Source organism: Acidobacteriota bacterium (genome assembly GCA_040752915.1).
In the GTDB taxonomy this organism is placed as follows: Bacteria; Acidobacteriota; UBA4820; order UBA4820; family DSQY01; genus JBFLVU01.
Map to the genome: position 1 here is coordinate 1 of JBFMHB010000023.1, position 43,219 is coordinate 43,219.

The window sequence follows — 43,219 nt, forward strand, 5'->3', positions numbered from 1 at the left end:
CTTCGATTCGCGCGAAGTATTCGCGGAGATCAACATCAAAACCCGAGCCACCGAGGCGAACGAAGACGTATGGAAGGGAGTGACCGAATCGGAGGAAGTGGCGTGGGAGGTGAAGGAACCCCAAGGGGAGGACCTTCTGGCCATGGAGGCCTTACGGAAGGCCGTTCCAAATGCCCTCCGGGGATTGATTCTTGAGAATTGGGCCGACCAGTTCCTCACCCGCTTCCCCACCTCCACGTATGCGGGGTATGTGCTGGTCAAGCTGGGTGGGGGGATGTCCTTGCAGGAAGCATCAAGGGTGACGCCCGAGGTTCGGGATCAGGTCTGGTACGTTCCGACCGGAGCGAGCAGGGAGAAGCAGGAAGAGCATCGGCGGATGGTTCGGAAGAACTATGAGGAATTTGTTTCGCAAGCGCGAACTTTCCTCGCGGCGCACCCCGATTTTTCGCAGCGCGCGCTGTTAAGAAAGCAGTTGGCCATCCACCTTTTCTACCTGGATCGGGCGCAGGAGGCATGGGTGGAAGTCGAGGCTCTTTCCAAGCTGGATGGTCCCTGGGCAGAAGAAGCAAGGGCGCTCATGGAGTGCAAGGCGGTCTCCCTGAAGAACGCTGGTGCAGGCTAAGGGACCGCCGCCGTCGGTGTGATCTCCGGCTGCGACGCCTCGACGAACCAGATCAATGCGCCGGGCAGCGCCTTCTACGACGCGGACCTGAGGGACGTGGAGGAGCCGTTTCGGAATGCCTACGTGGAGGTAGGAAAAAGGGGTCACATCTTGTTTTCTAGCATAACGGGCGATACGATTGATTGAAAAGGGGCGGAGCAGGAGGCCACAGTGTCGCGTCCGCTGAGGATTGAATTTCCTGGGGCTGTTTATCATGTTTCCTCGCTCGGGAATGCCCGGCAGCAAGTGTTTTATGACGACATAGACCGGGAAGCGTTTCTCGAAGCGGTGGGGACCGGCGTGACCAGGTACGGCTTCGTTGTTCATGCCTATTGTTTGATGGACAACCACTACCACCTGCTGGTCGAGACGCCGAACGCAAATTTGTCTCTTGGGATGCAGCGCATCAACGGAGAGTATACGCAAGGGTTCAACCGTCGACATGGGCGTTGCGGGCACCTTTTCCAGGGGCGCTTCAAGGCTGTATTGGTACAGAAAGAGAGCCATTTGTTAGAAGTGTGCCGGTACGTGGTGCTGAACCCGGTCCGGGCAAAGAGGGTGACGCGGGCGGGAGATTGGAGCTGGAGCAGCTACCGGGCAACGGCCGGAGAGGTGAGGAGTTTTCCGTATCTAAGCACGTCGTGGGTGCTGTCCCAGTTTCACCGGGAGAAAGAGAAAGCGCAAAGGCTTTACAGGCGGTATGTCGAGCAAGGGCGGAGCCAAAAGGAGAACCCGCTTGCGCGAGTGACCGCACAAATGCTGTTGGGCACTACGGAGTTTGTGGATCAATGGCGTGAGATGGTGGAGGCTAAGCGGGAAGTGAAGGAGCACCCGCGTTTTCAGCGTATGGTGGCGAGGCCTCCGATTGAGGAAATTACGGATCGGAAGAAGGTGGGCGGCAGAATTGGGTTGGCTGCGCAGGTGCGCGAGGCACACGTGATTCACGGGTACACGCTTGCGGAGATTGCCAAACACCTTGGCGTCCATTACGCCACCGCCGGCAGGCTTCTCAAACTGGCAGAGCGCGGCGGGAAACAATAATGCTATAGAGCAAGATGTGACCCCAGTATCGCTATAGAGCAAGATGTGACCCCAGTCTCGACCCCCGGTCTCGACCCCATTCTCATTCCGCCAGTCCCTCGATTCCCTCCTTCGCCCCGGAGTCAGATGGACGCCCAAACCAGGGAAGATGGCGGCACTTGCGGATTGGGCCGCCCTTTCATAAGATTAGGGTTTCTTGCGGAGGCGCCTTGATCGTCGTTTTTGAAGCCGACGCCACTTCCGAGGACCTGGGCCGCGCCCGGGACCTTCTCTCCTCGCGCGCCGTGGCATTCCGGCCCCAGAAGACCGGTGATCGGGAGGTATGGGTGGTGGACGGAGAGGTCTCCGCGGAGGTCCGCGACGGCCTGGCGGCCCTGCCGGGCATCCGGCAGGCGGGCCCCCTCCGGGAAGGCTACGTCCTCGCCTCCCGCTCCATCCGCCCCGAAGGCACCGTGGTCGAGGCCGGACCCGCGCGGATCGGCGCCCGCGCCCTGGTCCTCGCGGCGGGCCCGTGCGCCGTGGAGAGCCCGGAGCAGATCTCGGCCTGCGCCGAGGCGGTGAAGGCCGCCGGCGGCGCCCTCCTGCGGGGCGGCTCCTTCAAGCCCCGGACCAGCCCCTACGCCTTCCAGGGCCTCGGCGACGAGGGCCTTCGCCTCCACCGGGAGGCGTGCGACCGCCACGGCCTGGCCATGGTGAGCGAGGTCCTGGACCGGGAGGATCTGCCCCGCGTGGCGGATTTCGCCGACGTGATCCAGGTGGGAAGCCGGAACATGCAGAACTTCCCCCTCTTGAAGGCGCTGGGGCGGCTCGGAAAGCCCGTCCTTCTCAAGCGGGGCCTCGCCGCCACCCGGGAGGAACTCCTCCTCGCCGCCGAGTACATCCTGGCGGGCGGAAATCCCCACGTGGTGCTCTGCGAGCGGGGGGTCCGCTCCTTCGACCCCTCCCTCCGAAACAGCCTGGACCTCGGATCGGTGGTCCTGCTGAAGGAGATGACCCACCTGCCCGTCCTTGTGGATCCATCCCATGCCTCGGGAGCCCGCCGCCTCGTCCTCCCCCTGGCCCGCGCGGCGGCCGTGGCGGGCGCCGACGGCCTCCTGGTGGAGGTCCATCCCGACCCTCGCGCCGCGCTGTCGGACGGACCCCAGGCCCTCCTGCCCGAGGAGTTGGTCCGGCTGGCGGGAGATCTCAAGGCCCTGGCCCCGGTCGTGGGACGGGCCTTCGGGGACGGGGCGTGATCCGGCTGACCAATTCCCTCTCCCGGAAGGTGGAGCCCCTCGAGCCCCTCGAGCCCGGACTCGTGAAGATGTACACCTGCGGCCCCACGGTCTACGACGTGGCCCACATCGGCAACTTCCGCACCTTCTGCGCGGAGGACCTCCTGAAGCGCTTCCTCCTCTGGGAGGGGTACCGGGTCCTGCACGTGAAGAACCTCACGGACATCGACGACCGGACCATCGAGCGCTCGAACCGGGACGGGATTCCTCTGCGGGAGCTTACGGACCGCTTCGCCGCCCTCTTCTTCGAGGACATGAACACCCTGAACAACCTGCCGGCGGACGTCTATCCGCGGGCCACGGACCACATCCCCGAGATGCTCGCCCTGGTGGCCGACATGGAGCGCAACGGCCACACCTACCTGAGCCAGGGATCGGTGTACTTCCGCGTCTCCAGCCTCCCCGACTACGGCTGCCTGTGCACCGTGGACCTGTCGGGAAACCTCGACGGCGCCCGGGTGGACAGCGACCACTACGACAAGGAGTCGGCCCGGGATTTCGTGCTGTGGAAGGGCGCTCGGCCCGGAGAACCCTCCTGGGAGAGCCCGTGGGGGCCCGGCCGGCCGGGATGGCACCTGGAGTGCTCGGCCATGAGCCGGAAGTACCTGGGCGAGGTCTTCGATCTCCACTCGGGAGGGGTGGACCTCATCTTCCCCCACCACGAAAACGAGATCGCCCAGAGCCGCGGGGCATCGGGAAAGGCGCCCGTCCGCCACTGGCTCCACGTGGAGCACCTCATGGTGAACGGGGAGAAGATGAGCAAATCCCTCGGCAATTTCTACACGCTGCGGGACCTGCTCGAGAAGGGGGCGGATCCCATGGCCATCCGCTACCTCCTTCTCTCCGTCCCGTACCGGAAGTCCCTGAACTTCACCTTCGAGGGCCTCGAGGCCGCCAAGGCGGCCCTGGGCCGGCTCAGGGCCTTCCGGTCACGGCTGGCAGAACCGACTCCTTCGGGCGAGGCCTCCGGCTCCTTCGCGGCGGCCCGAAGGGACTTCCGCGAGGCCCTGGAGGACGACCTCAACACCGCCGTGGCCCTGTCGGCCCTCTTCGAGGCCGTGCGGGCCGGAAACACGGCCCTGGATCAGGGAAGGCTGGGGGCTCCGGACCGGGAGGAGGCCCTCGGCCTGATCTCGGATTTCGAGGCGGTGTTCGGAATCCCGCTCGAGGAGAAGACCCTGCTGGACGCGGACGTGGAAGACATGATCCGTCGGAGGCAGGAGGCGCGGAAGCTCCGGGACTTCGCCGAGGCCGACCGGATCCGGGACGAACTCAAGGCGCGGGGCATCCTGCTCGAAGACACCCCCCAGGGGGTCCGCTGGAAGCGCGCCTGAGCCGGGGGTGTGCCTCATGCCCCTGCGAACCGGGCTTGGCGGAACCAACCTCGAGAAATTCGGTTTCGGACCGTTTCCATTTTGAGAGGGGGTGAGCCCATGGCCGGTGAGCTATCGCACGTCAAATGGGTCGTTCCCGCCGCGGACCTTTTGAATCTCACGCCGGAGAAGGCCCGGGGACTCATCGTCCGGTGCTTCCTGGAGGCCCAGAAGGAGACCTTCGCCCGGGCCCGGGAGCGGCTCGGCCAGACTCCCACGGAAGAGGCCCTCCTGGCCAACGTGGAGGGCGCGGTGCGCCTGGCCTTCCGCGAGTCCGGCGGGGAGTACGACCGCCCGACCCCGGAGAGCCTTGGAAAGGTGGTGGAAGTCCTGGCGCGCAAGGCCGGCTCCTGGGGCACGCCAGACGACGTGATCCGCCACCACAGGGATCAGATCGGCCGGGTGCTCGCGGCCCTGGCCGGAGAATGAAGAAGGCTCTCGAAGCGTCTCCTAATCCATCGGGCGGCCTCCGGGCGTGAAGACCCGTCGCCGATCCGGGAGGCTGGGAGGCGGTTGTAGCCCCGGCGGGATCCTGAGGACGCCCCGATTGACTTTGCCGCCGGGTCGGGTAAAGTGGCGGCTTGCGATCCTCGGGAGGAGATCCATGGCCGGCGCCGCACTGCTCAACGAGATCCGGAAGGTCCTCGAGGCTTACGCCACCAACGCCAAGCCCGAGTCCATGTACGCCCTGCGGGACATGCTCGAGGAGCTGGACCGCACGGAGGCCCTCAAGGACCTCGGCTGCAACAACGAGTGTCCCACGTGCCGCTTCGGGAAAGCCGATGCCGAGCCCTGGGAGAACCACTGCCGCATTCTAGGCTTCCTGGAAAAGGTCCAGGACGAGGACGTGGGGCGAAAGCGCGGAAACAGCCTGATCCAGCGGGAGGCCCGCGTTCTGCTGGCTTCCTTGGATTCCAGGGGGCGCTGACCCGCCGAACGCCGGCTCCTCGAACTCCCACGGCCGCCCCCCAGGCGGCCGAACCGCCGTTTGGAGGATCCACATGGGCCTGTCTACGAGAGTTTCCCTCGCGTCCCTCGCGGTGGCCGCCGCGGTCCTGCTCTCCCCGCCGCTCGGCGCCCAAGAAAACCCGAAGACCGACCCGGCCGCGGCCTTCGACGGCCTGGCCCTCCGGCCCCTGGGGCCCGCCCTCATGTCGGGGCGGATCGGAGACTTCGCCGTGGACCCCCAGCGGCCCGAGCGCCGCTTCGTGGCCGTCGCCTCGGGCGGAGTCTGGCTCACGGAGAACGGGGGCACGACGTGGACGCCCGTCTTCGACGCCGAAGGTTCCTACTCCATCGGCTGCGTGACCCTGGATCCGAAGAACCCCTTCGTGGTGTGGGTGGGCACCGGAGAGAACAACAGCCAGCGAAGCGTCGGGTACGGGGACGGCGTGTACCGGTCCGAAGACTCGGGCAGGAGCTGGAAGAACGTGGGGCTCAAGGCCTCGGAGCACATCGCCAAGATCCTGGTGGATCCTCGGGATTCGAATACGGTGTACGCGGCGGCCCAGGGCCCCCTGTGGGCCCGTGGGGGGGATCGCGGCCTGTACAAGACGACGGACGGCGGCAAGACCTGGAGGCAGGTGCTGAAGATCAGCGACGACACGGGCGTCACCGACGTGGTCATGGATCCCCGGGATCCGGACGTCCTCCTGGCGGCGTCCTACCAGCGCCGCCGACACGTGTGGGGCCTCGTGAACGGGGGCCCCGAGGCGGCGATCCACAAGAGCACAGACGGCGGGGAGACCTGGCGGAAAGTATCCCAGGGCCTGCCCAAGGCGGACCTGGGCCGGGTGGGCCTGGCCATCTCCCCCGCCGATCCCGACGTGGTCTACGCCATCGTCGAGGCGGCCCTCGAGGAGGGCGGTTTCTTCCGGTCGAAGGACCGCGGCGAGACCTGGGTGAAGCAGAGCGACATCCAGACCTCTTCCGGACAGTACTACAACGAAATCATCGCCGACCCCAAGGACCCGGACAGGGTCTACCTCATGGACACGTGGATGAAGGTCACCGAAGACGGGGGAAAGACCTTCCGGAAGGTGGGCGAGCGCTTCAAGCACGTGGACAACCACGCCCTCTGGATCGACCCCCGGGACACGGACCACCTGCTCGCGGGCTGCGACGGCGGGATTTACGAGAGCTTCGACCGCGGCGCCACGTGGAAGTTCACGGACAACCTCCCCGTGACGCAATTCTACCGGGTGACCCCGGACAACGCGCGCCCCTTTTACAACGTCTACGGAGGCACCCAGGACAACAACACCCTGGGCGGCCCCTCCCGCACGACGACCACCCACGGGATCACCAACGCCGACTGGGTCGTCACCGTTGGGGGGGACGGCTTCAAGACCCAGGTGGACCCGGACAATCCCGACATCGTCTATTCCCAATCCCAGTATGGGGGGCTCATCCGCTGGGACCGGAGGACGGGGGAGATTCTGGACATCCAGCCCCAGCCCGCCCCGGGCGGCGACCCTTTGCGGTTCAACTGGGATTCGCCCCTCCTGGTGAGCCCCCACGACCCGGCCCGGCTCTACTTCGCCGCTCAGATGGTCTTCCGCAGCGACGACCGCGGCTCCTCCTGGCGGGCGGTGAGCCCGGACCTGTCCCGGCGGATCGACCGGAACACACTGCCCATGATGGGGAGGGTGTGGGGCGTGGACGCGGTGGCCAAGAACGCTTCCACGTCCTTTTACGGTAACGTGGTCTCCCTCAACGAGTCCCCGCTCCTGGAAGGGCTCCTCTACGCAGGGACCGACGACGGACTCATCCAGGTCACCGAGGACGGCGGAGGCGCCTGGCGCGCGGTGGCGACCTTTCCGGGGGTCCCCGAACGGGCCTACGTGAGCGACCTGGAGGCCTCCCGCCACGAGCCGGACGTGGTCTATGCGGCCTTCGACAACCACAAGGAGGGAGACTTCAAGCCTTACCTCCTCAAGAGTTCGGACCGGGGCCGAACGTGGGCCTCCGTCGCCGGCGACCTCCCCGCCCGGGGGACCGTGTATGCCGTGGCGGAAGATCACGTGGAGAAAGACCTCCTCTTCGCGGGGACCGAATTCGGCCTCTTTTTCTCCAGGGACGGGGGCAAAAAGTGGATCCGCCTCAAGGGGGGCCTGCCCACCATCGCCGTCCGCGACCTGGAAATCCAGCGCCGGGAGGACGACTTGGTGGTGGCCACCTTCGGGCGGGGCCTCTACATCCTCGACGACTATTCACCGCTGAGGGAGGCCACCGCCGAGGCCCTCCAACGCCCCGCCGCCCTCTACCCCGTGAAAAAGGCCTGGCTCTACGTTCCATCCTCCCCCCTCGGGCTTCCCGAAAAGGCCAGCCTGGGGGACGGCTTCTTCACCGCGCCCAACCCGCCCTTCGGCGCCGTCTTCACCTACCGGTTGAAGGAGGAGATCCGGAGCCTGAAGAAGCAGCGGCAGGAAGCCGAAAAGAAAGCCTTGGAGGAAAAGAGGGCGGTCCCCTACCCGACCTGGGACGCGCTCCGCGCCGAGGACCGGGAGGAGGCCCCGGCCGTCCTTCTCGTGGTGAGCGACGCCGACGGAAACCCGGTCCGCACGTTGACGGGCCCCGTCACCGCGGGCTTTCACCGCGTGGCCTGGGACCTGCGTTTCCCGCCTTCGGACCCGGTTCGCCTCCAGGTCCCCGAGGATTTCAATCCGTGGGCGCCGGTGCCGATGGGACCCCTCGCCGCTCCAGGGACCTACCGGGTCCAGCTGTTCTCCCGCGCGGGCGGGACGGTCAAGGCCCTGTCGGAGCCCCGCTCCTTCACCGTGGAACCGCTCTGGAGCGGGGAACTGTCTCAGGCCCAGCGGGCGGAGACCCTGGCCTTCGGTCGGAAGACCCAGAGGCTCCAGCGCGCGGTTCTGGGTTCGGACGCCTTCCTGGACGAATTAAAGGTCCGCCTGGCCCACCTGGCCAGGGCCGTCGACGATTCTCCCTCGGCTCCGCCCGAGGCGGCCCTCGACGTCCGGCGGCTCGAAGGGCGGCTACAGGACCTCGCCGTCCGGCTGCGCGGGGACGCGACTGTCCGGCGCCGGAACGAACCCGATCCGCCCTCCATCCTCGAGCGGGTGCAACAGGTCGTGGGCGGCCACTTCGGGACCACCTCCCAGCCCACGGGAACTCACGAGGACGCGGTGCGGGCGGCTTCCGCCGCCTTCGGGCCCTTCCTCTCGGACCTCAGGAGGCTTGCGCAGGACGTCTCCGCCTTCGAGGCCCGCATGGAGGGCCTGGGGGCTCCTTGGACCCCCGGCCGCGTACCGGATTGGAAGGAGGAGTAGCCTCCCGCGGGGAAGACCTCAGAACGCCCCGTGCTCCCAGAGGATGTGCACGCCGATGGCGAGGAGCACGATGCCCCCCGCCCGCTCCGCCCACCGGCCCAGCCGGGCGGCGCCTCCGGCCAGGCGTCCCAGGTGAAGCCCGGCCCAGGTGAGGGCGGCGCATACCGCGCCGATGACCGCGGCGGGCCAGAGGATTTCCACGTCGAGCAGGGAGAGGCTCAACCCCACCGCCAGCGCATCCATACTGGTCGCCAGGGAAAGAACGACCAGAGAGACCCCGCGCGTGGGGTCTCCCCTTCCTTCCCTTTCGTCGCCTCGCCTGCTCTCCCAGATCATCCGCCCCCCGATGGCGAGGAGAAGCCCGAAGGCCACCCAATGGTCCCAGCGGGCCAGGAGGTCGGCCACGGTCCGGCCCGCCACCCATCCCAGGACGGGCATGAGGGCCTGGAAGAGGCCGAAGTGGAAGGCCAGCCGAAAGGTCTGGCGCCCGGACACGGTTCGAAGGTAGAGTCCCGTGGCCACCGCCACCGCAAAGGCATCCATGGCGAGGGCCGCGGCCAGGCCCAGGAGCGCGACGGGGTTCACGGCGTTCCGAGGGCCGCGGCGCGCCGGGACCGGACCCGGGTGCCCGCGGCGAGGATCAACATCACCAGCAACCCCGCCAAGGCCAGGATCGCCACCACCGCCGTCCTGTGGGAGGAATGGAGCTCTCCCAGCAGAACCACCAGCGCCCGGCCGAGGGCGTGGCCGAAGAAGATCCAGAGGGCGCTCCACAGGAGCAGGGCGGGGACCTCCCTCAGAACGAAGCGAGCATAGGGGAGGGGCCGGCTTCCCAGATAGACCATGAACGGGGCCCGCGTTCCATAGAGGAAACGCACCAGGAGGAAGGCGCCCCAGCTCTCTCCGTGTCGGTGTAGGCGCTGGAGGGCGGGCCGTTCGAGGAACCGGCGGACGCGGGGGTGCGAGGACAGGAATCTCCCGGCGGCGTAAAAGGCGTTGTCCACCGAAAAGGCTCCCAGAAACGCCACGGGAAGAAGGGCCCACAGGGAGATGAGGCGCTGGTGGGCCAGGAAGCCCGAGACGAGCAAGACCGTCTCGCCCTCGACCCACATCCCCACGAAAACCGCCAGGAGCCCGTACCGGGCCAGAAAGGCTTCCACGTCCGACCGCCCCCCGAGCGGCCCATCTTACAGGAGGCCGGGAGGAATAAGAAGAGCCGCGGACCCGTTGGACCGGGGATGCGCCCCGGCACCCCGAGCCCATCCGAGGGGCGAGGCGGGGCGCCCTTCGATCCCAGGAGAGGAATCCATGCACGAACTTCCCCAGCTCCCGTACGCCCCCGAGGCCCTTGAGCCCCACATCGACGCCCGCACGATGCAGATCCACCACGGCAAGCACCACGCCGCCTACGTGGCGAACTTGAACAAGGCCCTGGAGGGCCACCCGGACCTGCAAAAGAAGCCCGTGGAGGACCTTCTCCGCGACATCGCCACCGTTCCCGATTCCATCCGCACGGCCGTGCGCAACCACGGTGGAGGCCACGCCAACCACGGGCTCTTCTGGAAGATCATGGCCCCCGGAGCGGGCGGAGCTCCATCGGGAGACCTGGCCGCAGAACTGGAGAAGGAATTCGGTTCCTTCGAGTCCTTCAAGGAGCGGCTGACGAACGCGGCCGCGGGACAGTTCGGCTCGGGGTGGGGTTGGCTCGTCTGGACCGGAGGGCGCCTCGAAGTCCTCGCCCGCCCGAACCAGGACAGCCCTCTGATGGAGGGGAAGGTGCCCCTGCTGGGGGTGGACGTCTGGGAGCACGCCTACTACCTCCAGTATCAGAATCGCCGTCCCGACTACCTTGCCGCCTGGTGGAACACGGTGAACTGGGCCGAGGTTTCGCGCAATTGGGTCAAGGCGAAAAGTTAGACCCGTACGGGCCTCGCCGAAGGCTCTCCCTTCCCGGTGGGAAAGGCGGCTGGCCCCCCTCCCGGGCTTGTCCCGCGTCCTTTTGACCTGAGAGAATGCGGTCAGGGGAGGCAAGCCATGGGGATCGCCCGGTTTCTCAAGGCGGCATTCGTCATCTCGGTTCTTCTCTACGGCGCGATCGCCGTCTTCGTGGCCGGCCCGCCCGACTGGTCCCTCCCGACGGTCCCCGAGGCGCCAGCGGCCCCCCTCTTCTACGCCCTCACCCTCTGTGCGCTCGGAGCGTGGGCCGCGGGGTCGATCCTGGGTCGAAAGGCGCAGGCCCCCTCCTTGTTCCGGTCGGGGCCCCGGCCCTGGCCCGTTCAGCGCTTCATCCTGGCCGCCGCCCTGGTGGAGGGGGGCGCCATTATGGGCCTGGCGCTCTCCCTCGTCCTCAGGGACTCTCGGTACGGTCTCGCCCACGCCGCCGTGGCCGCCTTCCTCCTGGCCATTCTCCCCGCCTCGGGGGATTGAGCCGGGGCGGGCTCAGCCTTCCGGTGGCAGGCCCCAGGCGGGTATACTTCTGGAGATGGACGAGCGGGGAAGGCCCCTGGGCTGGTATCTGGAAGGGACGATGGACGGCGGCAAGGCGCTTCGGGTGCCCCTCCGGGACCTCCCATTCTTGGTGGGCCGACGCGCCGAATGCCACCTCCACCTCGAATCCAGGAGCATCTCCCGCGCCCACGCCCAGATCTTCTCGCGGGGCGGGGAGCTCCTCCTGCAGGACCTGGCCAGCAAGAACGGGACCTTCGTGAACCGCCTGCGCCTGGGCGAGGAGGAGGTTCCCCTCCAAGCGGGCGATGCCATCCGCTTCGGTGACCTCGAGTTCCGGCTCCGGCGTGAGGCGGAGGAATCGACGGAGGACACGAGCACGTCGTTGGAGCTTCTCGCGCCGGACCGGGACGTGGAGAGCGTGGCCGCCCGGTTTCGCGATCTCATCGACCGCAGGGCGGTGGAGCCCCGGTTCCAGCCCATTGTGGACCTGGCGACGGGACGGACCCACGGCTTCGAGATCTTCGGGCGGGGGACCGCCGAGGGCCTTCCGGAGGATCCTGAATCGTTGTTCGCCATCGCCCAGATTCTCGGGCTCGAAACCGACCTGAGCCGGATCTTCTGGGAGGAAGGCCTCCGTGCGGGACAGGACCTGCCCGACTGTCCCACGCTCTTCATCAACGTGCATCCCGCCGAGACCGCCGACCCCGTCTTCCTGGAAGCCCTCCGGTCGGTGCGCGAGGAGCGGCCCCGGATGCCGCTCACCGTGGAGGTGAGCGAGAAGGCGGTGACGGATCCGCAATCCATGCGCCGCCTCAAGGAGGAACTCCTTTCCATCGACGTGTGGCTGGCGTACGACGACTTCGGGGCAGGCCAGGCGCGCCTGTTGGAGCTCATCGAGGTCCCCCCCCACTACCTGAAGTTTGACGCGTCCCTCGTCCGCCACCTCCCTTTGAAACCCAAACGCTACGCCAAGTTCCTCGAGGTCCTCGTGCGCATGACCCGGGACTTGGGAATTGCCTCCCTCGCCGAGGGGGTCGAGACCGCCGAAGAGCTGGACGCGTGCCGGTCCGTGGGTTTCCGGTACGCCCAGGGATTCCACATCGGCCGCCCTGCGAGGGTGGAAGAATTGGCCTAGTCCGAATCGCTCGGCGTCCGAGGGCGCCGGAGGGGGTTCCCATGGTGTGGATCGTCGTGCCGTCGGCCGTAGCCGTCGTCCTCGTCGCCTTCCTCGTGCTCTGGGCCTTCAACTACCGGAAGGTGGGCCCCAACCAGGTTCTCGTCATTTCGGGACGAAGCTCCACGATGACGGAACCGGACGGGAGGTCCCGCAAGGTGGGCTACCGGCTCCAGGTAGGGGGCGGGACTTTTGTCATGCCGCTCATGGAGACGGTGGACGTGCTGCCCCTGGAGGTCATGTCCCTCTCCCTGCGGTGCCCCGAGGTGCTCACGGCCCAGGGGGTCCTCCTCTCCGCCGAGGCCCAGGGACAGGTGAAGGCCTGCGCCGAGGAGCCGCTCCTCCACCGGGCCGTGGAGAACTTCCTCTCCAAGGGGGCCTCGGCCATCGTCTACGTGGCCCAAGAGGTCCTGGAGGGCCACATGAGGGCCATCCTCGGGACCCTCTCCGTGGAAGAGATCTACACCCAGCGCGAGGAATTCGCTGAGCGCGTCCGCGAGCGCGCCGCCGACGACTTCGCGCGGCTGGGGCTGGAGCTCGTTTCCTTCGCCCTCAAGGACATTAGCGACTCCCAGGGCTACATCCAATCCCTGGGCGCCCGCCGCATCGCCGAGGTAAAGCGCGACGCGGCCATCGCCCAGGCCGAAACCGAGCGCGACGCCGCCATCCGCGCCTCCGAGTACCGGAAGGAGGGGGACGTGGCCCGCCTGAACGCCGAGGCCGAACTGGCCCGCGCCACGCGGGACTTCGAGATCCAGCGGGCCGAATTCCAGGCCGCCGTGAACGTCAAGAGGGCCGCCGCGGACGTCTCCTACGATCTCGAGCGGGCGAGGCTCTCGGAGGAGCTCAAGCGGCAGGAGTTCGCCGTCCGCCTCGCCGAGGTGGAACTGGCGGCGCGCGTCGGGGAGAAGGAGATCGAGCGCCGGGAGAAGGAGCTCGAGGCCACGGTGAAACGACCGGCCGAAGCCATGCAGTACCAGGCCAAGCTGGAGGCCGAAACGGAGGCGTACCGCAAGGAGCTCGAAGCCAAGGGGCGGGCGGCCGGGGTCCGCCTGGAGGGCGCGGCGGCGGCGGACGCCATCCGGGCGCGGGGGGCCGCGGAGGCCGAGGCCATGCGCGACAAGGCCTCGGCCTACAAGGAATACACCGATGCGGCCCTCCAGGAGACCGCCCTCAAGACCCTCCCGGACCTGGCCCGCGCCGTGGCCGAACCCCTCGCCAAGGTGGACAAGATCGTGATGGTCGGGGAAAACCAGGGGGCGCCCAAGATCACCGGCCAGGTGGCCTCGGTCCTCGCCCAGCTCCCTGAGGTGGTGGAGAACCTCACCGGTATCGACCTGAAGGCCATCCTGAAGAAGAAGCAGGACTGACCAAGCGCTCGCAGGGGACCGCATGCTTTCGGAACGGGTGAACCGAATCGGGATGAGCCCCACCCTCCGGATCACGGCGAGGGCGCAGCAAATGAGGGCCCAGGGCGTGGACGTGGTGGACTTCTCCGTGGGGGAGCCCGACTTCCCCACGCCCGACCCGGTGATCCGGTCGGCCAAGGCGGCGCTGGACGCCGGTTTCACCAAGTACACGGCCAACGACGGAATCCCCGAACTCAAGCGGGCGATTTGCGAAAAGCTCGAGCGGGATAACGGCCTGCGCTTTTCGCCCGAGGAGGTGATCGTCTCGACGGGCGCCAAGGCCAACCTCTTCCATCTGGCCCTTGCCCTTTTCGAGCCCGGCGACGACGTTCTGATCCCCTCGCCCTGCTGGGTCTCCTATCCCGATCAGGTCCGCGTGGCGGGCGCCAACCCGGTCCTCGTCCCCACCCGGGAAGAGGAGGGCTTTCGGCTTCAGGCCCGGGACCTGCAGGCCGCCATCACGCCCAACACCAAGGCCCTCGTGCTCAACTATCCGTGCAATCCCACGGGGGCCACCTACTCCCGCGAGGACCTCGAGGCCCTGGCCGAGGTGTGCGTGAAGGAGCAGGTCCTCGTCCTCTCCGACGAAATCTACGAGAAGCTCCTGTACGACGGGCGGCGGTTCGTCTCCATCGCCTCCCTCGGGGAGGCCATCCGCAAGATCACCGTGGTGGTGAACGGCTTCTCCAAGGCCTTCTCCATGACCGGTTGGCGGCTGGGTTACGCGGCGGGACCCAAGGAGATCATTTCGGCCTGCTCCAAGATCCAGTCCCACGCCACTTCCAACGCCGTGTCCTTCGTCCAGAAGGCCGCCGTGGAGGCCCTGCGATCCTGCTCCACCGATGTGGAGAGGATGCGCCAGGAGTTCGAGCGGCGCCGGAACGCCATCGTCTACCGGCTTCAGTCCATCCCGGGGCTGTCCTGCGGAACCCCGTCGGGCGCCTTCTACGTCCTGCCCAATGTCTCGGCGTACCTCGACAAGGAGTTTCAGGGAGCCCCGGTCCGGAACACCTATGGCCTGGCCTATTACCTGCTCAAGGAAGCCCACGTGGCCGTGGTTCCCGGGGAAGCCTTCCAGGCACCCGAGCACCTGCGGCTCTCCTTTGCCTCTTCCATGGATCGGATCGAGGAGGGCCTGCGCCGGATTTCCCGCGCCCTGGCCCGCCTGGAAGCCCCTCGTCGGTTGAAGCCCCGGGCCCTCAACAACGTCCTCACGAAGGTGAGGGATTGCGTGGAGGCCCGACCCATGGCGGGCTACGAGGCCCGGAACGCCCTCCTACAAGAGGCCCAGAGCGGGCTCCCCGCGGACAGCTACTTCGAGTGGAACGCTTCCCTGTGCGGGGCCGTCGTCCAGCTGAGGACCAACTCCCCCCACCTCGCGGACTTCTTCCAGGAGAACTTCTACCCCGCCTCCCTGGAAGGGGATATCGAGCCCCACGCGGTGGTCTACGCCGTAAAGGACGCTCCCGGAAGGGAGCCCCAGGCCCACCTCTCCCTGGAGACGGCCACGGCTTTCCTCTTCAACACGGCCCTGTACGGCCAGGTCCGCTCCGCGGCCCTGGCCCTCGCGGGCGAGACCGCCTCCCGGGCCTCCGGGGCCCTTCTCGCCCACGCCGCCGCCCTCGACGTCGGCGGCAAGGGGGCCCTCGTCTGGGGCGGCCCGGGGACGGGGCGGACGGGCCTCCTCGCCGCGGCCCTCGCCCGCGACGGCGCCCGACTGGTCTCCTCCGACGTGGTCCTGGTCCGCCTCGGAGCGAGCGGCGCCACGGCGGACCTTCCGGAAAGGAAGCTCTACCTCAAAGCCAAGTGGGCCAAACATCTGCCCGAAATCGGGGCACTGCTGGAGCGGTCCAAGCTGGAGAACGTGGTCACGCGGAGGGAGGAGTGCCGGATCGAGTACTGCCAGGACTCGGACGCGTGCCCCCTGGACAAGGGCGCCGCCGCTTGCCCGGCGGCCAGCGTGGACGGACGGCTCATGCTGGACCCTTACTGGCTCGGGGGTTCCGCTCGCCACACGCGGCGGACTTCGGTGAAGCTCTGCGTGCTGCTGGCCAGGGATCCCGTCTTGCCCGCGCTGAAAACGATCGAGCCCCGGGACGCCGCCCGCATGCTGGCCGACGGCAGCCTGCCCGGTCACCGGGGCGTGGGGCCTTCCCTGCTCAATCCCCACCTCCTGGGCCTCCTCGACACGGGCCGGGTGGACCAGCTCCGAGCCCGCCACGAGCACCTCTTCGCCCTCGGCCGAACCGTCCTGCTCAACACTTCGGTGGGGAGCCCCGAAGCCCAGGCCCGACTCCTGGTGGACGCTCTGTCGGCGGTCTGAGGGGAGAATCCGGGATCAGCGCGACGTGAAGCGGAGGGCGGCGAAGGCGCTTCGGGCGGAGGAGGCGGTGTCGTCCGAGTCGATCTGGAAGCAGACGGCGAGGGGCGCGGGCGCCGGTTCCCCGAAGGCCTTTTGGAAGTCCCCCGCCACGTCCCTCGCTTCCGAGGCCCAGACCCCCTGGCCATCGCGGCGGTTTCTCAGCACGAAGACGCGGGTCTCGTCGTTCTTGGGCGAATGGTAGAACGTCCCGGCCTCGGGCACCGTTTCCCAGGTGTAGCCGAGGATTCGGGGCTGGAGTTTGCCGGCAAGCCCTTTGCCCGGAAAAAAGAGGTACACCTGGGCGGGCTCGTCGTCCGATTCGGCCCTCCGGCCGTCCCCCGAAGGCGGGTACGCATCCACGCGCCAGGACCAGGCGAGAACGGGGGTCTTGGACAGGTCCACCTCGACCCTTCGAAGGAAGGCCCACGAAGAGGACCGGCTGACGAGATTCAAGGTCGGGAGGCCCTCCCACGTTCCGAAGAGCAGGTCCACCGCTCCCCGCCACTTCTTCACGGTCCAATCCGCGCGGAAGGAGGCGGCGCTGGCGAAGGTCTCCACCCATACGGTGGAGGGTCCGGGGGGCCCGGGAGGTCCGGAGGCCGAGCGGGTCGAGGCACAGAGAGCCGCGGCGGCCAGGAGCGTGAGGCCCGCCCCGAGCGGACGGCGAGTTTTCATGGACTCACCGGCCTCCCCTCCGGAAGGGAAGCGGGTCGCGCCCCGATCGGCGCGGCTCCCACGGCGCGATGTAAGGGGAGAGGGGCAGGCGGTCCTCGGCGGCCTCCGAGGCGCCGGGAACCGCGGGGGCCCAGGGCTCCACCTTCGGCGTCCGCCCGTCCACCGCATCGAGTTCCCGGTGGGCGAGGTCGCGGATCTCCTTCTTGAGTCCCTGTGCGGCGATCTCCTCGGTGAAGGCCCGCCGCCCCTCCACCATCTCCCTCACGAAGGCGGCGATCTGCGCCTCCGAATAGAAGCGCGCCGGGTCCCAGGCCGAGAGGTCGAGCCCGTCGCCGGAAACCACCTCCTCGGTCCCGAAGCGTCCCTTGCGGTATACGTTGGAGCCCCTCAGGTCCCCTCTTTGCAGGGCGGCCATGAGGTCGATGGGAACCCGCTGGACCTTCCGGACCAGGGTTTTCTTCCCGGTGGCTCCATCCACGTCGATGATCTCGCCCATCCCGCCGGTGTTGTACTGAAGGAAGTGGACCTTCCCCGGATGGCGGGAGCAGAGGTCCTTCACGATGTCGTAGAAGGCGTTCACCTTCCGACCCTGGGCGCCGATGATGAAATCGTCCATCCCCACGATGCGAACCGATTCCCCCGCCTTGGCGGGGACGGTGGCGAAGGAGTGGCTGGATTCGCCCCACAGGTAGGCCAGGACCCCCTGGTCGGGCGTGAGCCGCTGGGCGAAGGGCAGGATGGTGTTGCGCCGGGTGATGAAGGCGAAGACGATGCCGTCCACCTCTTCGAGGGGCGGGGTGTTGATGGAGTCGTGGCAGATGGACACGGTCCGTCCGCCGCGCCTCACCTTGAGTTCACGGCGATCGAGCACGCCTCGCCCGTTCTCGCCGAGGCGCTCGTCCAGGAAGTCCACCTCCCCCCGGTGATTCACCATGACGTTCTCGAGCAGGGCGCTCCGGTGGGACAGGGCCCGGTACATGGCCTCCTGCATCGTGAGGTCCACGTCCGTCTTGACGTAGTAGTTCTGCTCCGTTCCGTAGGAGGAGCCGTCCCGGCGGAGAAACACGATGTCGTCCTGGGCCACCCAGGTTCCCTCGCCCGCCTCCGGATCGAGCCCGAGCTGGTGGCAGGACCAGGTGGACTTTCCCGTGGCCGTGAGGCCGAACATGAACACCGCGTAGGTCTTGAGCTTGCCCGACTTCTCGTCGCGGGCCCTCACGATCTTGGTGCCCGCGTGCAGACCCAGCATCCCACGCTGGTCGGCGCGGTACATGGCCTGGCGGAGGAACCCCTTCTTGCACTCCCCCGTGTAGTCGGTTCCGAGGGCCACGTTCACGTCCTGTTCGGGCAGGGTCAGCACCTGCATTCGGAGCTGGTGCTCCATGGGAATGTCGATCATGAAGAACTCGGGCCCGGGCCGCCCCCTCTTCACGTCGCCCAGGGTGGAGGCCCATTCGTAGGCCAGGCGGTGGTTCTTGGCGTCGGCCGTGCACACGTAGAGGTTGCAAATGGGGTTGAACTCGGGGTTGTCGCCCATCTGCCTCCGCGCGTGAACGAAGGGCATGGTGCGCACGAGCTGGAGCACTTTGTGGAGCTGCTCGGGCGCGCGCGCCACGATGGACAGCTGTTCTGCGCTGGGCCGTGGAAGGACAACATCCGACCCGGACCCGAGGTAAACGGTCTTGGAAGCGACGCGGGAAGAGACGGCCGACCACCATAGAGGGGCGCCGCTTCGCGTGCGGAAGGCCGTCTGCAAGGCCCGCTTCCGCAGACGCCGCATGGACGCCCGTTCCACATTGTCCCCGGCAAGGGAGGCTCGCAGGTTTTCCGCGAACCTTCGGTACACATCCGGATCGTACGGTCCGTTGGCCATGGCTCCCTCGCCCTCTCGAGCAGCCAGAATAGGGCTCCCGGAGGTTCCTGCGCAAGTGTGGACGGGGCGGGGGACGGCCCGTCCGCCAAGTGGCCCCATGACGGATGCGGGCAATGCGTGTGGAGGCACGGGCGTGAGGTACAATCTGCGGGCGAGGCTTTTTCGAGGGATCGTGCATGGACGTCTCTGCCGTTATCCGCTCCGCACCGTGGGTCCTCCTGGAGGGCGCCGTGGTGGAGCGCCTTCGGCGGGACCCGGCGGTACGGCTCGATTCTCACGTGGTGCACGCGGCGCTGGTTCTCTCCGAAGCGGGACGCCGCACCCTCCGCCGCATCTACGAGGAGTACCTGGACGTCGGCCGAATGGCGGGCGTCCCTCTTATCCTTCTCTCGCCCACCTGGCGGGCCAACTTCGAAAGGCTTCGTGCCGCGGGCCTGGAGGATTCCGACGTGAACGGGGAAGGAGTCCGATTCCTTCAGGATCTGCGCGGGGAGTGGGGTCCGTACGGGGAACGGGTGCTCGTTCTCGGCCTCATGGGAAGCCGGGGGGATTCGTATCGGCCCGAGGAGGGGCTTCCCGCCGCGGAGGCCGAGGTCTTCCATGGTCCCCAGGCGGAGGCCCTGGCCCGGGCGGGCGTCGACGGATTCCAGGCGGCCACCCAGTGCACCCTGCCCGAAGCCCTTGGCCTGTGCCGCGCCATGGCCCGAACGGGGCTTCCCTACCTGGCGAGCTACGTGGTGCGGCCCTCGGGCCACCTCCTCGACGGGACTCCGCTGGAGCAGGCGGTGGACCGGGTGGACCAGGAAACGTCCCCTCCGCCTCTCCTTCACATGCTGAACTGCGTCCACTCCCGCAACGCGGCCGCCGCTCTCTCGGCGGCGCGAGCCCGGGCGGGGTCCAACCGATGTCTGGACAGGATTCTGGGTATCCAGGCCAACACCTCGCCCTTGAGCCCGGAGGAACTGGATGGGAGGCCCGAGCTGGATGCCGAGGCCCCCGAGGCCTTTGGCGCCGGCCTGCTGGACCTTCACCGCCGGTTCGGTCTGCGCCTCCTGGGAGGCTGCTGCGGCTCCGACGCCCGGCACCTCCGCGCCCTGGTCCATGCCATGGGCGGTCCGGGACCGGGGTAGCCGATGGGATTGGCGTCCCTGGCCCTGTACCTGGCGGTCAACGTTCCCCTTTCCGCGCTCCTCCTCGCCCTCATCTGGCTGGCCGACCGGTACGAGCGGGAGCCCTGGTCCATTCTGCTCCTGTGCGCCGGATGGGGGGCCGTCCCCGCGATCCTGCTCTCCTGCGTGCTCGAAACGGCCGTGCAGGTTCCCCTCCAGGCCCTCGCGGGACCGCAAATGGGGGCCTTGCTCGGCACGGTCTTCCTGGCTCCGCCGGTGGAGGAGGCGGCCAAGGCGGCCGCCCTGCTCCTCGCCGTCTTGCTCTATCAAAAGGAATTCGACGACGTTTTGGACGGAATGGTGTACGGGGCCGCCGTCGGGGTGGGGTTCTCCTTCGTGGAGGACCTCTTCTATTTCGTCGGGGCCCTTTCCCAGGGTGGAGTGGAGCTGGGGGCCCTCGTCTTCGGCGTCCGGAACCTGGGCTTCATGCTCAACCACTCCCTTTTCACGGCGCTCACGGGAATCGGGTTCGGTCTGGGCCGGGTCTTCCACCGCAATCCCCTCGCGGTCCTTTTCTTTCCCCCCATGGGGCTGGCGGCGGCCGTCGGGCTTCACGCTCTCCACAACCTTTTGGCCTCCCTCGACCTCCCCGGAGTCGCGGCGGCCCTGTTCGTCCACTGGGTGGGCGGCGTCGGACTTCTCATGGTGGTCCCTCTTCTCTGGGCCGTGGAGAGGCGGTGGATCGTCAACCGGCTTCGACACGAGGTCCGGGAGAATCGGATTCCCCTCAAGGCCCTGGCGGTCCTCCCCTTCTCGGGCTACCGGGGCCCCCACATCCAGAAGGGCGCCGTTCAGCCCCTGAGAAGGGCCCTGGTGGAACTCGCCTTTGGGCGCAGGAGGCGGGAGGAGGGTTGGGGCCCTCGCGGGGAGGAGGACCTGGAACGCCTTCGTTCGGAAATCACAAGGCTTTGTCCGGGTCCTTGAGGGGCTGGCCGCCCTCCGGAGGATCGACCGGACGGTCTGCGTCCGCCAGCCCGAGTGGATCCTCGGGATACCCCCCGAGACGCTCGGCCCCCGCCTGGGTGATCAGATAGGTGTCTTCGATCCGAACGCCAAGGCCTCTGTACGCAGGATCCACCTCGGCGTCCGCCGGGATGTAGATTCCCGGTTCGATGGTCACGACCATCCCCGGGGCCAGCACCCCGGCATGGACATCGTGAACCTTGATTCCCACATGGTGGCCGATGCCGTGGCTGAAGTACGGCCCGAAGCCGGCCTTCTCGATGACGACTCGGGCGGCCTGGTCCACGCTCGCGTAGGGCGCGCCGGGACGGGCGGCGGAGGAGGCGGCGGCCTTGGCCTGGAGCACCGTTCGATAAAGCGCTTTCTGGGCGGGCGTGGCCTCCCCCACGGGAAAGGTCCGCGTCATGTCCGAAGCATACCCCTCCACCATGCAGCCGATGTCCAGGACCAGGAAGCCATCCCGGAGCTCCGCGTCGTTGTCCATGTAGTGGGGCCGGACGGCGTTGGGCCCGGACCCCACGACGGGCTCGAAGGCAAGCCCGGAGGCCCCCAGGCTCCGGAAGGTGGCCAGCACGGCCGCTTCCACCTCCGACTCGTTCGCACCCGGCCGGATGAGGGGCCGTGCGTTCTCCATCGCCTTGGCGGTGAGGGCCGACGCCCGTCGGATGCGGTCGATTTCCTGCGCGTCCTTCACCGTTCGCAGCCCGTGCACCTTCTTGGAGGGACTCGCCCCCACCCAGGGAAGGGCCAGACGGGCGGCCCAGCCGCCGCCCTCCGAGAGGATGGCCACGGGGTGGGCTTTCCCGAACAGGTAGTAGGAGTCCGCCGCGGAAAGGAGCAGCCCGGGACGGCCCAGCCCGCCCGATTTGCGGAGCGCGTCCATCCGCCCTGGATGGGCCTCGTCGGACCCCGGCGCCGGCGCGACCAGCGAAGGGGCCATGAACACGAGAAGCAGCATGCCGGCTCCCCACTTCAGAGCCTGCCGCCACTCGTGTCTCAGTCGCCGGGACCGGACCTCCGCCGATTCGGTCCAGGGGAGGGGCGCCGGGGCCAGCCACAAAAGGAGAAGCGCCTGCCAGGCCAGGGAAACCGCCGCGGCCGCGGCCAGAATCCAATACCCTTCCGCCCAGGGCGTCGCGGCCCCCAGAAGGATCGCGCCCAGGGTGGAGGCCTGGAGGACCTGGCCCGCCCTGGGAAGGAGCGCTCCGAGGAGGGCCCCCCCGGCCGCCAGGACGAGGAGGGGGATGGGTTTGGGGCGCAGCGTTCCCTGATTCAGGACATACGCCGCGTACGCCAGGGGCAGGGGCCAGAGAGCCAAGAGAGCCGACGCCAGACGGGGCAGGTGAAGGAAGACCCGCATCAGGACGGCGAGAAACAGGAAGGCGCCGGCCGCGGCGAGCAGGTAGGAAAGGGAGGAGAGGAAGAAATAGGACACCCCGCCGCCCACGATCAGGAAGAAGGCACCTGCGGACAACCTGGCCGCCTTACCCCCGGCCAGAAGGAGAACCAGGGCCAGGCCGCCCGCCAGGATGCGCAGAACGAGGACGAGGAGGGAAGGCTCGGGCGGCAGACCCACGGCCATTCCTTTGTAGGCCGACGCCGCCGCGGGTGAAACGGCGCCCCCCAGCGCCGCCCCCAGCCACACCAAGGCCCGGCTCCATCGAATCATCGCGTCCCCTCTCCCTCGACGCCGCGCACGATGCCGTACAGCCGGCAGTCCTCGTAGGCGCCCCATTTGAACACGTGGTCCCGGAGGGTTCCCTCGAACTCGAAGCCGGCCTTCAAGAGGACCCGCCCCGAGGACGGGTTCCGATCGAAGTGGTGCGCGTGAATCCGGTGCAGCCCAAGATCCTCGAAGCCGAACCGGACCACGGCCTTGACCGACTCCGTGGCGAATCCCCGGTTCCAGTGGGCGGTTCCGATCCAGTACCCCACCTCGGCCCGGTGGTGCTCCCGCTCCAAGTGCAGGCCGATGGCCCCCAGGAGCTCCCCCGTTTCCCGGAGGGTCACGGCGAACACGGCCGCCGTTCCCTGCTCCCACGCGTCCGTCTGGGTCCGGATGAAGGAGCGGGCGTCTTCGAGCGTGTACGGATGGGGGATGAGCAAGGTGGTGGAGGCGATTTCGCGGTCCGCGCACAGGCGGGCCAGGTGGGGGGCGTCATCCGGCGAAAAGGGTCGAAGGAGGAGGCGCTCCGTGGTCAGGACCGGACGATGATCCAAACGGACCTCCCTGGAAGGCCCCCTGGCCGAGAATCCGAGTCTATCTCACGAGAACTCGGCCGGAAAGCCCCCCAGGGTGGGCCGCGGCGGGGAGGAATGGATCCCCGCCCGCCGCGGCTTCCCGATGGTCTCAGCGGCGCAGCGCGTAGATTCGGTGCAGGGGGTTCTGAATGGGAAGGGGCTCCACGCTGGTGAAACCGGCCTCCCGAGCGAGTTCCTGGACGCCCTTGAGGCCGAGCTGCGTGCCCAGGCCTTCCCCGTGGCTGGCGAGGGAGACCGTGAGGCAGTGGAGGGGGCTCACGGCGGCGAAGGCTCGGCCCACGGGGTTCCGATTCTCGAGAGGCTGGTCGGAGGTGGCCGGTTCGGACCAGAGGTACACCCCATCGTCGGCGAGGGCGTCGTGCAGCGTGCGAAGGGTTTTCCTCGGATCGGCCATGTCGTGGATGCAGTCGAAGCTGCAGATCAGGTCGTACTTCTTGTTCTTCGGCAGTTCATGGGCGGGCGCCTGCATGAACTCCACATTGTCCACCCTCTGGGAGGACTTCAGCTTCTGGGCCCGCTGGATGCTCCGGGCGTCGTTGTCCACGCCCACCACCTTCGACTTGGGGTACGCCTTGGCGAGGGCCACGGAGGACTGGCCGGCCCCGCATCCCACATCGGCCACGAGGGCCCCCTTCTGGAGCTTCTCCGTCAGACCGGGCACCACGCCCACCCAGTCCCTGGCCAGGAAGTTGACGTAGGCCGGGCGGAAGAAGCGTTCGATGGCCTCGGGGATTTCCTCTCCGATCTCCGAGTAGGCGATGCCGCCTCCTTTCTTGAAGGCCTCGAGGATCTTCGGAACGTTGTAGATGGACGGCGTCGTGAAATGGAAGGCGCCACCCACGAAGGCGGGGCTGTCTTCCCTGGCGAGGACCTGGGCCTGCTCTTCGGTCATGTGGATGCGCCCCGACTTCGGGTCGTAGTCCAGGTAGTCCGCGGCCACCAGGGCCTTGGCCCACTCCCGGACGTACCGCTCGTTGAGGCCCATCTTCTGGGCCAGCTCCACGCTCGACATGGGGCCCTCCTGGGCCAGAACGCGAAAGAGGCCCAGGCGGTCTCCGATGTATCCCAGGGCCATGGTGAACGCGCCGCCCATGTCGTTCACGACGCGGAGGCTGAGGTCCTCCACCTTCTTGGTGTTGAGGGTTGGGGTAGGCATGGTGTGCTCCTTCTGGCTGGGGGCGCCCCTCCCGGGCGAGAGCGCCCTTTGAATTCAAAGCCGGACGGCCCTTTCCGGGGGGGGACCCGCCGGCGGCAGGCGTTGATGGCGGCCTTTCTCGCGGAAGGTCCGAGGCGCAGAAGGCGAATCCGCGGGCTCGTCCCGTTCCGTTCGGCCCCTCAAATGAAATGGGATGGAATCTTGCTCTGTACGGTGGAACGCCGAGGCGATGGAAGGATTCCCACTTGCCTCCCCCGGCCCGGTGGGAGGTGACCCGCGTCACAGATCGGCGCCGCGGCGGTAGCCCTTACCTCAGCTTCTGAAGGAACTCGTCCAGGATGGCGTTGAAGGCCGTGGGGTCGTCCATCATGATCCAGTGGCTCGTTCCCTGCACGATCCGGTACGGCAGGCCCGCCACGGCGTTATGGAGCGAAAAGGGCTTGGTGTTTTCCGGCGTGACAACGGTGAGCATGGGTCCGCGGTACCTTTCCAGGGCGGGGACGGGGTCGTAGAGACTCAGGCTCATGATCGCTGCACGGACCGCCTCGGGGGTCGTGGAGGCGAAGGTCTTCAGCACCTGGTCGCGCACCTCAGGCTTCGCCGGCGCCAGCATCTCGCCCAGCCAGACGGGCCAGTACGCATCGTAGGATTCACTCGAAAAACCCTCCAGCCAGGACTCCATGCTCGCCCGCGGAATCTGATTGAGGGCGCCCACGGGGTCGTCGAAGAGGAGCCCGGCCACGCGGCCGGGATGGTCGCCCGCATACGCCCCGACGACGGCCCCCCCCAGGCTGTGGCCCACGAGGACGAACCTCTTCAAACCGAGGGCGTTCGCCACGGCCTCCACGTCCTCCGCAAAGCCTTGGGGCGCGTAGGCGCCCCGCGGGTCGGGCGAGGGGTCCGACTCCCCGTGGCCCCTCAGGTCCAGCGCGATGGCGCGACGCGTTTTCCGGAGGTGCTCGAGCTGGGCCGCCCAGACCCGGCGGTCGCCTCCGAGCCCGTGGACGAAAACGACGGGGATCCCGCCCCGTCCCCCGTCCTCCACGCGAAGCCGGCCCTCCGGCCCCTGCACCCACAGCAGGCGGGGCGGTGCCCCGGGCGCCGGTGAGAGCCCCTCCCGGCCCACCGCGCCGCGGGGGGCGCAGGAGAAGAGCGTGAGGACGAGACAGACCGCCGCACCGGCCCACGCCGCCGCTTGTTCCCGAGATCCGCGCATCGATCGACCTCCACCCACAGCATACCTTGAAGCGTGATGAAAGGAAGCGGGGGCACGGCGAACCGTGCCCCCGCGCCTTGGGCCATCCGTTGCGACGGGATCAGGGCCTGGAGATGTCGGACCCGGCCGGCCTCGCCTTGTTGGGGTAGGGCGGGGGCGGAGGGACCTCCTGGGGGTTCTTGGTTACGAGGTCCATCAGGTATCCCAGCGCGGCGTCCAACTGGGCGTCCTTTCCCTTCAAGACCTCCCCGGGCAGGTTCTGCACCTCCACGTGGGGGTCCACGCCCCGTCCCTCGATGAGCCAGCGGCGGTCCAGCCCGTAAAGGCCGAACTGGGGAGGCGTGACGGTCCCACCGTCCACGAGGTCCTGGTGGGCCTCGATGCCGAAGGCGCCTCCCCAGGTCCTCATCCCGAAGATCTTGGCGAGTCCCTTGATCTTGACGGCTTCGGAGAAGAGTTCGCCGTCGCTGCCCGTGTCCTCGTTGATGAGGAGGGCGTAAGGGCCCCAGAACGCCGCCTCGGGGTTCAGGGAGGGCCTGCCTTCTCGGGGCTGGGTCACGGCCCAGACCTTTCGCTCCAGGTGATCGATGATCATGCCGCTGGTGAACCCGCCCCCGTTGTACCGGGCGTCCAGGAGGATGGCTTTCTTGTCGATCTGGGGATAGAAGTACCGCGCGAACTCGATGAGGCCGTCCTCCATCATGCCGGGGAGGTGCACGTACCCCACGGCCCCCCCGGAGGCCTTGTCCACATACGCCCGGTTGCGTTCCACCCACTCCCGGTAGCGCAGGGTCGCCTCGCTCCGAAGCGTCTTGACGCGGAAGGTGCGGGCGCCCTCCTTGGAGGGCCGGTCGTTCACCGTGAGGCGGACCGTCTTCCCCGCCTTGTTCTCGAAATACGCGTACAGGTTCGACGAGGGAGAGATCGTCTCCCCGTCCACGGCGATCAGGTATTGGCCCTCCCGGACAGGGAGGCCGGGCGCCCGGAGGGGCGACAGGTGGTCCGAGTCCCAGGGGTAGGAGGGGAGGATGTGGCGGATGACAGGGAACGCTCCGCCGTCGGACACTTCGAAATCGCATCCCAGAAGGCCGACGGTGGACCGCGGTCCCGAGTCCCCCAGGTCCCCACCGCTCACGTAGGTGTGGCCCGTGTTGAGTTCGGAGATCATCTCCCCGATGAGGTAGTTGAGGTCGGCCCGGTTTCCGCAGTTCGGAAGAAAGCGCCGGTACATGTCCCCCGTCTTCTTCCAGTCCAGGCCGTGGAGATTCGGGTCGTAGAACCAGTCGCGCTCGATGCGCCAGGCCTCGTCGAAGATCTGGCCGAACTCCGCCATCCGGTCCACCCGGACCTTCACGTCCGAAAGGTCCACGGCCTCATCGGGCTTGGCCTTCTGGCCGGTCCCCGACACGGAGAAGGTCCCCTTGGATCGAACCACCATCTTTTTCCGGTCCGCCGAAAGGTGGTAGTTCTCGACGCCCGAGGTCACGCTCTCGGCCTTCTTCTCGGAAAGATCGTAGGCCATGAGGTCACAGGACGTTTCGTTGGCGTCGGTGACGGTCTGGTACTTGAGGAACTCGGGCTCGGTCTTGGAAAGGAAGAGAAATCCCGACTCCGTGGCCTCGAGCCGGAAGTAGTTGCCGGGTTCCACTCCCTCGACGGGCAGGACGCGTTCGGCCAATCCGGCGAGGTCGATGGACGGCCCCGAGGGCATTCCCGGCTTGGCCTTCTCCTTGGAGTTCTTGTCCTTGGCCTCGGCGGAGGGCTCCGAGGCCTCGAACTCCGGACTGAAGGGAGACGGAGTTCCGGCCTTGAGGACGGCCAGGAAAGGCGAGGCCATGTTCAAGAAGACGTGGTCCTGGCCCACCGTCCCCATGACCGGATGAAAGGCCCGGTCCGAGAGGAAGTAGAGGTATTTCCCCCCCGGATCGAAGGAGGGGCTCCAGGAGTTGGCCATGCCGTCGGTCAGCGGTGTGGACTTGGCCGAGTCCAGGCTGTAGAGGTAGATGGCCTCGTACGTGTTTTCGAGCTTCTTGGTGTAGGCGATCCAGCGGGAATCGGGAGAGAAGGTGAAATCCTGGATGCCCCACCGTTCCCACCCATCGTCGTATTCGCCCCGGTCGATCACCGTGATCTTGCCCGTCGCCGCTTCCACGAGATTGAGTTTCATGAACTTGTCGGAGAAGAGGAGCCACTTGGAGTCGGGCGACCACGTCAGGCGCATCCGGAATCCGAGGCCGCCCGTGGTGAGGGGCTTCCAGGGCATGAGCCCCTCCGCGTCGGCGAGATAGACCTCCTCCTCGCCGGTCCGGTCCGAGAGGAAGGCCACGCGCGTTCCGTCCGGAGACCAGACGGGATCCTTCTCGCGCGAGCCGGAGGCGCGGGTCAGGTTCACGGGCTCTCCCCTCTTCTTGTCCACGGGGACGGACAGGATCTCCCCCCGGTATTCATACAGAAGCCGGGAGCCGTCGGGGCTCAGGCCGAAGGCGCCGTGGCCGGCTTTCGCGGCGACGAATTCGGAACGGATCGGAACGCGGTCGCTGGGGATCCGGATGTCGACCTTCCGGACGGCACCCGAGGCGAGATCCAGGAGGTGGAGGCTCTCGGCGTACTGGAAAACGATGGCGCCGGGCCCCGAGGAGGGGTACTTCACGTCGTAATCGGTGTAGTGGGTGAGCGCCCGGACCTCCCCCGTCCCCACGTCGTAGCGGAAGAGGTTCATGGTGCCGGCCTCCCGGTCGGACGCGAAGTAGATGGCCTGGCCTTCCCACATGGGGAAGTTGTCGATGCCTTTCCACGGAGCGATCACGCGGAAGTCGGCCTTCTCGAGGCTGCCCATCCAGATTTCCTGGGCGTCCCCGCCCTGGTGCCGCTTCCACGTGGCGTTTTCGTTGGAGAGCCGGCAGTAGGCCAGGCTCTTCCCGTCGGGGGAAAGGGCCGCGAGTCCGGCGCGGTCCACGGGGAGTTTTCTTTCGGTCCCGCCTTCCGCCGGAACGGCATACACCTGCTCTCCTCGGAAGGGATACTCCCTTCGGGAGCGGAAGAGGACCGAAGCCCCGTCCGGCGTCCATCCCAGAACCAGATCCGGGGCCGGATGGTAGGTGAGACGCACCGGCGGGCTCCCCGCCGCGTCCATCACGTACACGTCCACCCCGCCGTCGTACTGACCCGTGAACGCGATCCGCCTTCCGTCGGGGCTGAACTTCGCGTACCGCTCGGCGCCCTCGTCCCGGGTGAGACGGGAAGCGTCCCCCCCTCGAGTGGAGGCGGTCCACAGGTCGTCCTCGTAGGTGAACACCAGCCGGTCTTCATGCACGTCCGCCAGGCGCATGAGGTGGCTTTCACCCGTCTGCGCACCGGCCGCCATCCCCGCGGCCAACAGGAGCGCCGCGGCGTAAAGAGGATTTCTCATCGCCTACTCCTCCATCGGTTTCGTAAGGGTCCCTAGGTTTTCGTCGGGGATGCACCCACCCCCCGGTGCTTTACGGGCGCACGGCCCGCTTTGTTTCGGCCCCGGGTCTTGGCCGCGGGGGGACGGAGGAACTCGAACGGCCGGCCGCCATGAGGAGCGCCCCAGCCAGCAGGGAGGGCAACACCGTGAGGGAAAAAGCGAGGAAGAAGTCCCGGGCGTAGACGCCGGGTCGAAGCCCCACGCCGAGGGAGGCGAGGGAGGCGCCGAGGAGGAGGAGGACCCCCGTTTCGCGGGGCCACCGCACCCCCAGGAAAACGGCGAGAAGGAGGACCGCCGGGGCGCCCGCCAAGACAAGGGCATCGTAAAACCCGGAGGGGGGCACCACCGGGGCCGAAGGCCCCTTCTGCGCGATCCAGAGAGCCCAGCCCGCCGCGGCGACCGCCGCCGCCGTCAATCCCGCCGCCTTGGTCCCCGCCATGGTCCGCCTCTCCTGCTCGAGTGTACACGGGGGCCTTCTCGGAAGAAATGCGGGGCCGGCCAGGAAAGCCCTTGACAAGACGATTTCATGGTGATATCATTTTGATCGCACACAAGAGGAGACGCTGGCCATGTCGAACGAGAGACCGTATCTGCCGCAGTCGGGTTGGTTCATGGTGATTCTCGACGTTCTTCTGTTCGCCCTCACGCTTCCCGTCTTTCTCCGGGGCGTTTTCCTTCTGTCCCAGAACCAAACGGGTCCAGGGATCTCCCTGGTGATCGTCGCCATGATCCTCCTTTTCCTGGCCATTCTGGCCACCAAGGGCTTTCTGATCCTCCAGCCGAACGAGGCCGCCGTCATCGTCCTCTTCGGAGACTACAAGGGATCGGTCAAGCGCAACGGGTTCTTCTGGGTCAACCCCTTCGCCACCCAGAAGAAGATCTCCCTTCGCTTCCACAACCTCAATTCGGAGAAGTTGAAGGTGAACGACAGCGCGGCCAACCCCATCGAGATCGCCGCCGTCGTCGTCTGGAAGGTGGAGGACACCTTCGCGGCCTGCTTCCAGGTGGAACACTACGTGGAGTACGTGACGGTGCAGAGCGAATCGGCCCTGAGGCATCTGGCCAGCTCGTACCCCTACGACGCCTGGGAAGAGGAAGGGGCCGTCATTTCCCTGCGCGGCAACCTCGACGAGGTCTCGGGCGCCCTGGAGAAGGAACTCCAGGCCCGCCTGGACAAGGCGGGGGTGCGGGTGGTGGAGGCGCGCCTCAGCCACCTGGCCTACGCGCCGGAAATCGCCGAGGCCATGCTCAAGCGCCAGCAGGCCTCCGCCGTCATCGCCGCCCGCCAGAAGATCGTCGAGGGCGCCGTCGGAATGGTGCAGATGGCCCTTCACCGCCTGGGGGCGGAAGGGATCGTCCAGCTCGACGAGGAGCGCAAGGCCCAGATGGTCTCGAACCTTCTCGTGGTGCTGTGCGGGGAGCGGGAGGCCCATCCGGTGATCAACGCGGGCACGCTCTACTAGGAGGCCCCCGTGCCCAGGAAAGCCTTTCTGCTCCGGCTGAGCCCCGAACTCTGGGAGGAGGTGAACCGCTGGGCCTCCGACGAACTCCGGAGCGTGAACGGGCAGATCGAATACATTCTGAGACGAGCGGTGGAGGAGCGCCGAAGACGGCGCTCCGCCCCGCTGGAGGAGGGCCCCGGCGGGGAGGAGCGCCTTGCCCCGCCCCACCGGGAAGGTTAGAGTGGGCGGCGAGCCCGGCCGCCGGTGGCCCACCTCCGCCGGCCCCCTCTCGAGGAGCCCCCCATGCACTTCTTGCGCACCGTGATCCGTACCGCCCTTCTCCTGGCCCTCGCCGCCGTGGATCTTTCGGCCCAGAACGCCCCGTGCGAAACGTTCACCCTCTCCAACGGCCTCACCGTGATCCTCCACGAAGACCACCGGCTCCCCCAGGCCACCGTGAACCTCTGGTACGGAGTCGGCTCCAAGGACGAGGCCCAGGGCCGCACGGGATTTGCCCACCTTTTCGAACACCTCATGTTCATGGGCACCGGGCGGGCGCCGGGCAACCGCTTCGACGTGCTGATGGAAAACGGAGGCGGAGCCAACAACGCCTCCACCAGCAGCGACCGCACCAACTACTACTCGTGGGGGCCCTCCAGCCTCCTTCCCACCCTCCTCTGGCTGGAGGCGGATCGCATGGAGGGCCTGGGCAAGGCCATGACCCAGGAGAAACTGGACCTCCAGCGCAGCGTCGTGAGGAACGAGCGGCGCCAGAGCTACGAGAACGCCCCTTACGGCCGCGCCTTCCTCGCCGTGCCCGCAGCGCTGTACCCCGAAGGCCACCCCTACCGCCACCCGGTCATCGGAAGCCACGAGGACCTCGAGGCGGCCACCCTCCAGGACGTGAAGGACTTTTTCGCCACCTACTACGTTCCCTCCAACGCCACCCTCGTGGTGGCGGGCGACTTCGACCCCTCCGCCGTTCGAGACCTCGTGACCCGGCTCTTCGGAGCCGTTCCCGCCGCCCCGATCCCCCCACGGCTGACGGCGCCCGAGCCCGCCCTGAAGGGCGAGGTGCGGAGGCTCCTCCTGGACCAGGTGGAGTTTCCCCGTCTCTTCCTCGTCTGGCCCTCTCCGGCCGCCTACTCCGAAGGGGACGCCCCCATGGACCTCGCCGCCATGGCCCTGGGGGATGGGGCCGCCTCCCGCCTCCATCGCCGCCTGGTCCTCGACGAACGGATGGCCCAGGAGGTGAACGTGTACCAGGACTCGAGACGGCTTAACGGCGAGTTCACGGTAGACGTCATCGCCTCCCAGGGGGGCGATCTGGAGCGCATCAAACGAATCGTCCTGGAGGAGATCCACCTCCTCAAAAGGGAAGGCCCCTCGGAAGCCGAATTGAAGCGGGCCAAGGCGAAGATCGAGGCTCGTTTCCTGCGCCGGATGGAGAGCCTCCAGGAGCGCGCGGACCAGATCAACGCCTACCAGTGGGCCTTCGGAGACCCCGACTCCTTCCGCAGAGACCTCCGCCGGTGGCTGGATGTGTCGGGTGCGGAGGTTCGATTCTGGTGCGGGAAGGTGTTCGGGGAAGGGCGCCTGGACCTGAGGGTCCTTCCCGAGGGGACCGCCTCCGATCCCGCGGTCCTCGACGCCATGCCTCCGGCCTTTCCAGAGAAGGCCGTCCGGCTTCCCGTTCCGGTGGAGATGGACCTCGAGTGCGGCGCGCGCCTCTACGTCGTGCCTCGCCCTGGCACGGGGCTCGTTTCGGGCGCGGCGGTGGCAAGGGGCGGCGAGAGCCTCTTCCCGCCCACCCAGGCCGGCCTGGCCTCCCTGACCGCCACGCTCTTGACCTCGGGCGCGGGGGGCCGGGACGCGGCCGCGTTTGCGGATGCACTGGACGACCTGGGCGCCTCCGTCGAAGCCCGGTCTGCATGGAGGGATCTCACGGTCACGGTCGAGGGTCTCGCCAACCGCCTCGGCCCCACCCTCGACCTCTTTGCCGACGCCCTGCTTCGGCCCACGCTCGCCGACGCGGACTTCGAGCGGGAAAGGGCCCAGGCCCTGGATTCGGTGCGTGCGCGTCCCGAGAACCCCCAACGCGTGGCGAGCCTCGTGGCGAGGGCCGCCGTCTTCGGCCGCGAGGACCCGCGAGGAAGACCCCCGGAGGGCTTCGAGGAGACGCTCTTGGCCCTCTCTCCCGCCGATGCGCGGTCGGCTCACCGAAGCCTGATCCAGCCCTCCCGTTGCCGGTTTGTCTTCGCCGGGGACGTGGAGCCCTCCCTTTTGAAGGCCGAGCTGGACCGGCGTCTGGCGGGCTGGAAGGCTTCCTACGGACCCGCCCCAGACGACCCTCCCGCCGTGGAGGCCAAAGGGCGGCTGATCCTGGTGGACCGGCCCGGTGCCCCTCAGACGTATCTGCTGTGCATGAGGCCCACGGCTCCTCCCTCGAACGAGACGGACCGGGCGGCGCGGGCCTGCGCCACGACGGTGCTCGGGGGCACCTTCACGAGCCGGCTCATGCAGAACATCCGTGAGAAGCACGGCTTCTCCTACGGCGCCCGAAGCCTCCTCATCGAGGAGGGGGGCCAGGGATGGCTCCTGGCCTACTCGGCCGTGCAGACGGAAGTGACCGGCAAGGCCCTTGTGGAATTCCGGCGGGAATTCGACCGCCTGGCTTCGGGGGACGTGACGGAGGAGGAGGCGGCCAAGGCCGCGCGCTCTCTCCGATTCGACCTTCTCGCCGCGGCCGAAACGGCGGGAGGTCTCGCCGGTGCCCTGTCGGACGCTCTCTCGGCGGGGCGCCCGGTCAACGCCCTCCCCTCCGCGAACGCCGCGCTCGAAGCCCTCGAACCCGGAGCGGTGAATGTGGCCGCCCGATTGGGGTTGTTCGATTGGAACTCGCTGACGGTCGTTCTCGTGGGGGACCGGGCCGCCGTCCTGCCCCAGCTTCGGGAGGCCGGACTCCCCGAACCCGAATCCTGGGACCCCGAGGGGAAGCCCCTGACCCCCCGCACCCCATCCGGCCTTCCGAACGCGCGGTGAGAAACAGGAGAGGATAGAGATGACGAACTCCGTTGCAAGGACTTCCGTGGGGGTGCGAATCGGCCGACTTCAGGTGGGCGGAGGCGCCCCGGTGGTCATTCAATCCATGGCCAACACGGACACCGCCGACGCCGCGTCCACGGCCTCCCAGTGCCTGGATCTCATCCGCGCCGGATCCGAGATGGTCCGCGTCACGGTCAACACACCGGAGGCCGCCCGGGCCGTCCCCGAGATCAAGCAACGCCTCCTGGACGCCGGAGCCGATGCCCCTCTCATCGGAGATTTTCACTACAACGGACACCTCCTCCTCACCCAGTTCCCCGAGTGCGCTCAGGCCCTGGACAAATACCGCGTCAACCCGGGCAACGTGGGCCAGGGGAAGCGCCGCGACGAGCAGTTCTCCACGATCTGCCAGGTCGCCGCGGATCGGGGCAAGCCCATCCGCATCGGGGTCAACGCGGGTTCCCTCAACCAGGATCTCGTCCTGAGGAAGATGCAGGAAAACACGGACCGCGCGCTGGGGCGGACCTCGGAGCAAATCCTGGCCGAGTGCATGGTCCTTTCGGCCGTCGAGTCCACCGAACTCGCCCTCCGGTGCGGCCTGTCCAGGGACCGGATCATCCTTTCCTGCAAGACGAGCCGCCCCGAGGAGCTGGTCGCCTTGTACCGGGATCTCTCCCGGCGGACCGAGCAGCCTCTCCACCTCGGCCTCACGGAGGCGGGGATGGGGCTCAAGGGCCTCGTCTGGTCCGCGGCCCCAATGGCGATCCTGCTCTCGGAGGGAATCGGGGACACCATTCGAATCTCCCTCACGCCCCGGCCGGGCGGGGACCGCAGGGAGGAGGTCTACGCCTGCATCGAGCTCCTGCAGGCCCTGGGTCTCCGGCGCTTCGCGCCCACGATCACCTCATGCCCCGGTTGCGGGCGCACCACGAGCACGACCTTCCAGCGCCTCGCCGAGCGCGTGGATACCTACATCAAGGACCGCCTTCCCGTCTGGCGGAGGGACTATCCGGGCGTGGAGGCACTGACCGTCGCCGTCATGGGGTGCGTGGTGAACGGACCGGGGGAGTCGAAGGCCGCCCACATCGGCATCAGCCTTCCGGGCACCGGGGAAGCCCCCAAGTGCCCCGTGTACGTGGACGGCAAACCCTTCACGACCTTGCAGGGAACCTACGAGGAGCTCGCCACTGCCTTCCAGGACCTCTTGGAAGCCTACGTCACCAAGAGGTGGGGGTGAGTCGGAATCTCCCCCCCGGCCCCGAAAGAGGTCCGGCCGGTCTGTTGGACCGGCCGGCAAGGGTGGGAGGGAGGGGTGGGAAAGCAAGGAAGGGATAAGGCCGTTGGGCCTGGGTGTGCTCGAACTACCGGCGCCCCGGCTTGATGACCCGCACGACGGGGGACAACGCCGTCTTGCCGTCGGACAGCGTGGCCGCCACCTGAAGGTACGGCCCCGTGGACCCGGCCAGGGACTCCAGGTAGACGAAGGGGCCGGCGCCGCCGTTGGGCGAGCGGGGTCCCGTGGCGGCCTTGAAGGGGCCGGCCGCGGACCGTGCGCTCAGGACGGTGTAGAACTTCACGTCCGACTCCGAGCGGGTGACCCACTTGACCTGAACGCTCGAACCGAAGGCCGAGGCCGACACTTGGTCGAAGGTCGGCGCCGAGGCGGGAAGGGCTTTGAGCACGGCGGCTCCGCCCACGAACTCCGTCTCCGTCAGTTCCGTCTTGCCCACGCCGGGCTTGCCTCCGTCGAACACGAGGCTGAAAGCCACGTAAGTGTTGAGCCCGGTGGAGCGCGGGAGCTGGACGACGGCCTTGCCCGGATCGCCGCCGGTCACGGCGAAGTCCAGGTAGGCGGCCAGGGGCCAGTCCGCCGACTGGGTGGACTCGGGCGCGGAAACGGACTGGTAGTAGCGAACCGCGATGCCCGACACCAGGGGCGTCGTGGGCCTTACGTCATAGAAGCCCATCAGGTCACGCATCGTCGTCCAGGAGAGGTACACGGTCTGAACATCACCGGTGGAGGGACCCTCCGCGACGGTCGGCACGGGGATGGACTTGGGAAGGGTGGTGTTGGGGCCGTAGTACCCATCCCCGTTCGTCACCTGGTCGAAGTCCCAGGACTCGTAGTACTCGTTGAAGGAGGCGCTGGTCAGAAGGTACTGGCCCTGGCCATTGTTCGCGATCGAATACAGGAATACGGTGCGGTCCTTGGGAGAAGGGCAGCCTTCCAGGCCGGGAACCCAGTCCCACGAGGTCCAGATGTAGTAGCTGTTGGTTCCCCAGGGGAAGGCCTGGAAATGGGTGGGCAGGCTCCCCGAGTGGTAGGTCTCGGCGGCGCCCTGGATCCAGAATTTGGTCCGGATGGTTCCGGCGCCGCTCCCGTCGTCCAGGGTGCCCGCGATGTCGAGCTGGCCTCCGCTGATGGGGTTGAGGACCGCGTAGTTCTGGGAGCACTGGGCGAGCACCGGAGCCGAGAAGGCCGTGAGGACCAGGGTGAGTGCCATCATCGTCAGATAAGTGATTGTGCGTTTCATTGGACTACCCTCCTTCGCCGTACGCTCTCCTCTTTGCAGGGGGTGTGCCAAGGCACTTCCACGGCATGACTCGTCCTGGTTTCCGCCATATTCCACCGTACCAAACGGCCCAACGCCCTGGACCCGAGACCCGCGAATCCCCTCCAAGGCATTCTCACTTTTGAGATGAGATCGGGCTCAGTCTTGAGACGGAACGGTCGGCCGGGGTGGTAAGATCGATCTCCTCCCGCGCCTCCGGCTTGGGGACCCATCCGGCGCTCACAGAGGAGTCCGAAAGCATGGTCAGGATTCTCGCGCTCGCCGCCCTCCTGCTCTGGAGCCTCCTGCCCCGGACCGCCGCCGCCCACGGCGGACCCCTTCCCCTGATCGTGGATACGGACCTGGCCGCCGACGATGTCCGCGCCCTGGCCTTTCTTCTCGCAAGCCCAGCCGTCCGCGTCGAGGCGGTGGTGACCTCGGGCGAAGGGAGGTCCCCAGAAATTTCCGCCCACAGGATCCTTCAGATCCTCGAGCACCTGGACAGGTCGGGAATCCCCGTGGGAGCGGGAAACCCGGTGGACGGACCTCCCCCTCCGTGGAGGACCGTCGTGGACTCCCTGGCCTGGCCCTCCCTCGCCCCGGCCCGCGGAGTCCCCGAGCGCGCCGCGGACGTCCTGGCCCGGTCGCTCTCCGGATCGGAACACGGGGTGACCTACCTCTGTCTTGGACCCACAACCAACCTCGCCGCCCTGTTGCGGGACGAGCCGATCCTGTGCCGGCGGATTCGCGAGGTCTGGTTCTACGGATCGGCGCCCGGACGGGACGAGGCCTGCTGGAATCGGGACGCCGACCTCGAGGCGGCCCGACGCGTCTTCGCCTCGGACCTCCCCATCCGAACGATCCGACTCGAGGAGGACGAGACCTTCCCCTTCGATGAGGGGCTTCTGACAGGCCTGGAGCGCGCTTCGACGCCTTCGGCCCGGCTCCTGGCGACCCTCTTTGGGGCCCCGGGCCCGCGGGAGAAGGTCAGGCAGGGCCACTTTCGCTCCTGGGACGAGGCGGTGGCCCTGTGCGCCGCCCATCCGGACCTGGCCGCCTTCGCCCCGACGCAAACGGGGACGGGCCGAACCCTCCTCCGGTGGGACCGCGATGCCGGCAGGGCCCTTTGGCTCCAGGTGGTCGCAGGGGACGGAAGAAAACGGATGTCTGAAACGTCCCCCGTCGGCCTGTCGGCCTTTCCCGCCTCGCCGGATCAGTTCCGCCCCGACCTCAAAGGGTCTGTCCCGCGGATCCTCGCCCGCCACGGAGGCGAGGAGTGGAGGGCGGCCGTCCTGACGAACGAGCTCCACGGCCACGTCGGCACGTACTCCCTCGTGGGGGTCAAGATGGGAATTCTCGCCCGGGAGCGCCTCGGCGCGGCCCTGGACGAGGTGGAGGTCCTGAGTTTCGCGGGCGATTCACCCCCTTTGAGCTGTATGAACGACGGCCTCCAGGTCTCCACGGGAGCCACATTGGGACGGGGCACGATTCGGGTGGACGGTGGAGGCGGGGCGCGGCCCGAGGCCGAGTTCATCCGGGGCGGCGAGCGCTTGCGCCTGCGCCTGAAGGAGTCGGTGCGCCTCCGCATCGACTCGGACATTCGCGAGGCCCTCCGCCGGTACGGAAACCTTACCCCCGAGTACTTCCGTGAAATCCGTCGCCTGTCCATCCTCCACTGGGAGGAGCTGGATCGGGCGGAGATTTTCGAGGAGGTGCCCGCCCAGTGACCGGACTCCACCAATCCGAAAGCGGCGATCATGATTCAGTTTTCTGATTACCTGGCCCAGGAGTGGAAGCCCGCCCTGGGTTGCACGGAACCGGCGGCCATCGCCTACGCGGCTTCCCTGGCGGCGGCCCAGGGCGAAGGTCCGGTCCGGGCGGTCCACCTGAGGTGCGACCCGCGAATCTATAAGAACTGCTACGCCGTGGGCATCCCCAATTCGGAGAAAAAGGTGGGCATTCGCTGGGCCCTGGCCCTCGGAAGCCTCCTTCCGGATCCCTCCGCCGGGCTCCAGGTGTTCCGTCAGATCGACGAAGGAGCCCTCCGCGAAGCGGGCAGGCTCCTTAGCGAGAATGCCGTCTCCGTGGAAGTGGATCCCTCCCGCCCCGAGCTCCTGGTGGACTGCACCGTGGTCCGGTCGGAGGGAATGGGGAGAGCGGTCCTCGAAAGGGACCACACCCGCCTCACCCGGCTTGAAAAGAACGGGAAGCCCTGCGATCCGACCCGTGGAGGACCCTCCGCCCCGTCCCGGGAGGAGGCGGTGCGCGCCCCCTCCCTTCGCGAGGCCCTGGCCCGCCTTTCCTTTGAAGAACTCCTTCAAATGGCTCGGGACATCCGGGCCTCGGACCGGCAGTCCTTGAGAGAGGGAGCGGAGATGAACCTGGCCATCGCGCGCCACGGCCTCACGCTCTTTCCCCGTCCCTTCATGGACCTCATCGGGATGGACCCTCTCACCCGCATCAGCCGCCTGGTCTGCGCCGGCGTGTACGCGCGCATGTGCGGAGAGGATTTCCCGGTCATGTCTCTGGCCGGGTCGGGCAACAAGGGGATCGTTACGGCCGTTCCCCTGACCCTCTGGGCCCGGGAAACGGGGGCCGACCCCTCCCGGGCGGAGGAGGCCCTCGCCCTGGCCTGTCTCGTCACGTCGGCCACGACCTTCCACCTGGGCACCCTCTCGGCCGCGTGCGGCTGCTCCAACGCCGCGGGGGTGGGCCTCGCCGTGGGGCTGGTGAGCCTCCAGGGCGGAGGGCCGGGGGACCTTTCACTCGCCGTGAACAATGTTGTGGGAAACGTGACGGGCATGATCTGCGACGGGGCCAAGATGGGGTGCGCGCTCAAGACCATGACGTCCGTGGACGCGGCCTTCCGCGCCGCATCGCTGGCCATGAGCGGCATCGGCATCCCCTCCACGGACGGCATCGTCGGAAGGGACGGCGCCCAGTCCCTCGCTCACCTGGGCCGCATCGCGGGCCCCGGCATGGCAGCCATGGACGCCCAGATCCTGGAAATCATGCAAGCCAAATTGCGCCGCGAGGACTCTTAGCAGGATCACGACTCGGGCCCGAGCCGATGGGCTTGTTTTCCTCCGAGGGGGTCGCTACATTTGGAATAAATACGATAATAATTTTAGTTATCGTATTTTGGTAGGAGAAGGCCCATGCCACGTCCCTTCAAGTACCGGGAGGCCATCCTGTCCCTTCTCAAGGAGAACCCGATCCACCCCACCGTGGATTGGATTCACACGCGCCTGCGTCAGGCGCACTCCCGGGTCAGCCTGGCCACCGTGTATCGGACCCTTCGGACCCTCGTGGCGGAGGGACTCCTTTGCGAACTGCCCTTCGGGTCCAGCGAAGCGAGGTTCGGGCTCGTCCGAGAGGAACGGCACTACCACTTCCTGTGCGACGCCTGCCGGCGGATTTACGACCTTCCCCTCCCCCACGATCCCCGCCTCGAACAGGCGGTCCGCCGGGCCACGGGGCACGAGGTGAACCGCCACACGGTGGAGTTCTACGGCCGATGCCGGGAATGCCTCGGCGAGGCCGGTCCACCTCCCCCCATCGGGAAGCAACCGCCGAAGGGCGCCGGCATGAGGCGGGGGTCCCCGATCGAAACCAGTCGAAAGGAGCGAAAGCCATGAGCGACGAAAGCAAGTGCCCGGTGACGGGCGGAAGATCCTTTCAAGGAGCCGGCGGAGGAACGTCGAACCGGGACTGGTGGCCCAACCAGCTGCGGCTCGAAATCCTGCACCAGCACTCCTCCAAGTCCAACCCCCTCGGCGAGGCGTTCGACTACGCCAAGGAGTTCAGCCGCCTCGACCTGGCGGCCGTGAAAAAGGACCTCACGGCCCTGATGACCGACTCCCAGGACTGGTGGCCCGCGGACTATGGCCACTACGGAGGGCTCTTCATCCGCATGGCGTGGCACAGCGCGGGCACCTACCGCGTGAGCGACGGCCGCGGAGGCGGCGGGCGCGGCCAGCAGCGCTTCGCCCCCCTCAACAGCTGGCCCGACAACGTCAACCTCGACAAGGCCCGCCGGCTGCTCTGGCCCATCAAGAAGAAGTACGGCCGCAAGATCTCCTGGGCCGACCTGATGATCCTCGCGGGCAACGTGGCGTTGGAATCCATGGGCTTCAAGACCTTCGGCTTCGGCGGGGGGCGCGAGGATGTCTGGGAGCCGGACCAGGACGTCTACTGGGGCGCCGAGACCACCTGGCTGGGCGACAAGCGCTATTCCGGCGAGCGAGACCTCGAGAACCCTCTGGCCGCTGTGCAGATGGGCCTGATCTACGTGAACCCCGAAGGCCCCAACGGGAATCCGGACCCGGTGGCTTCCGGTCGGGATGTGAGGGAGACCTTCGCGCGTATGGCCATGAATGACGAGGAGACCGTCGCCCTCGTCGCCGGCGGGCACACCTTCGGCAAGTGCCACGGCGCCGGGCCCGCCTCCCATGTGGGACCCGAGCCGGAAGCGGCCCCCCTGGAGGAGCAGGGCCTCGGCTGGAAGAGCCGATTCAAGAGCGGCAAGGGCGGGGACACGATCTCCAGCGGGATCGAGGGCGCCTGGAAGCCTAACCCGACCCGCTGGGACATGGGGTACTTGAAGGTGCTCTTCAAGTACGAGTGGGATCTGGTCAAGAGCCCGGCCGGGGCGCACCAGTGGGTGGCCAAGGACGTGGCCGAGGAGGACATGGTGGCCGACGCCCACGACCCCACCAAGAAACACCGGCCCATCATGACCACGGCCGACCTCTCCCTCCGCTTCGACCCTATCTACGAGAAGATCGCCCGCCGGTACCTGGAGAACCCGGACGAGTTCGCGGACGCCTTCGCCCGGGCGTGGTTCAAGCTGACCCACCGCGACATGGGGCCGCGCTCCCGCTACCTGGGGCCGGAAGTGCCACAGGAAGAACTGATCTGGCAGGACCCCGTTCCCGCCGTGGATCACGAACTGGTCGGTGAAAAGGAGGTGGCCTCCCTCAAGGGCAAGATCCTGGCTTCGGGCCTCTCCGTCTCGGAGCTGGTCTTTACCGCCTGGGCGTCGGCGTCCACCTTCCGCGGCTCCGACAAGCGCGGCGGCGCCAACGGCGCCCGCATCCGCCTCGCCCCCCAGAAGGACTGGGAGGTCAACCAGCCCGATCGGCTGGCGAAGGTCCTGAAGACCCTCGCCACGATCCAGGGCGAGTTCAACGGTGCGCGGTCGGACGGAAAGAAGGTCTCCCTCGCCGACCTGATCGTGCTGGCTGGCGGCGCCGCCGTCGAGAAGGCGGCGAAGGACGCCGGCTTCGACGTGAGGGTGCCCTTCTCGCCGGGGCGCACGGACGCCTCGCAGGAACAGACCGACGCGGCCTCCTTCGCCGTGCTCGAGCCGGTGGCGGACGGTTTCCGCAACTACCTCAGGGGGCCGCACGGCGCGACGGCGGAACACCTGCTTGTGGACAAGGCCCAGCTCCTGACGCTGACGGCGCCCGAGATGACGGTGCTCGTGGGCGGCCTGCGCGTCCTGGGCGCCAACTTCGGTGGTTCCCCGCACGGGGTCTTCACGAAGCGGCCGGGAACGCTCACCAACGACTTCTTCGTGAACCTGCTGGACATGGGCACCGAGTGGAAAGCCGTCTCGGAGTCGGGCGACCTGTTCGAAGGGCGCGACCGAAAGACGGGCGAGCGGAGGTGGACCGCCACGCGGGTCGACCTCGTCTTCGGCTCCAACTCCCAGCTCAGGGCCCTGGCGGAAGTTTATGCCTGCGAAGACGGGAAGGAGAAGTTCGTGCGCGACTTTGCGGCGGCGTGGGCCAAGGTCATGAACCTGGACCGCTTCGACCTGCGCAGGTCGCAGCGGGGAGGAGTCTGATGGGCACGCGAGGACGAGAGATCATCGGAATGGACGTGGAGAAGCTCCTGGACCTGCTGAACCGGGCCTACGCCAGCGAGTGGCTCGCCTACTACCAGTACTGGCTCGGCGCGAAGGTCATCAAAGGTCCCATGAAGGACGCCGTGGCGGCGGAGCTGAACCTCCACGCCACGGAAGAACTCGCGCACGCGGTCCTCCTGGCGGACCGGATCCTCCAGCTCGGGGGTACGCCGGTCCTGGCTCCCGAGGGATGGGCCCGCCTCAGCCCCTGCACCTACGATCCGCCTGAAGATCCTTACGTCGCCGTCCTGCTCGACCAGAACATCGCCGGCGAGCAGTGCGCGATCACAACGTACAAGGAACTGATGGACGCGACGCGGGAGGCCGATCCGGTCACCTACAACGTGGCCCTGTCCATTCTCCAGCAGGAGGTGGAACACGAGGAGGACCTCCAGAGCCTGCGGGAGGATCTCGACTTGATGGCCCAGAGGAGCGTCCGGTAAGGGGGCGTTCCCAAGGAGCAGCGGACTCGAAAGGAGGTGCCATGCCCCAGAAGAAAGCGGAGGGGTGCGTCTCTTCGGCCGCGGGACCCGCGGTCCGGAAGCCCGAAACCGAGGGGGCCCAGGCGGCTCCCCCCATGCGCCGTGAGGAGGGTGCCCGAATACACGTGAGCGTCGGCAAGGAAGCCCCGGATTTCGAGGCCTCCGCGTACCACGAGGGCGGGTTCAAAAACGTCCGGCTGTCGGATTTCCGGGGGAAGTGGGTCTTCCTCTGCTTCTACCCGGGCGACTTCACCTTCGTCTGACCCACCGAATTGTCGGCGGTCGCCGACAAGGCCGGTGAGTTCAAGAAGCTGGGCGTCCAGGTCCTGTCGTGCAGCACGGACAGCCGGTTCGTCCACAAGATCTGGCAGGAGCAGGAACTGTCCAAGATGGTGAAGGGGGGGTTCCCCTTTCCCATGCTCTCCGACGCGGGGGGAAAGATCGGTTCGGTTTACGGCGTTTACGACGAGGCCGCCGGCGTCGATGTCCGGGGCCGGTTCATCATCGATCCCGACGGGGTCGTCCAGGCCATCGAGATCCTCACGCCGCCCGTGGGCCGAAAGGTCTCCGAGTCCATCCGCCAAGTGAAGGCCTTCCAGCACGTTCGGAAAACGAAGGGGGCGGAGGTGTGCCCCGCCGGGTGGGAGCCGGGGCAACCCACCTTGAAGGTCAGCCCGAATCTCGCCGGAAACGTGTGGAAGGTCTGGAAACCCAACGAATAGGACCGCATCTCCGCCAAGGCGGGACCACCCTGGGGGCCCCTTCTTGGAGGGGCCTCCCCCTCTATTTGGACGTCTCCTCGCGGACCCCTTCCCCCTCCCGAATCTCCGCGGCAGACCGGGACGGCCCTTCGAATCCCTCTCCAAGACCGTTCTGTGCGGGATGCCTTCGAAGAAGCCCTTTGGCGGAGGACCCCTTGGAGGTTGGATTCCTTTCGAGCCCCGCTAGGAGCCTCGCTCGCGTCGGAGTCCGCTCGCTGCGTTCCAAGCGGGGC

General features: G+C 67.6%; 35 protein-coding genes. 24 read left to right on the plus strand and 11 right to left on the minus strand.

Annotated elements, in window-relative coordinates:
• The 7 genes from AB1824_06020 to AB1824_06050 form a co-directional block, all read left to right on the plus strand.
• Positions 1-622, plus strand: a 622-nt coding sequence (locus AB1824_06020; protein MEW5764516.1) for a hypothetical protein, incomplete at its 5' end; no start/stop codon positions are given.
• A 210-nt stretch (positions 623-832) separates the two neighbouring features.
• Entirely contained in the window at positions 833-1,702 is an 870-nt protein-coding gene (locus AB1824_06025) for a transposase (protein ID MEW5764517.1), read from the plus strand.
• Between the two features lie 209 nt (positions 1,703-1,911).
• Positions 1,912-2,937, plus strand: a complete 1,026-nt coding sequence (aroF, locus tag AB1824_06030) for a 3-deoxy-7-phosphoheptulonate synthase (GenBank protein ID MEW5764518.1) — start codon at positions 1,912-1,914, stop codon at positions 2,935-2,937.
• Entirely contained in the window at positions 2,934-4,310 is a 1,377-nt protein-coding gene (cysS, locus tag AB1824_06035) for a cysteine--tRNA ligase (protein MEW5764519.1), read from the plus strand. The genes aroF and cysS overlap by 4 nt, the downstream gene beginning before the upstream one ends.
• Before the next feature lie 99 nt (positions 4,311-4,409).
• A complete protein-coding gene (locus AB1824_06040) occupies positions 4,410-4,778 on the plus strand; it encodes a hypothetical protein (protein ID MEW5764520.1) in 369 nt (122 codons plus the stop codon).
• A 175-nt stretch (positions 4,779-4,953) separates the two neighbouring features.
• The gene (locus AB1824_06045) at positions 4,954-5,277 is read left to right on the plus strand and encodes a hypothetical protein (protein ID MEW5764521.1); all 324 of its coding nucleotides are present in this window, start codon (positions 4,954-4,956) and stop codon (positions 5,275-5,277) included.
• Positions 5,278-5,350: 73 nt separating this feature from the next.
• On the plus strand, positions 5,351-8,638 hold the full coding sequence (locus AB1824_06050; GenBank protein MEW5764522.1) for a glycosyl hydrolase: 3,288 nt from the start codon (positions 5,351-5,353) through the stop codon (positions 8,636-8,638).
• Between the two features lie 18 nt (positions 8,639-8,656).
• Here AB1824_06050 and AB1824_06055 read toward each other — a convergent pair whose 3' ends face one another.
• The gene (locus tag AB1824_06055) at positions 8,657-9,223 is read right to left on the minus strand and encodes a manganese efflux pump MntP family protein (protein ID MEW5764523.1); all 567 of its coding nucleotides are present in this window, start codon (positions 9,221-9,223) and stop codon (positions 8,657-8,659) included.
• Entirely contained in the window at positions 9,220-9,798 is a 579-nt protein-coding gene (locus AB1824_06060) for a VTT domain-containing protein (protein ID MEW5764524.1), read from the minus strand. Before AB1824_06060 ends, AB1824_06055 begins: the two co-directional genes overlap by 4 nt.
• A 148-nt stretch (positions 9,799-9,946) precedes the next feature.
• Between AB1824_06060 and AB1824_06065 the strand changes: the two genes are divergently transcribed.
• The 5 genes from AB1824_06065 (at position 9,947) to AB1824_06085 (ending at position 15,992) form a co-directional block, all read left to right on the plus strand.
• A complete protein-coding gene (locus AB1824_06065; GenBank protein ID MEW5764525.1) occupies positions 9,947-10,555 on the plus strand; it encodes a superoxide dismutase in 609 nt (202 codons plus the stop codon).
• 117 nt (positions 10,556-10,672) lie between these two features.
• The gene (locus tag AB1824_06070; protein MEW5764526.1) at positions 10,673-11,065 is read left to right on the plus strand and encodes a hypothetical protein; all 393 of its coding nucleotides are present in this window, start codon (positions 10,673-10,675) and stop codon (positions 11,063-11,065) included.
• Between the two features lie 55 nt (positions 11,066-11,120).
• The gene (locus AB1824_06075) at positions 11,121-12,221 is read left to right on the plus strand and encodes an EAL domain-containing protein (GenBank protein MEW5764527.1); all 1,101 of its coding nucleotides are present in this window, start codon (positions 11,121-11,123) and stop codon (positions 12,219-12,221) included.
• Positions 12,222-12,262: 41 nt separating this feature from the next.
• Positions 12,263-13,630: an SPFH domain-containing protein gene (locus tag AB1824_06080; GenBank protein ID MEW5764528.1), complete on the plus strand. Its 1,368-nt coding sequence runs from the start codon at positions 12,263-12,265 to the stop codon at positions 13,628-13,630.
• A 22-nt stretch (positions 13,631-13,652) separates the two neighbouring features.
• On the plus strand, positions 13,653-15,992 hold the full coding sequence (locus AB1824_06085) for a pyridoxal phosphate-dependent aminotransferase (GenBank protein MEW5764529.1): 2,340 nt from the start codon (positions 13,653-13,655) through the stop codon (positions 15,990-15,992).
• Between the two features lie 15 nt (positions 15,993-16,007).
• Here the strand turns inward: AB1824_06085 and AB1824_06090 are convergent, their stop codons facing one another.
• Complete coding sequence (locus tag AB1824_06090; GenBank protein ID MEW5764530.1) at positions 16,008-16,706, minus strand: DUF3047 domain-containing protein; 699 nt, start codon at positions 16,704-16,706, stop codon at positions 16,008-16,010.
• 4 nt (positions 16,707-16,710) lie between these two features.
• The gene (locus AB1824_06095) at positions 16,711-18,579 is read right to left on the minus strand and encodes a phosphoenolpyruvate carboxykinase (ATP) (protein MEW5764531.1); all 1,869 of its coding nucleotides are present in this window, start codon (positions 18,577-18,579) and stop codon (positions 16,711-16,713) included.
• A gap of 176 nt (positions 18,580-18,755) precedes the next feature.
• On the opposite strand from AB1824_06095, the gene AB1824_06100 reads away from it, so the two are divergent.
• Both AB1824_06100 and AB1824_06105 read left to right on the plus strand, forming a co-directional pair.
• Positions 18,756-19,709: a homocysteine S-methyltransferase family protein gene (locus AB1824_06100; protein MEW5764532.1), complete on the plus strand. Its 954-nt coding sequence runs from the start codon at positions 18,756-18,758 to the stop codon at positions 19,707-19,709.
• A 3-nt stretch (positions 19,710-19,712) separates the two neighbouring features.
• A complete protein-coding gene (locus AB1824_06105) occupies positions 19,713-20,672 on the plus strand; it encodes a PrsW family intramembrane metalloprotease (protein MEW5764533.1) in 960 nt (319 codons plus the stop codon).
• Here AB1824_06105 and AB1824_06110 read toward each other — a convergent pair.
• The 6 genes from AB1824_06110 to AB1824_06135 form a co-directional block, all read right to left on the minus strand.
• The gene (locus tag AB1824_06110) at positions 20,647-22,380 is read right to left on the minus strand and encodes a Xaa-Pro peptidase family protein (protein ID MEW5764534.1); all 1,734 of its coding nucleotides are present in this window, start codon (positions 22,378-22,380) and stop codon (positions 20,647-20,649) included. The genes AB1824_06105 and AB1824_06110 overlap by 26 nt on opposite strands.
• On the minus strand, positions 22,377-22,931 hold the full coding sequence (locus AB1824_06115; protein MEW5764535.1) for a GNAT family N-acetyltransferase: 555 nt from the start codon (positions 22,929-22,931) through the stop codon (positions 22,377-22,379). Before AB1824_06115 ends, AB1824_06110 begins: the two co-directional genes overlap by 4 nt.
• A gap of 130 nt (positions 22,932-23,061) precedes the next feature.
• Positions 23,062-24,129: a methyltransferase domain-containing protein gene (locus AB1824_06120; GenBank protein MEW5764536.1), complete on the minus strand. Its 1,068-nt coding sequence runs from the start codon at positions 24,127-24,129 to the stop codon at positions 23,062-23,064.
• A gap of 307 nt (positions 24,130-24,436) precedes the next feature.
• Entirely contained in the window at positions 24,437-25,345 is a 909-nt protein-coding gene (locus tag AB1824_06125; protein MEW5764537.1) for an alpha/beta hydrolase, read from the minus strand.
• Positions 25,346-25,445: 100 nt separating this feature from the next.
• Positions 25,446-28,754: a PDZ domain-containing protein gene (locus AB1824_06130; GenBank protein ID MEW5764538.1), complete on the minus strand. Its 3,309-nt coding sequence runs from the start codon at positions 28,752-28,754 to the stop codon at positions 25,446-25,448.
• 70 nt (positions 28,755-28,824) lie between these two features.
• Positions 28,825-29,232 carry a hypothetical protein gene (locus AB1824_06135; protein MEW5764539.1) on the minus strand — a complete coding sequence of 136 codons (408 nt, stop codon included), beginning with the start codon at positions 29,230-29,232 and terminating at the stop codon, positions 28,825-28,827.
• A 130-nt stretch (positions 29,233-29,362) separates the two neighbouring features.
• Here AB1824_06135 and AB1824_06140 point away from each other — a divergent pair, with 130 nt between their 5' ends.
• From AB1824_06140 to ispG, 4 genes are all read left to right on the plus strand, one after another.
• Complete coding sequence (locus AB1824_06140) at positions 29,363-30,256, plus strand: SPFH domain-containing protein (protein MEW5764540.1); 894 nt, start codon at positions 29,363-29,365, stop codon at positions 30,254-30,256.
• 9 nt (positions 30,257-30,265) lie between these two features.
• Positions 30,266-30,475 (plus strand): Arc family DNA binding domain-containing protein, encoded by a 210-nt coding sequence (locus tag AB1824_06145; protein ID MEW5764541.1) that lies wholly within the window; start codon positions 30,266-30,268, stop codon positions 30,473-30,475.
• A gap of 63 nt (positions 30,476-30,538) precedes the next feature.
• Positions 30,539-33,277 carry a pitrilysin family protein gene (locus tag AB1824_06150; protein ID MEW5764542.1) on the plus strand — a complete coding sequence of 913 codons (2,739 nt, stop codon included), beginning with the start codon at positions 30,539-30,541 and terminating at the stop codon, positions 33,275-33,277.
• 19 nt (positions 33,278-33,296) lie between these two features.
• Entirely contained in the window at positions 33,297-34,517 is a 1,221-nt protein-coding gene (ispG, locus tag AB1824_06155) for a flavodoxin-dependent (E)-4-hydroxy-3-methylbut-2-enyl-diphosphate synthase (protein MEW5764543.1), read from the plus strand.
• Between the two features lie 124 nt (positions 34,518-34,641).
• On the opposite strand, the gene AB1824_06160 is transcribed toward ispG, so the two are convergent.
• A complete protein-coding gene (locus AB1824_06160) occupies positions 34,642-35,814 on the minus strand; it encodes a hypothetical protein (GenBank protein MEW5764544.1) in 1,173 nt (390 codons plus the stop codon).
• Between the two features lie 278 nt (positions 35,815-36,092).
• On the opposite strand from AB1824_06160, the gene AB1824_06165 reads away from it, so the two are divergent.
• The 6 genes from AB1824_06165 to prxU all read left to right on the plus strand — a co-directional run bounded on the left by AB1824_06165 (position 36,093) and on the right by prxU (position 42,947).
• Entirely contained in the window at positions 36,093-37,559 is a 1,467-nt protein-coding gene (locus AB1824_06165; GenBank protein ID MEW5764545.1) for a nucleoside hydrolase, read from the plus strand.
• 30 nt (positions 37,560-37,589) lie between these two features.
• Positions 37,590-38,876, plus strand: a complete 1,287-nt coding sequence (locus AB1824_06170) for an L-serine ammonia-lyase, iron-sulfur-dependent, subunit alpha (protein MEW5764546.1) — start codon at positions 37,590-37,592, stop codon at positions 38,874-38,876.
• A gap of 114 nt (positions 38,877-38,990) precedes the next feature.
• The gene (locus AB1824_06175; protein ID MEW5764547.1) at positions 38,991-39,470 is read left to right on the plus strand and encodes a transcriptional repressor; all 480 of its coding nucleotides are present in this window, start codon (positions 38,991-38,993) and stop codon (positions 39,468-39,470) included.
• On the plus strand, positions 39,467-41,683 hold the full coding sequence (gene katG / locus AB1824_06180; protein ID MEW5764548.1) for a catalase/peroxidase HPI: 2,217 nt from the start codon (positions 39,467-39,469) through the stop codon (positions 41,681-41,683). Before AB1824_06175 ends, katG begins: the two co-directional genes overlap by 4 nt.
• Positions 41,683-42,186 carry a ferritin-like domain-containing protein gene (locus AB1824_06185; GenBank protein MEW5764549.1) on the plus strand — a complete coding sequence of 168 codons (504 nt, stop codon included), beginning with the start codon at positions 41,683-41,685 and terminating at the stop codon, positions 42,184-42,186. The genes katG and AB1824_06185 overlap by 1 nt, the downstream gene beginning before the upstream one ends.
• 41 nt (positions 42,187-42,227) lie before the next feature.
• Positions 42,228-42,947 (plus strand): thioredoxin-dependent peroxiredoxin, encoded by a 720-nt coding sequence (gene prxU / locus AB1824_06190; protein ID MEW5764550.1) that lies wholly within the window; start codon positions 42,228-42,230, stop codon positions 42,945-42,947.
• The last annotated feature ends 272 nt before the right edge of the window (positions 42,948-43,219 follow it).

Excerpts from the sequence above, each read along its gene's own strand:
- AB1824_06040 (MEW5764520.1), top strand. The coding sequence starts at position 4,410 with ATGGCCGGTGAGCTATCGCACGTCAAATGGGTCGTTCCCGCCGCGGAC.
- AB1824_06045 (MEW5764521.1), top strand. The coding sequence starts at position 4,954 with ATGGCCGGCGCCGCACTGCTCAACGAGATCCGGAAGGTCCTCGAGGCT.
- AB1824_06050 (MEW5764522.1), top strand. The coding sequence starts at position 5,351 with ATGGGCCTGTCTACGAGAGTTTCCCTCGCGTCCCTCGCGGTGGCCGCC.
- AB1824_06065 (MEW5764525.1), top strand. The coding sequence starts at position 9,947 with ATGCACGAACTTCCCCAGCTCCCGTACGCCCCCGAGGCCCTTGAGCCC.
- AB1824_06070 (MEW5764526.1), top strand. The coding sequence starts at position 10,673 with ATGGGGATCGCCCGGTTTCTCAAGGCGGCATTCGTCATCTCGGTTCTT.
- AB1824_06075 (MEW5764527.1), top strand. The coding sequence starts at position 11,121 with ATGGACGAGCGGGGAAGGCCCCTGGGCTGGTATCTGGAAGGGACGATG.
- AB1824_06080 (MEW5764528.1), top strand. The coding sequence starts at position 12,263 with ATGGTGTGGATCGTCGTGCCGTCGGCCGTAGCCGTCGTCCTCGTCGCC.
- AB1824_06085 (MEW5764529.1), top strand. The coding sequence starts at position 13,653 with ATGCTTTCGGAACGGGTGAACCGAATCGGGATGAGCCCCACCCTCCGG.
- AB1824_06090 (MEW5764530.1), bottom strand. The coding sequence starts at position 16,706 with ATGAAAACTCGCCGTCCGCTCGGGGCGGGCCTCACGCTCCTGGCCGCC.
- AB1824_06095 (MEW5764531.1), bottom strand. The coding sequence starts at position 18,579 with ATGGCCAACGGACCGTACGATCCGGATGTGTACCGAAGGTTCGCGGAA.
- AB1824_06100 (MEW5764532.1), top strand. The coding sequence starts at position 18,756 with ATGGACGTCTCTGCCGTTATCCGCTCCGCACCGTGGGTCCTCCTGGAG.
- AB1824_06105 (MEW5764533.1), top strand. The coding sequence starts at position 19,713 with ATGGGATTGGCGTCCCTGGCCCTGTACCTGGCGGTCAACGTTCCCCTT.
- AB1824_06110 (MEW5764534.1), bottom strand. The coding sequence starts at position 22,380 with ATGATTCGATGGAGCCGGGCCTTGGTGTGGCTGGGGGCGGCGCTGGGG.
- AB1824_06120 (MEW5764536.1), bottom strand. The coding sequence starts at position 24,129 with ATGCCTACCCCAACCCTCAACACCAAGAAGGTGGAGGACCTCAGCCTC.
- AB1824_06125 (MEW5764537.1), bottom strand. The coding sequence starts at position 25,345 with ATGCGCGGATCTCGGGAACAAGCGGCGGCGTGGGCCGGTGCGGCGGTC.
- AB1824_06130 (MEW5764538.1), bottom strand. The coding sequence starts at position 28,754 with ATGAGAAATCCTCTTTACGCCGCGGCGCTCCTGTTGGCCGCGGGGATG.
- AB1824_06135 (MEW5764539.1), bottom strand. The coding sequence starts at position 29,232 with ATGGCGGGGACCAAGGCGGCGGGATTGACGGCGGCGGCGGTCGCCGCG.
- AB1824_06140 (MEW5764540.1), top strand. The coding sequence starts at position 29,363 with ATGTCGAACGAGAGACCGTATCTGCCGCAGTCGGGTTGGTTCATGGTG.
- AB1824_06150 (MEW5764542.1), top strand. The coding sequence starts at position 30,539 with ATGCACTTCTTGCGCACCGTGATCCGTACCGCCCTTCTCCTGGCCCTC.
- ispG (MEW5764543.1), top strand. The coding sequence starts at position 33,297 with ATGACGAACTCCGTTGCAAGGACTTCCGTGGGGGTGCGAATCGGCCGA.
- AB1824_06160 (MEW5764544.1), bottom strand. The coding sequence starts at position 35,814 with ATGAAACGCACAATCACTTATCTGACGATGATGGCACTCACCCTGGTC.
- AB1824_06165 (MEW5764545.1), top strand. The coding sequence starts at position 36,093 with ATGGTCAGGATTCTCGCGCTCGCCGCCCTCCTGCTCTGGAGCCTCCTG.
- AB1824_06170 (MEW5764546.1), top strand. The coding sequence starts at position 37,590 with ATGATTCAGTTTTCTGATTACCTGGCCCAGGAGTGGAAGCCCGCCCTG.
- AB1824_06175 (MEW5764547.1), top strand. The coding sequence starts at position 38,991 with ATGCCACGTCCCTTCAAGTACCGGGAGGCCATCCTGTCCCTTCTCAAG.
- katG (MEW5764548.1), top strand. The coding sequence starts at position 39,467 with ATGAGCGACGAAAGCAAGTGCCCGGTGACGGGCGGAAGATCCTTTCAA.
- AB1824_06185 (MEW5764549.1), top strand. The coding sequence starts at position 41,683 with ATGGGCACGCGAGGACGAGAGATCATCGGAATGGACGTGGAGAAGCTC.